Annotated in this window: 52 protein-coding genes (2 of these 52 running past the window's edge); 15 read left to right on the forward strand and 37 right to left on the reverse strand. The window is 72.6% G+C overall.

Features of this window, described 5'->3' with window-relative positions:
- The 7 genes from ABZK10_RS03920 to ABZK10_RS03950 form a co-directional block, all read right to left on the reverse strand.
- Window positions 1-394 carry the 5' portion of a ribose-5-phosphate isomerase gene (locus ABZK10_RS03920; RefSeq protein ID WP_353807882.1) on the reverse strand. Its footprint begins 80 nt before the window's first position, so only the first 394 of its 474 coding nucleotides appear in the window; the start codon lies at window positions 392-394; the stop codon falls past the left edge of the window.
- 22 nt (window positions 395-416) lie between these two features.
- Window positions 417-2,144: a dihydroxyacetone kinase family protein gene (locus ABZK10_RS03925; protein ID WP_353807883.1), complete on the reverse strand. Its 1,728-nt coding sequence runs from the start codon at window positions 2,142-2,144 to the stop codon at window positions 417-419.
- 90 nt (window positions 2,145-2,234) lie between these two features.
- On the reverse strand, window positions 2,235-3,218 hold the full coding sequence (locus ABZK10_RS03930) for a D-ribose ABC transporter substrate-binding protein (protein WP_353807884.1): 984 nt from the start codon (window positions 3,216-3,218) through the stop codon (window positions 2,235-2,237).
- A gap of 50 nt (window positions 3,219-3,268) precedes the next feature.
- Window positions 3,269-4,396 (reverse strand): ABC transporter permease, encoded by a 1,128-nt coding sequence (locus ABZK10_RS03935; RefSeq protein ID WP_353807885.1) that lies wholly within the window; start codon window positions 4,394-4,396, stop codon window positions 3,269-3,271.
- A 22-nt stretch (window positions 4,397-4,418) separates the two neighbouring features.
- On the reverse strand, window positions 4,419-5,948 hold the full coding sequence (locus ABZK10_RS03940) for a sugar ABC transporter ATP-binding protein (RefSeq protein WP_353807886.1): 1,530 nt from the start codon (window positions 5,946-5,948) through the stop codon (window positions 4,419-4,421).
- A complete protein-coding gene (locus ABZK10_RS03945) occupies window positions 5,945-6,604 on the reverse strand; it encodes a DUF2291 family protein (protein ID WP_353807887.1) in 660 nt (219 codons plus the stop codon). Before ABZK10_RS03945 ends, ABZK10_RS03940 begins: the two co-directional genes overlap by 4 nt.
- Window positions 6,601-7,632, reverse strand: a complete 1,032-nt coding sequence (locus ABZK10_RS03950; protein WP_353807888.1) for a zinc-dependent alcohol dehydrogenase family protein — start codon at window positions 7,630-7,632, stop codon at window positions 6,601-6,603. Before ABZK10_RS03950 ends, ABZK10_RS03945 begins: the two co-directional genes overlap by 4 nt.
- Before the next feature lie 207 nt (window positions 7,633-7,839).
- Here ABZK10_RS03950 and tkt point away from each other — a divergent pair, with 207 nt between their 5' ends.
- On the forward strand, window positions 7,840-9,936 hold the full coding sequence (gene tkt, locus ABZK10_RS03955; protein ID WP_353807889.1) for a transketolase: 2,097 nt from the start codon (window positions 7,840-7,842) through the stop codon (window positions 9,934-9,936).
- 11 nt (window positions 9,937-9,947) lie between these two features.
- Complete coding sequence (locus tag ABZK10_RS03960) at window positions 9,948-10,958, forward strand: NAD(P)-dependent alcohol dehydrogenase (protein ID WP_353807890.1); 1,011 nt, start codon at window positions 9,948-9,950, stop codon at window positions 10,956-10,958.
- Window positions 10,959-11,084: 126 nt separating this feature from the next.
- Here the strand turns inward: ABZK10_RS03960 and ABZK10_RS03965 are convergent, their stop codons facing one another.
- From ABZK10_RS03965 to ABZK10_RS04015, 11 genes are all read right to left on the reverse strand, one after another.
- Window positions 11,085-12,356: an ABC transporter substrate-binding protein gene (locus ABZK10_RS03965; protein WP_353807891.1), complete on the reverse strand. Its 1,272-nt coding sequence runs from the start codon at window positions 12,354-12,356 to the stop codon at window positions 11,085-11,087.
- A gap of 56 nt (window positions 12,357-12,412) precedes the next feature.
- Window positions 12,413-13,534, reverse strand: coding sequence for a branched-chain amino acid ABC transporter permease (locus ABZK10_RS03970; RefSeq protein ID WP_353807892.1), 1,122 nt, complete (start codon window positions 13,532-13,534; stop codon window positions 12,413-12,415).
- Entirely contained in the window at window positions 13,531-14,412 is an 882-nt protein-coding gene (locus tag ABZK10_RS03975; RefSeq protein ID WP_353807893.1) for a branched-chain amino acid ABC transporter permease, read from the reverse strand. Before ABZK10_RS03975 ends, ABZK10_RS03970 begins: the two co-directional genes overlap by 4 nt.
- Window positions 14,413-15,171 (reverse strand): ABC transporter ATP-binding protein, encoded by a 759-nt coding sequence (locus ABZK10_RS03980; RefSeq protein WP_353807894.1) that lies wholly within the window; start codon window positions 15,169-15,171, stop codon window positions 14,413-14,415.
- A complete protein-coding gene (locus tag ABZK10_RS03985) occupies window positions 15,168-16,004 on the reverse strand; it encodes an ABC transporter ATP-binding protein (RefSeq protein ID WP_353807895.1) in 837 nt (278 codons plus the stop codon). Before ABZK10_RS03985 ends, ABZK10_RS03980 begins: the two co-directional genes overlap by 4 nt.
- A 108-nt stretch (window positions 16,005-16,112) precedes the next feature.
- Window positions 16,113-16,847: a glucose 1-dehydrogenase gene (locus tag ABZK10_RS03990; RefSeq protein ID WP_353807896.1), complete on the reverse strand. Its 735-nt coding sequence runs from the start codon at window positions 16,845-16,847 to the stop codon at window positions 16,113-16,115.
- Entirely contained in the window at window positions 16,847-17,836 is a 990-nt protein-coding gene (locus ABZK10_RS03995) for an NADPH:quinone oxidoreductase family protein (RefSeq protein WP_353807897.1), read from the reverse strand. The genes ABZK10_RS03990 and ABZK10_RS03995 overlap by 1 nt, the downstream gene beginning before the upstream one ends.
- A complete protein-coding gene (locus ABZK10_RS04000; RefSeq protein ID WP_353807898.1) occupies window positions 17,833-18,420 on the reverse strand; it encodes a TetR/AcrR family transcriptional regulator in 588 nt (195 codons plus the stop codon). The genes ABZK10_RS03995 and ABZK10_RS04000 overlap by 4 nt, the downstream gene beginning before the upstream one ends.
- Before the next feature lie 8 nt (window positions 18,421-18,428).
- The gene (locus ABZK10_RS04005; protein WP_353807899.1) at window positions 18,429-19,175 is read right to left on the reverse strand and encodes an SDR family oxidoreductase; all 747 of its coding nucleotides are present in this window, start codon (window positions 19,173-19,175) and stop codon (window positions 18,429-18,431) included.
- A gap of 179 nt (window positions 19,176-19,354) precedes the next feature.
- Window positions 19,355-19,525: a CsbD family protein gene (locus ABZK10_RS04010; protein ID WP_353807900.1), complete on the reverse strand. Its 171-nt coding sequence runs from the start codon at window positions 19,523-19,525 to the stop codon at window positions 19,355-19,357.
- A gap of 303 nt (window positions 19,526-19,828) precedes the next feature.
- The gene (locus ABZK10_RS04015; protein ID WP_353807901.1) at window positions 19,829-20,479 is read right to left on the reverse strand and encodes a GNAT family N-acetyltransferase; all 651 of its coding nucleotides are present in this window, start codon (window positions 20,477-20,479) and stop codon (window positions 19,829-19,831) included.
- Between the two features lie 406 nt (window positions 20,480-20,885).
- Between ABZK10_RS04015 and srmL the strand changes: the two genes are divergently transcribed.
- Window positions 20,886-22,049, forward strand: a complete 1,164-nt coding sequence (gene srmL / locus ABZK10_RS04020; RefSeq protein ID WP_353807902.1) for a PheS-related mystery ligase SrmL — start codon at window positions 20,886-20,888, stop codon at window positions 22,047-22,049.
- Window positions 22,050-22,179: 130 nt separating this feature from the next.
- On the opposite strand, the gene ABZK10_RS04025 is transcribed toward srmL, so the two are convergent.
- Together ABZK10_RS04025 and ABZK10_RS04030 are read right to left on the reverse strand one after the other, a co-directional pair.
- The gene (locus ABZK10_RS04025) at window positions 22,180-23,466 is read right to left on the reverse strand and encodes an adenylosuccinate synthase (protein ID WP_353807903.1); all 1,287 of its coding nucleotides are present in this window, start codon (window positions 23,464-23,466) and stop codon (window positions 22,180-22,182) included.
- Between the two features lies 1 nt (window position 23,467).
- Window positions 23,468-24,490 carry a DUF3151 family protein gene (locus ABZK10_RS04030; RefSeq protein WP_353807904.1) on the reverse strand — a complete coding sequence of 341 codons (1,023 nt, stop codon included), beginning with the start codon at window positions 24,488-24,490 and terminating at the stop codon, window positions 23,468-23,470.
- Between the two features lie 126 nt (window positions 24,491-24,616).
- Between ABZK10_RS04030 and ABZK10_RS04035 the strand changes: the two genes are divergently transcribed.
- The 3 genes from ABZK10_RS04035 to ABZK10_RS04045 are packed head-to-tail and all read left to right on the forward strand — an operon-like array spanning window position 24,617 to window position 27,803.
- On the forward strand, window positions 24,617-25,300 hold the full coding sequence (locus ABZK10_RS04035; RefSeq protein WP_353807905.1) for a TetR/AcrR family transcriptional regulator: 684 nt from the start codon (window positions 24,617-24,619) through the stop codon (window positions 25,298-25,300).
- Window positions 25,297-25,950 carry a hypothetical protein gene (locus tag ABZK10_RS04040; protein ID WP_353807906.1) on the forward strand — a complete coding sequence of 218 codons (654 nt, stop codon included), beginning with the start codon at window positions 25,297-25,299 and terminating at the stop codon, window positions 25,948-25,950. The genes ABZK10_RS04035 and ABZK10_RS04040 overlap by 4 nt, the downstream gene beginning before the upstream one ends.
- Window positions 25,947-27,803, forward strand: coding sequence for a YhgE/Pip family protein (locus ABZK10_RS04045; RefSeq protein WP_353807907.1), 1,857 nt, complete (start codon window positions 25,947-25,949; stop codon window positions 27,801-27,803). The genes ABZK10_RS04040 and ABZK10_RS04045 overlap by 4 nt, the downstream gene beginning before the upstream one ends.
- Window positions 27,804-27,817: 14 nt before the next feature.
- On the opposite strand, the gene ABZK10_RS04050 is transcribed toward ABZK10_RS04045, so the two are convergent.
- Window positions 27,818-28,186, reverse strand: a complete 369-nt coding sequence (locus ABZK10_RS04050) for a nuclear transport factor 2 family protein (RefSeq protein ID WP_353807908.1) — start codon at window positions 28,184-28,186, stop codon at window positions 27,818-27,820.
- Window positions 28,187-28,367: 181 nt separating this feature from the next.
- Between ABZK10_RS04050 and argG the strand changes: the two genes are divergently transcribed.
- The gene (gene argG / locus ABZK10_RS04055; protein WP_353807909.1) at window positions 28,368-29,807 is read left to right on the forward strand and encodes an argininosuccinate synthase; all 1,440 of its coding nucleotides are present in this window, start codon (window positions 28,368-28,370) and stop codon (window positions 29,805-29,807) included.
- A 60-nt stretch (window positions 29,808-29,867) separates the two neighbouring features.
- Here the strand turns inward: argG and ABZK10_RS04060 are convergent, their stop codons facing one another.
- Window positions 29,868-30,479 (reverse strand): TrmH family RNA methyltransferase, encoded by a 612-nt coding sequence (locus ABZK10_RS04060; RefSeq protein WP_353809595.1) that lies wholly within the window; start codon window positions 30,477-30,479, stop codon window positions 29,868-29,870.
- A 146-nt stretch (window positions 30,480-30,625) separates the two neighbouring features.
- On the opposite strand from ABZK10_RS04060, the gene ABZK10_RS04065 reads away from it, so the two are divergent.
- The 5 genes from ABZK10_RS04065 to ABZK10_RS04085 all read left to right on the forward strand — a co-directional run bounded on the left by ABZK10_RS04065 (window position 30,626) and on the right by ABZK10_RS04085 (window position 35,725).
- The gene (locus tag ABZK10_RS04065) at window positions 30,626-31,927 is read left to right on the forward strand and encodes an Nramp family divalent metal transporter (RefSeq protein ID WP_353809596.1); all 1,302 of its coding nucleotides are present in this window, start codon (window positions 30,626-30,628) and stop codon (window positions 31,925-31,927) included.
- A 120-nt stretch (window positions 31,928-32,047) separates the two neighbouring features.
- Window positions 32,048-32,755, forward strand: a complete 708-nt coding sequence (locus ABZK10_RS04070; RefSeq protein ID WP_353807910.1) for a metal-dependent transcriptional regulator — start codon at window positions 32,048-32,050, stop codon at window positions 32,753-32,755.
- 76 nt (window positions 32,756-32,831) lie between these two features.
- Complete coding sequence (locus ABZK10_RS04075) at window positions 32,832-34,496, forward strand: FAD-dependent oxidoreductase (protein WP_353807911.1); 1,665 nt, start codon at window positions 32,832-32,834, stop codon at window positions 34,494-34,496.
- Window positions 34,493-34,825, forward strand: a complete 333-nt coding sequence (locus ABZK10_RS04080) for a UBP-type zinc finger domain-containing protein (RefSeq protein ID WP_353807912.1) — start codon at window positions 34,493-34,495, stop codon at window positions 34,823-34,825. Before ABZK10_RS04075 ends, ABZK10_RS04080 begins: the two co-directional genes overlap by 4 nt.
- Before the next feature lie 102 nt (window positions 34,826-34,927).
- Entirely contained in the window at window positions 34,928-35,725 is a 798-nt protein-coding gene (locus ABZK10_RS04085) for an HAD-IIA family hydrolase (protein ID WP_353807913.1), read from the forward strand.
- A gap of 11 nt (window positions 35,726-35,736) precedes the next feature.
- On the opposite strand, the gene ABZK10_RS04090 is transcribed toward ABZK10_RS04085, so the two are convergent.
- Entirely contained in the window at window positions 35,737-36,675 is a 939-nt protein-coding gene (locus tag ABZK10_RS04090; RefSeq protein WP_353807914.1) for a nucleoside hydrolase, read from the reverse strand.
- Window positions 36,676-36,908: 233 nt separating this feature from the next.
- Between ABZK10_RS04090 and ABZK10_RS04095 the strand changes: the two genes are divergently transcribed.
- Window positions 36,909-38,441, forward strand: coding sequence for a SulP family inorganic anion transporter (locus tag ABZK10_RS04095; protein ID WP_353807915.1), 1,533 nt, complete (start codon window positions 36,909-36,911; stop codon window positions 38,439-38,441).
- Between the two features lie 84 nt (window positions 38,442-38,525).
- Here ABZK10_RS04095 and ABZK10_RS04100 read toward each other — a convergent pair whose 3' ends face one another.
- The 3 genes from ABZK10_RS04100 to ABZK10_RS04110 all read right to left on the reverse strand — a co-directional run bounded on the left by ABZK10_RS04100 (window position 38,526) and on the right by ABZK10_RS04110 (window position 41,460).
- The gene (locus ABZK10_RS04100; protein ID WP_353807916.1) at window positions 38,526-40,607 is read right to left on the reverse strand and encodes a septum formation family protein; all 2,082 of its coding nucleotides are present in this window, start codon (window positions 40,605-40,607) and stop codon (window positions 38,526-38,528) included.
- Entirely contained in the window at window positions 40,607-41,155 is a 549-nt protein-coding gene (gene pyrE / locus ABZK10_RS04105) for an orotate phosphoribosyltransferase (RefSeq protein WP_353807918.1), read from the reverse strand. The genes ABZK10_RS04100 and pyrE overlap by 1 nt, the downstream gene beginning before the upstream one ends.
- A gap of 182 nt (window positions 41,156-41,337) precedes the next feature.
- Window positions 41,338-41,460, reverse strand: coding sequence for a hypothetical protein (locus tag ABZK10_RS04110; protein ID WP_353807919.1), 123 nt, complete (start codon window positions 41,458-41,460; stop codon window positions 41,338-41,340).
- A gap of 153 nt (window positions 41,461-41,613) precedes the next feature.
- On the opposite strand from ABZK10_RS04110, the gene ABZK10_RS04115 reads away from it, so the two are divergent.
- Window positions 41,614-42,531: a LysR family transcriptional regulator gene (locus tag ABZK10_RS04115; protein WP_353807920.1), complete on the forward strand. Its 918-nt coding sequence runs from the start codon at window positions 41,614-41,616 to the stop codon at window positions 42,529-42,531.
- Between the two features lie 40 nt (window positions 42,532-42,571).
- Window positions 42,572-43,363 (forward strand): enoyl-CoA hydratase/isomerase family protein, encoded by a 792-nt coding sequence (locus tag ABZK10_RS04120; protein WP_353807921.1) that lies wholly within the window; start codon window positions 42,572-42,574, stop codon window positions 43,361-43,363.
- A gap of 67 nt (window positions 43,364-43,430) precedes the next feature.
- Here the strand turns inward: ABZK10_RS04120 and ABZK10_RS04125 are convergent, their stop codons facing one another.
- From ABZK10_RS04125 to ABZK10_RS04175, 11 genes are all read right to left on the reverse strand, one after another.
- On the reverse strand, window positions 43,431-44,126 hold the full coding sequence (locus tag ABZK10_RS04125) for a response regulator transcription factor (protein ID WP_353807922.1): 696 nt from the start codon (window positions 44,124-44,126) through the stop codon (window positions 43,431-43,433).
- Window positions 44,123-46,111: a sensor histidine kinase gene (locus ABZK10_RS04130; protein WP_353807923.1), complete on the reverse strand. Its 1,989-nt coding sequence runs from the start codon at window positions 46,109-46,111 to the stop codon at window positions 44,123-44,125. The genes ABZK10_RS04125 and ABZK10_RS04130 overlap by 4 nt, the downstream gene beginning before the upstream one ends.
- Before the next feature lie 316 nt (window positions 46,112-46,427).
- Window positions 46,428-47,963: a CoA-acylating methylmalonate-semialdehyde dehydrogenase gene (locus tag ABZK10_RS04135; protein WP_353807924.1), complete on the reverse strand. Its 1,536-nt coding sequence runs from the start codon at window positions 47,961-47,963 to the stop codon at window positions 46,428-46,430.
- A 37-nt stretch (window positions 47,964-48,000) separates the two neighbouring features.
- Window positions 48,001-49,329, reverse strand: coding sequence for an aspartate aminotransferase family protein (locus tag ABZK10_RS04140; protein WP_353807925.1), 1,329 nt, complete (start codon window positions 49,327-49,329; stop codon window positions 48,001-48,003).
- Window positions 49,330-49,513: 184 nt separating this feature from the next.
- Window positions 49,514-50,662, reverse strand: a complete 1,149-nt coding sequence (locus tag ABZK10_RS04145) for an ABC transporter substrate-binding protein (RefSeq protein ID WP_353807926.1) — start codon at window positions 50,660-50,662, stop codon at window positions 49,514-49,516.
- A 120-nt stretch (window positions 50,663-50,782) separates the two neighbouring features.
- Window positions 50,783-51,577: an ABC transporter permease gene (locus ABZK10_RS04150; protein ID WP_353807927.1), complete on the reverse strand. Its 795-nt coding sequence runs from the start codon at window positions 51,575-51,577 to the stop codon at window positions 50,783-50,785.
- Window positions 51,578-51,611: 34 nt separating this feature from the next.
- Window positions 51,612-52,433: an ABC transporter ATP-binding protein gene (locus tag ABZK10_RS04155; protein WP_353807928.1), complete on the reverse strand. Its 822-nt coding sequence runs from the start codon at window positions 52,431-52,433 to the stop codon at window positions 51,612-51,614.
- Window positions 52,430-53,401: an ABC transporter permease gene (locus ABZK10_RS04160; protein WP_353807929.1), complete on the reverse strand. Its 972-nt coding sequence runs from the start codon at window positions 53,399-53,401 to the stop codon at window positions 52,430-52,432. The genes ABZK10_RS04155 and ABZK10_RS04160 overlap by 4 nt, the downstream gene beginning before the upstream one ends.
- Complete coding sequence (locus tag ABZK10_RS04165) at window positions 53,398-54,414, reverse strand: TIGR03842 family LLM class F420-dependent oxidoreductase (protein WP_353807930.1); 1,017 nt, start codon at window positions 54,412-54,414, stop codon at window positions 53,398-53,400. Before ABZK10_RS04165 ends, ABZK10_RS04160 begins: the two co-directional genes overlap by 4 nt.
- An 80-nt stretch (window positions 54,415-54,494) precedes the next feature.
- Entirely contained in the window at window positions 54,495-55,931 is a 1,437-nt protein-coding gene (gene hydA, locus ABZK10_RS04170) for a dihydropyrimidinase (protein ID WP_353807931.1), read from the reverse strand.
- Window positions 55,932-56,030: 99 nt separating this feature from the next.
- Window positions 56,031-56,587, reverse strand: the 3' portion of a protein-coding gene (locus ABZK10_RS04175; RefSeq protein ID WP_353807932.1) for a nitrilase-related carbon-nitrogen hydrolase. 292 nt of this gene lie beyond the right edge of the window; 557 of the gene's 849 nt are visible here — the last part of the coding sequence; its start codon lies off the right edge, out of view; the stop codon is at window positions 56,031-56,033.

A 56,587-nucleotide genomic window follows, 5' to 3' on the forward strand; every position in this document is an offset into this window, starting at 1 on the left:
AGCCGAGCCACTCCCGTGCGAGTCGACGAGCGAGCTCGATGCCGACGACGCGCTGGCCGAACGTGAGCACCTGGGCGTTGTTGCTCAGCACGCTGCGCTCGACGCTGAAGCTGTCGTGCGCGGTCACGGCGCGGATGCCGCTGACCTTGTTCGCCGCGATGGCGACCCCGAGACCCGTGCCGCAGACGAGCAGGGCGCGGTCGGCCTCGCCGTCGCGGATGCGCTCCGCGGCCGCGACGGCGACCTTCGGGTACGGCGTGTGACCGTCCGCATCCACCCCGACATCGACCACGGATGCGACACGCGGGTCCGCCTCGAGGTCGGCCTTCAGTCGCTCCTTGTACTCGAATCCGGCATCGTCGCAGCCGACGACGATGCGCCACTTCTCCGTCATGGGTGTTCCTCTCGATCTGGGCTCAGTGCGTGGAGAGCGTCTCGGCGACCGCGGTCACCGCGAGGGCGAGCGAGATCGCCCCGGGGTCCGGGGTGCCGAGGCTCTTCTCCATGTGCGGGCGGGCGCGCCCCATGCGGGGCAGCAGGTCGGCGGTGGCGCGAGCCGACTCGGTCGCGACGTCGGCGGCCGACCGCCAGGCCGATGCGAGGCCCGCCCCGCCGCCCGCCCGTTCGGCGAGCGCTCGCGCGAACGGCACGAGGGCGTCGACGAGCGTCTTGTCTCCGACCTCGGCCTTGCCGAAGTCCTGCACGGCGGCGCGGGCGGCCTCGACGCCGGCCGCGACGGTCGCACCGTCGGGCGCCTGGTCGTCGCCGATGGTGGTGCCCACGGCACGGAGGCCCGCACCCCACAGCGCGCCGGAGGTGCCACCTGCCTTGTCGGCCCAGGCGTCGCCCGCGGCGATCAGCACGGAACCCGCACCGGCACCGCGCTCCGACGCGAGTCGGGCGGCCGCGTCGGCGGCGCGCGCACCGCGCTGCATGCCGATGCCGTGATCGCCGTCTCCCGCGATCGCGTCGAGCCGACCCAGTTCGTCCGCCTCGCGATCGATCACCGCGCGGATCGCCCCGATGGCGGCGGCGACGCGTGCGCCCGCCTCGACGGACTCCGCGGAGGCCGGCGGGAGCTCGCCGGAGAGGGACTCGTCGTCCTCCTGGGCGACGACCTCGCCGTCGGCGTCATCGTCGACGCGCCCCTTCCGGTAGGCGGGGGTGTACGTCGGCGAGGTCCAGGCGGCCTCGAGGTCGGCGTCGAGCCACATCAGCGTGAGGGAGATCCCGGCCATCTCGAAGCTCGTCGCGTACTCGCCGACCTCGGGCTCGACGACGACCATGCCGTGCGACTCGAGCAGGCGCTGGGTCGCGCCGAACACCACGAACAGCTCCTCCGACTTCACCGACCCGAGGCCGTTGACGATGACCGCGACGCGTGCGCCCTCGCGTTCGACGCCGTCGGGCACCTCGTCGAGCAGCGCGTCGACGAGCAGCCGCGCGAGCTCGTCGGCCGTCGCAAGCGGCCGGAGCTCGAGGCCCGGCTCGCCGTGGATCCCCATGCCCACGGCCATCTGGCCGTCGGGAACGGTGAACAACGGTGCATCCGCTCCCGGGAGGGTGCACCCGGAGAAGGCCACGCCGATGGAGCGGGTGCGCGCGTTGGCGCGTTCGGCGACGTCGGCCACCCAGTCGAGGGCGAGCCCCCGCGCGGCCGCCCAGCCCGCGACGCGGAAGACGGCCAGGTCGCCGGCGATGCCGCGACGCCGGTGCGCCTCGCTCGCCGGGGCGCTGCAGATGTCGTCGGTCACCCGCACCGTACGGCAGGGGATGCCCTCATCGATGAGGCGCTGCTGCGCGAGATCGAAGTTCAGCACGTCCCCGGCGTAGTTGCCGTACGACAGCAGGACGCCGGCATCGGTCGCCACCGATCGCGCCACGGAATAGATCTGCTGGCTGCTGGGCGAGGCGAACACGTTGCCCATGGCGGCGGCGTGGGCGAGGCCCGGGCCGACGAGGCCCGCGAACGCCGGGTAGTGGCCCGATCCGCCGCCGATCACCACGGCGACCTGTCCCGCAGGGGTCGCGGTGCGCCGCGCGACGCCACCGCTCACCCGGCGGACGAGCGAGCGATGTGCGGCGACGAAGCCGTCTGCGGATTCGTCGGCGAAGTCTTCGGGAGAGTTGAGGACGTAGCTCATGATGTCTTTCGTTGATGGGTGCGAGGGCGGATGCAGGCGGGCATCCGCCCTCGCTGGCCGCGCGGGAGCGCGCGACCGGTCGTGACCGGCTCAGCCGGAGTAGGTGAACGGACCCGTCATGCCGTCGACGTTGTCGACCGTGATGAGGATGCAGTCGAACGACTGCTTCTCGGTCTCGGGCGCCTCACCCGTGCGGATGTACTCGTCGGCGAGCTGCACGGCCTCCGCCGAGAACACGGCGACCGGCTGCAGCACGGTGTAGGCGAGCTCGCCCGCCTTGACCGCGTCGACCGCGTCGGGGGAGCCGTCGAAGCCGCCCACGATCACGCCGTCGAGCTGGCCGGCCTCCTTCAGCGCGGCGATGGCGCCGAGTGCCATCTCGTCGTTGCCCGAGATGACGCCGTTGATGTCGGAGTTGGCCTGCATCAGGGCCTGCATCTTGTTGCGACCCTCGGTGCGGTCCCAGTTGGCGACCTCTTCGCCGACCTCGACGAGCTCGGGGTACTGCGAGATGACGGTCGAGAACCCGTTCGAGCGGGTCTGCGCGTTGTTGTCGGAGGGGGCGCCGAACAGCTCGACGTAGTTGCCCGCCTCGCCCATCTGCGCGACCCACTCCTGCGCGCCGATGGCCGCGCCCTGCGAGTTGTTCGACACGAGCTGCGCGAGCGCGATGCCGGACTCGTTGATCTCCGCGTTGACGAGGAACACCGGGATGCCGGCATCGGTCGCCTTCTGCACGGCGGCGACGGAGCCGTCGGCGTTGGCGGGATCGAGGATGATCGCCACCGACTGGTTGGAGATCGCGGTGTCGATCAGGGAGTTCTCGGTGTTCGTGTCGCCGTTGTGGGCGCCGACCGTGGCCTCGTAGCCGAGCTCCTCCGCGGTGGCCTGGGCGACGTCGCCCTCCGTCTTCCAGTAGGGGTTGGCGGGGTCGTTCACGATGATCGTGATGAGACCGCCCGCGTCGCCCTCGGCCGCGCCCGACGTGTCGGTCGACTCTCCGGTGGAGCAGGCGCTCACACCCACTGCGAGTGCGCCCGCAGCGAGGGCGGCGATGACCTTCTTGCGAAACATGGATCGTCCTTTCTTGGTGACCCGGCAGCGCTCACTGCCGGGATGGTGCATCAGGAGCTGCGGCCGGCCGAGACCGGCTGCGGCGCTCCTGACGATGGGGGCGCCGCGGGTCCCGCCGACGGCGGGGGCGGCGTGGGCGCCGCGGGGCGACGCCGGCGGCCGTACTGGAGGGTGTTCAGCAGCACCGCGACCACGATCACCGCGCCCATGAACACCATCTGCCAGTAGGCGGAGACCCCGACGATCACGAGACCGTCGGCCAGGAACCCGATGACGAAGGCGCCGAGCAGGGTGCCCCGGATGTTTCCGCGGCCTCCCGAGAGCGCGGCACCGCCGATGACCACGGCGGCGATCGCCGTGAGCTCGTACGTGTTGCCCGCGGTGGGGCTGGCGCTGGTCAGCGTCGAGGCGAGGATGAGTCCCGCGATCGCCGCGCACATGCCGGAGATGACGTAGACCGAGACCTTCACGCGACGGACCGGCACGCCGGAGAGCTCGGCGGCGCGCTCGTTGCCGCCCGACGCGTACAGCCAGCGACCGAAGCGCGTGCGTCCGAGCACGTAGCCCAGCACGAGGGCCACGATGCCCATGATGATCACGCCGATCGGGATGCCGAGGACCCGGTTGAAGCCGAGCCACTCGAACCCGGCGTTGCCGAGCGCCGGATCGCCGTCGAGGTCGTTGATCGTCAGGCCGTTGGTCATGAGCAGGGCCAGGCCGCGCACGACGTAGAGCATTCCGAGCGTCGCGACGAAGGGCGCGACGTTGAAGCGGGCAACGAGGATGCCGTTGACCAGCCCGACCAGCGCGCCGACCCCCACCGAGAGGATCACGACCACCGGGACGCTCGGGAACAGGATCACGCCGAAGATGTTGATCGGCACGCCCTGCAGCAGGAACCCGCCGATGACGGCGGAGAAGCCGAGGGTCGAGCCGACCGAGAGGTCGATGCCCCCGTTCAGGATCACCATCAGCATCCCCATGCCGAGCAGTGCGTAGATGGCGACGTGCGACGCCATGATCAGCAGGTTCTCGACCGTGAGGTAGTTGGGTGAGAGGAGGGAGAACACCACGATGATGAGGATGAGCGCGAGGAACGCGCGCCCCTCGAGCAGCAGCTTCGCCAGCGAGAACTCCCTGCGCTTGGCGAGAATGGTGGATGTCGTCGTCGTCGTCATTGTCCGATCCGTTCTGGACTCTCTATGCGGCCACGGACTCGCCGGAGGCGGCCATGATCATGTCTTTCGTGGCGTCGGGACCGAACTCCGCCGAGATCCGGCCACGACGCATCACGATGATCCGGTGGGCGATGCTGAGGCACTCGCCCACCTCTGAGGTGGAGTAGATGACCGCGAGGCCATCCTTGGCGCGCTCGGCGAGGAGGCGGAACACCTCGCCCTTCGCGCCCACGTCGATGCCGCGACTCGGCTCGTCGAGGAGCATCACGCGCGGCTCGGTGGCGATGATCTTGCCGATCACGACCTTCTGCTGGTTGCCGCCCGACAGTGCGCCGATCGACTGGTCCGGCCCGGAGGTCTTCACGGTCACCGTCTGGATGAGCTCGCGCGCCCGCTCCTTCTCGCGCCGGCGCGACAGTGCGCCGCGCGAGATGCTCCGCGTGAGGCTCGCCAGGGTGAGGTTCGTGCCGACGTCGAAGGTCTGCACCAGGCCGTCGCGCTGGCGGTCCTCGGGGACGAGCCCGACCCCGGCATCGATGCGCTCGGCGATCGACAGGGGCGCCAGTGACGCGCCGTCCAGGAGCACCTCGCCCTCGGCGACCGCCTCCTTGCCGGCGATCGCCTCGAGCAGCTCGGTGCGGCCGGCCCCCATGAGGCCGTAGATGCAGACGATCTCACCCCTGCGCACGTTCAGGTCCAGCCGGTTCACGATGGCCCGTTCGGGGTTCTCCACGTCGACGACGGTGAGGCCCTTGACCTGCAGGATCTCCTCCCCGAACTCGTAGCCCGTCGGAGGCGAGCCGAGGTCGAAGTTCTCGCCGACCATGTTCCGCACGATCCACTCGAGGTCGATGTTCGCGCGCTCGTCGCGCGCCGTCATCGTCCCGTCGCGGAGCACGACCGCGTGGTCCGTGACCTCGAGCGCCTCCTCGAGGTGATGCGAGATGTAGACGATCGCCACGCCGCGTGCCAGCAGGTCGCGGATGATGCCGAAGAGCACCTGGACCTCCGCGGCCGCGAGGGCCGACGTCGGCTCGTCCATGATCAGGATCCGCGAGTTGACCGACAGCGCGCGGGCGATCTCCACGATCTGCTGCTGCCCCACCCGGAGGTCGTGCACCAGCGCGTCGGGCGGGATGGGCAGCTGCATCTCGTCGAGGAGCGCCTCCGTCTGCCGGGTCTCCTCGGCGTAGTCGACGCCGAACGGCCCGTGGATCTCCCGACCCATGAAGATGTTGTCGCGCACCGAGAGGTTCGGTGCGAGGCTCAGCTCCTGGTGGATGATCGAGATGCCCCGGTCGCGCGCGTCGTTGGTCGAGGCGAAGTGCACCGGCTCGCCGTCGAGGATGATCTGACCCGACGTCGGCTGCTCCACCCCGGAGAGGATCTTCATGAGCGTGGACTTGCCCGCACCGTTCTCCCCGAAGAGCGTGGTGACGGTTCCCCGCCGGATCTCGAAGTTCACGCCCTTGAGCGCACGCGTTCCGCCGTAGGTCTTGACGATGTTGCGCGCTTCGAGCACGACGTCGTCGAAAGCGGCATCCGAAGTCATGAGACCGACACCTCCACCGGGGTGACCAGCCAGGACGCCGGGTTGATGAGCGTGAACGCACCGGTGACCGTGATCGTCTGGCCGGTCAGGGCCGACGCGTCGATGTCGGCGAGCACGCTGGCCTTCATCTCCTCGTTCAGCGCGGAGCCGGCGTTCTGGTAGTCGATCTGGTTCGTGAACTGCCCGAACGTGATCTCCCCGGTGGCGTCGCGCAGCTCGGTGCCGTTGATGGCCGGGCCGGTCTGCACGCGGATGAGGAGGTCGTCCGGCACGCCCTCGACGTCGACCGCGTAGATGCCCGACTGCCCCTCGCCGACGACGCCGGTGAACGTGACGCTGTACACCGGCCCGCCCGAGCTCTGCACCGCGTACTCGGCGGCAGCAGCCTCCGGGTCGGCGGCGATCGCCTCGGCGAGCACCTGGGCGTCGACGGCCTGGGCGACGACGTCGGACTGGACGGTGGGGAACGTGTCGGCCCCGAAGGTCGCCGCGTCGAACTCGACCGCTCCCTGGGCCAGCGGGTCGTCCGCGGCCACGACACGGGTTCCGAGCACGATGCCCAACAGGAGCACGGCGCCCACGGCGATCCAGATCCACAGCGCCCGTCGCGACGAGCTGCCGCGGGTGCCCGCGGTCTGATCCGTCGCCGCACTCACAGGAGCACCCGCGATGCCGTGTCGTTCGGACGGATCTGCAGCTTCCGCCCTTCGCCCTTGCGGAACATCTCGAGGGCCTGCTCGTAGTCGTCGAGGGTGAACGAGTGGCTGATCATCGCCGTGGCGTTGATCGCCCCCGCCTCGAACAGCTCGACGGCGCGACCGAAGGAGTTCAGCACGGCCATCGTGCCGACGATCGAGATCTCGTCGCGGTAGACCCGGAAGGGCGAGAACTGCGCGGTCTTGTCGGCGGGCGCGACACCGAAGTCCTGGAAGTACCCGGCCGGCTTGACGCGCGTGAGGGCGTCCTCGATCGCACGGATGTTGCCCGTGCAGTCGATCACGACGTCCCACTTCTCGCGGTCGGCATCGTCCGCCGAGGTGTACCGGAGTGCGATGCCGCACTCCTCGGCCGTCTTCAGCCGCTCGGCGTTCAGGTCGACGATGGTCACCGTCGCCGCACCCGCCTTCGTCGCGAGCTGCGCCATGAGCAGGCCCATGGTGCCGGCGCCGTAGACGAGCACGTGATCTCCGAGGCGACGGGGCAGCACGTCCCACCCGCGGATGGCGCAGGCCAGCGGCTCGATGAGCGCGGCTTCGTAGAGGTCGGTCTCGGGCTTGAGCTTGTAGACGTTGCCTGCCGGCGCGGTGAAGTACTCCTGGGATGCACCGTCGGAGGCGACGACGCCGAGGCCGTTCCAGAACCGGCAGAGGTTCTGGTGGCCGTTCAGGCAGAACTCGCACTCACCGCACGTGGTGCTGGGGTTCACCGCGACGTGATCGCCGACGGCGAAGTCGAAGACCCCGGAGTTCACGCCCTCGCCGAGCGCGACGATGGTGCCCGTCGCCTCATGGCCGGGGACGAGCGGGAACACGGTCCCCTCGAACTCGCCGTCGAAGACGTGGGTGTCCGTGCCGCAGATCCCCACAGCCGCCGTCTGGATGAGGATCTCTTTGTAGCCGGGCTCCGGACGATCCCGGTTCTCGAGGGCGAGTGCCCCCTCGTCTGTGAAGACTATTGCGCGCATCTGTGCTCCCGTACTCGTGGTCGCCGTCGACGCGGGTACGCTCCCGAGCCTCGGCGCTCTCTCCCCCTGCGACAGGGGCGGAGGGAATCCCTCCGTGTTATGTTGCTTGTGATCTTGACACGGATTCACGTGACAAGCAACATCGGTTTATAACATTTTGATGGAGGCACGCAGACGTGCCGATCAGGGACGATCGAAGGAGATGCGTTGGACGCGTTCACATGGGAAGAGATCGATCGGCGCGCCGTGGACACTGCTCGTGTCCTCGCGGCGGATGCGGTGGAGAAGGTCGGCAACGGCCACCCCGGTACCGCGATGAGCCTGGCGCCGGCGGCGTACCTGCTCTTCCAGAAGGTCATGCGTCGTGACCCGTCCGACCAGGACTGGCTCGGCCGGGACCGGTTCATCCTCTCCGCCGGTCACAGCTCGCTGACCCAGTACGTCCAGCTCTACCTCGGCGGGTACGGGCTCGAGCTGGAGGACCTCGAGTCGCTCCGCACCTGGGGGTCCAAGACGCCCGGGCACCCGGAGTACGGGCACACCGACGGGGTCGAGATCACGACCGGTCCGCTCGGGCAGGGCCTGGCGTCGGCCGTGGGGTTCGCGTACGCGGCCCGGTTCGAGCGGGGCCTGTTCGACCCGGACGCGCCGGCCGGCGAGTCGCCGTTCGACCACCACGTCTACGTGATCGCCTCCGACGGCGACCTCGAGGAGGGCGTGACCAGCGAGGCGTCCTCCCTGGCCGGGCACCAGCAGCTGGGCAACCTGGTCGTGATCTACGACTCGAACCAGATCTCGATCGAGGACGACACCGACATCGCGTTCACCGAGGACGTCGCCGCACGCTACGCCGCGTACGGCTGGCACGTGCAGACCGTCGACTGGAAGCAGACCGGGGAGTACGTCGAGGACGTGCACCAGCTGCACGCCGCGATCGAGGCCGCGAAGGCCGAGACCGGCAAGCCCTCGATCATCGTGCTGAAGACGATCATCGGCTGGCCGGCGCCGAAGAAGCAGAACACCGGCAAGATCCACGGCTCCGCGCTCGGCGCCGAGGAACTCGCCGCGACCAAGGAGGTGCTCGGCTTCGACCCCGAGCAGCACTTCGCCGTCGCCCCCGAGGTCATCGCGCACACCCGCCTGGCCGTGGACCGCGGCGCCGTCCTGCGCGCCGAGTGGGAACTCGCGTTCCAGGCCTGGGCGACCGCGAACCCCGACCGCAAGGCGCTCCTGGACCGCGTCCGCGCCGGCGACCTGCCCGACGACATCGAAGGCGCCCTGCCCGTGTTCGAAGCCGGCACGGACGTCTCCACGCGTGCCGCGTCCGGGAAGGTCATCAACGCCCTCGCCGCACAGCTGCCCGAACTGTGGGGCGGATCAGCCGACCTCGCCGAATCGAACCTGACCACCATCAACGGCGCCGCCTCGTTCATCCCGACCGAGCACTCCACCCACGAGTTCGCCGGCAACCCGTACGGGCGGGTGCTGCACTTCGGCATCCGCGAGCACGCCATGGCCGCGATCGTCAACGGCATCGTGCTGCACGGACCCACCCGCGCGTTCGGCGGCACGTTCCTCATCTTCAGCGACTACATGCGCCCCTCGGTGCGCCTGGCCGCACTGATGGACATCCCCTCGATCTACGTGTGGACCCACGACTCCGTCGCGCTCGGCGAGGACGGCCCCACCCACCAGCCGATCGAGCAGCTCGCGTCACTGCGCGCCATCCCGAACATGACCGTCGTGCGCCCGGGCGACGCGAACGAGACCGCGCACGCCTGGCTCGAGATGCTCAAGCGCCGCGGCGGGCCCGCGGGCATCGCCCTGACCCGCCAGAACATCCCCGTGTTCGCACGCGGCGACGGCGACGCCACCGGCGACACCCTCGCCTCCGCCGCAGGCGTCGCCAAGGGCGCGTACGTCATCGCCGAGGCGCCGAACGGCACCCCCGACGTGATCCTCATCGCCACCGGCTCCGAGCTCCAGCTCGCCATCACGGCACGGCAGACGCTGGCCGCCGAGGGCGTCCAGGCCCGCGTCGTCTCGGCGCCGAGCCTCGAGTGGTTCGAGGAGCAGGACGCCGACTACCGCGAGCACGTGCTGCCCGCGGCGGTCACCGCCCGCGTGTCCGTCGAGGCGGGCCTCGCGCTCACCTGGGGCCGCTACGTCGGCGACCACGGCCGCAGCGTCTCGATCGAGCACTTCGGCGCCTCCGCCGACGCCCGCACCCTGTTCGAGCAGTTCGGCCTCACCACCGACGCGGTCGTCGCGGCCGCCCGCGAGACCCTCCGGGCGTCCTCGTGAACGCCGCGTCGATGCGCGCGAGCGTCCTGGTCGGGCCGGGGCACGTCGAGCTCCGGGACCGGTCCGTGCCCCGGCCGCAGCCCGACGAGGTGCTCGTGCGGGTCACCGCGGTCGGCGTGTGCGGCTCCGACGTGCACTTCTACCGCGACGGCCACCTGGGCGACTGGCAGGTGACGGAGCCCCTCGTGCTCGGTCACGAGTCGGGCGGCACGATCGTCGCCGCAGGCGACGACATCGATCCCGCTCGCGTCGGCGAACGGGTCTCGATCGAGCCGCAGCATCCGTCGCCCTCGTCGCCCGAGACGCTCCGCGGCGACTACCACCTCGATCCGCACATGCGGTTCTACGCGGTTCCCGGCACGGACGGCGCCTTCCAGGAGTACGTCACGATCCAGGGCCACTTCGCGCATCGCATCCCCGACGGGGTGACCGACCACGCGGCCGCACTGATGGAGCCCCTGTCGGTCGCGATCGCCACGGCCCGGAAGGCCGGGTTCACGCCGGGCTCACGCGTGCTCATCGCCGGTGCGGGCCCGGTCGGCATCGCACTCGCGCAGGTCGCGCGCGCCTACGGCGTGACCGAGGTCATCGTCTCCGACGTGGCGGCGGCGCGCCGCGAGAGCGCACTCCGCTTCGGCGCGCACGAGGTCATCGACCCGCGTGCGACGCGGGGGACGGACCTGCCGCAGGTCGACGCGTTCGTCGACGCATCCGGCGCGGAGTCGGCCGTGCGCGAGGGCATCTCGACCGTGCGGCCGTCGGGCAGGGTCGTGCTCGTCGGCATGGGCCTCCCCGAGATCGCGCTGCCCGTCACGACGATCCAGAACCGGGAGCTGGTCGTCACGGGGGTCTTCCGCTACGCCAACACCTGGCCGACCGCGATCTCCCTGGTCGCATCGGGGCAGGTCGACCTCGATGCGATGGTGACGGGCACCTTCGGCCTGGGCGAGGTGCAGGCGGCGCTCGAGTCGACCGTCGACCCCGCGACCATCAAGTCCATCGTGGAGCCGTTCCGGCCCTAGCGGTCTCCGGCGGGCGACCGTGGTTGCGGCCGCCCGTGGACGATCTGCTCCCTCCACGGAGGCGGGCAGGCGGATGCCCCGGGGCGCACGCGGCCCCGGGGCATCCGCCGCTCGACTCGGCCGGCGTCAGCCGACCGGGATGCCGTCGTTCTCGATCGGGGCCGAGCCGCCGTCGTACACCTCGACCGGGCCGTCGCCGGAGTCGGTCACGAACGGCGAGCCGTCGATCGGCACCTGCGCGCCGCTCACGACCTGCGTGATCTGCGCGCCGGCGTAGCCCGCGTGGCTGTCGGAGCCGAAGGCGAGGGGCACGACGCCGCTGCCGACGAGCTCGCCCGAGGCGACGACCTCGAGCAGCGACTCGCGGGTGGGGTTGTCGCCGGCCTTGGCGAGCGCCTCGGCGGTCAGGTAGCCGATCGCCATGCCGTAGACGGTGTTGCCGTCGAAGACGTCGGGGTCGCCGTACTCGTCGTTGATGTCGCGGAACAGCTGCACCCACTCGTCGCTGTCGTCGCCGGCGGCGCCGAGGTAGTTCGACGAGATGAAGCCCTCGAGCAGCAGCGGTGCCGCGTCACCGAGGTACTCGGCGAGGGTCGGGTAGTCGGCGCCGGGGTTGGCGGTGATGTACTGCGGGAACCAGCCGAGCTGCGCCGCCGTGCCGATCGTCAGCGCGGTGAACCCGGGGATGGAGGCGAGGAACGCCACGTCGCATCCGGCCGACTGCATCGCCACGACCTGTGGCGCGACGTCCTGGTTCGAGACCGTGTAGACCTGCGACTCGGCGAAGTCGGCGCCGAGGGTCTGCAGCACGCCCGCCGAGAAGTCCTCGCCGAAGTCGTCGTCCTGGCCGAGGAAGCAGTACGTGCCGTCGGCGAACTCCTCCGCGGCGTACGCGCCGAGGATCTTGCCCTCGCGGGTGTAGTCGGTGTTCACGCCGAAGGTCATCGGGTACGCGTCGGGCTGGTCCCAGGCGAGGCTGCCGGATGCCACGAAGAGGTCGGGCACCTCGTTGTCGTTCAGGAAGTCGAGCACCGCGCTGTGCGTGGGCGTGCCGAGGCCGCCGACGATCGCGAAGACCTCGTCTTCGAGCACGAGCTCGCGCACGACGGTCTGGGTCTCGGCGGGGTTGTAGCCGTCGTCCTTCACGAGGTACTCGATGGTGCGGCCGTTGATGCCGCCGTTGTCGTTCACGTAGTCGAAGTACGCCTGGGTCGCGGCGGAGATCGACGCGTAGCCCGCGGCGGCGGGGCCGGTGAGCGGCTGGTGCGTGCCGATCACGATCGACTCCTCGGTGACGCCGGGCGCGGCGTCCCCGGGGGTGCTGCACGCGGCGAGCGCCGGTACGGCGAGGGCCGCGGCGCCGAGCGCGGCGATCCATCGGGTGGTGTGCTGTGTCATCGTCGACACCCTTTCTCTCGGTGTGGGCAACACGGGGTTGTGGTGGTGGTGCGTGTTCAGGTGGTGGTGCGGGTGGTGCGAGAGCGGATGCGACCCCGCAGGGCGACGAGCGCCCCCTGGATGCCGCGCGGTGCGACGATCATGATCACGACGAGCAGGGCGCCGAAGATCAGGACCGCCAGGTTCCCGTCGAGCCGGCTCACGGCGTCGTCGGGAAGCGGGAGGGCCTCCGTGAGGGCGGCGATGCCCTCGGGAAGCAGCACGAGCAGCAGCGCGCCCCAGACGGCGCCGGCCAGCGTGCCGGTGCCGCCGACGACGACCGCGACCAGCAGGAACAGCGAGAACGCCAGGCCGTAGGCGCCCGGGCTCGCGGCCTGGGTCACGTACGCGAGCACCGCGCCGCCGAGGCCGGCCGCGCCTGCGCTGATCGCGAAGGCCTGCACCTTCACCCGGAACGGGTCGATGCCCGAGAGCCGGGCCGCTGCCGTGTCGTCGCGCACGGCCTGCATGCGGATGCCGCTGGGGGAGCGCACGAGCTGCGCGAGCAGCACGAGCACGATCGCGGCGGCCGCGAGCGCGACCCACGCCTGCCACTGCTCGTTGGCGATCACCGTGGCGAGCGCGTCGGGGCGTCGCTCGGTGCGCACGTACAGCCCCTGGTCGCCGCCGAGCACGGTGGAGAATGTGCTCGTCACCGCCGGGAACGCCAGCACGAGCGCGAGCGTGAGGCCCGCGAGGTACGGGCCGTGCAGGCGCGCGCCGGCCACGCCGACGAGCGTGCCGAACGCGGTCGCCACGACCACCGCGACGAGGAACGGCGCCACGAGCAGCACCGGCCCGGTCACGCCCGCCTCGGCGAGCGCGTTCGAGGTGAGCGCGAACCCGTAGGCGCCGGTCGCCATGAACGCGGCGTGCCCGAGCGAGAGCTGGCCGGTGCGGCCGATCAGCACGGTCAGCCCCGCGGTCGCGCAGACGTAGGCCGCCGCGAGCGACAGGAGGTAGTTGCGGTACGGGTCGAGCAGGAACGTCGCGCCGACGGCGAGCACCAGCCCGACGGCGGCGACGGCGTACCGCCCGCGGGCGGTCGCGGTGAAGCGCGGGCGCGGGCTCGGGGCATCCGCTCGCTGCTGCATCGTGGACGCGTGCGTCTCGGCCGTTCGTTCGGTCGTGGCGGTCATGCGACCCTCGCCTCCCTCGCGGCGAACAGTCCCTGCGGTCGCACCAGCAGCACCACGAGCAGGATCACGACGATCGCGATGGGCGCGAACGTGGCGCCGGCGAACGCCGTGACGAACGTGAGGATCACGCCGATCGCGAGGCCCGCCACCACCGCGCCGACCGGGGAGTCGAGCCCACCGACGATCGCGACGGTGAACGCGTAGACGAACAGCAGGTCGGCCGCGTGCGGGTTGAGGCCGAGCTCCGTGGGCACCACGAGCAGCGCGGCGAGGCCGCCGACCGCGGCCGAGAGCGTCCAGCCGAGGGTGCGCATGCGGTCGACGCGCACGCCGTTCAGGCGCGAGACCTCGGGGGCGAACGCGGCGGCGCGCATCGCCAGCCCCACGCCGGTGCGGGTGAACAGCAGCGCCAGCCCGAGCATCAGCACTCCGACCACGGCGAGCACGAACAGCGAGTACGGCGAGATCACCGCGACGTCGCCGATGCGGAGCGGTTCGCGCGGGAACGGCGCCGGCATGGGCCGGTAGTCGGCGCCGAACGCGATGGCGAGCGACGACGTGAGCACCATGACCAGGCCGATCGCCACGATGACGGCGGCGAGCGGATTGCCCGTGTCGACGAACCGCATCACGCCCCGCTCGACGGCCCAGCCGAGCACCGCGCCCGAGACCAGGGCCGCGGCGAGGCCGAGCCAGTAGTTGCCCGTCAGCCCGGTGACGTGGAAGGCCACGTAGCAGGAGACGGTCGCCATCGCGCCCTGCGCGAAGTTGGCGATGCGGGCCGCGCGCCAGATCAGCACCAGCGCCAGCGCGAACGCGGCGAAGACCGCTCCGCGCGCGAGGCCGGTGCCGGCGAGCAGCAGGATCGGGTCGTCCATTCAGAACCCCAGGTAGGCGTGTCGGAGCTGCTCGTCGTCGAGCAGCGCGGCGGACGGGCGGGCGGTCACGACCGAGCCGAGGTTCAGCACGACCCCGGTGTCGGCGACGGAGAGGGCGCTGCGCACGTTCTGCTCGACCAGCAGGATCGACAGGCCCCGCTCGGCGCGCAGGTGCGCGAGCACCCCGAGGATCTCGGCGACGATGCGCGGGGCCAGGCCGAGCGACGGCTCGTCGAGCAGCAGCAGGCGGGGGTGCGCGACGAGTGCGCGGGCGATCGCGAGCATCTGCCGCTCGCCGCCCGAGAGCGCGTGGCCGTGGCTGGTGCGGCGCGCGGCGAGCGCGGGGAAGAGGTCGTACGCGGCGTCGACGTCGGCGCGCAGCTCGCGCCGGTCGCGCCGCCAGAGCCCGCCGAGGCGGAGGTTCTCGTCGACCGTGAGCTCGGCGACCGCGTGCCGCCCCTCGGGCACGTGCACGATGCCGCGGCGGATGCGGTCTTCGACGCGGTCGCCCGCGAGGTCGTGCCCGTCGAAGCGCACGGTGCCCTGCTGCGCGGGCAGCAGGCCCGACAGGGTGCGGAGCAGGGTGGACTTGCCGGCGCCGTTCGCGCCGACCACGGCGACGACCGCGCCCTGCGGCACGGCCAGGTCGACGCCGTGGAGCACCTCGCCCTGCCCGTATCCGGCGACGAGGCCGCTGACCTCGAGCAGGGGCGCGGGCCCGGCTTCGGGGCGCGCGGTGGCGGTGAGCGTGTCGGTCACGCGGCATCCTCTCCCTCGACGTCGACGCCGAGGTACGCGTCGACGACCGCCTGGTCGTCGCGGATCTCGTCGGGCGTGCCCGTCGCGAGCATGCGCCCCGAGTCGAGCACCGCGATGCGGTCGCAGAGCGACATGACCAGGTCGACGTGGTGCTCGACCAGCAGCACCGAGCGGCCGTGCTCGCCGCCGGCGAAGTCGCGCACGAGGGCGGCGAGCTCGTCGATGTCGGCGGCGCCGAGGCCGCCCGCGGGTTCGTCGAGCAGCAGCAGGTGCGGCTCGGAGACGAAGGCGCGGGCCAGGGCGACGCGCTTGCGCTCGGGGTAGGGCAGGGCCTCGGGCATCCGCTCGCCCGCACCGGCGAGGCCGACCCGCTCGAGCGCGGCCTCGGCCCGGGCGGATGCCTCGCGCAGGAAGCGGCTCGACGCGGGGGCGCCGACCAGGCCGGCGCCGGCGCCGGGAGCGTCGTGGCTGAGCCCGGCCATGACGTTCTGGCGCACCGTGAGCCCCGGGAACAGCCCGAGCCCCTGCAGGGTGCGGGCCACGCCGAGGCCGGTGAGGCGGTGCGGGCGAGGGCGGTCGGCGCCCATCACCGTGACGGTGCCGGTGCGGGGGCGCACGATGCCGCAGGCGACGTTGAAGAGGGTCGTCTTCCCGGCGCCGTTCGGCCCGATGAGCCCGACGACCTCGCCCGCGCCGACCGTGAGCGACGCGTCGTCGATGGCGAGGATGCCGCCGAAGCGGACCGTCACGTGGTCGAGCCGCAGGGGGGTGCTGCCGGGCGTCTTCCCGGGGGTCGCGCCCTCGTCGGGGGTGGGTGGAGCGTCGGCGGACATGGGCACCTCGTCGTGTCGCAGGTCGTTGGTGCGGCCACTGTAGCAGAGAAACCGACTGGGCGGTATGTTCCGTGGAGAGCGCTCCCCATCGACCCCGGCCATCGCGGGTCAGTGGTGCGGGAGGGAGGCCGTCAGGCCGCCGTCGACCACGAACTCGGCGCCCGTGGAGTAGCTCGACTCGTCGCTCGCGAGGAACACGATGAGCTTCGCCACCTCCTCGGGCGCGGCGGCGCGGGCGAGCGGGATGCCTGCCTCGGCCGGGTCCATGTCGGCGGTCATCGCGGTGTCGATGAAGCCCGGATGCACCGAGTTGACGCGGATGCCGTCGCGCGCGAGCTCCAGGGCGGCCGACTTGGTGAGCCCGCGCACCGCGAACTTGCTCGCCACGTAGCCGTGCAGCGCGATGCTCCCCCGCAACCCCTCGACCGACGAGATGTTGACGATCGACCCGCCGTTGCCGGCGTCGCGCATGGCCGCCGACACCACCTTCAGGCCGAGGAAGGTGCTCGTGACGTTGACGTCCATCATGCGCTGCCAGCGCTCGAGCGTGTACGAGCGCAGGCTGCCGCGGTCGGCGATGCCGGCGTTGTTCACCAGCACGTCGAGGCGACCCTCCACGGCGACCGTGTCGGCGACGACACGCTCCCACGCCTCCTGGTCGGTGACGTCGAGGTGCGCGAAGCGCGCGCCGGGCACCTCCGCGGCGAGCGCCGCACCGGGCTCGTCGAGCACGTCGGCCACCACGACCCGCGCGCCCTCGGCCGAGAGCGCGCGCACGTACGCGGCGCCGAGGCCGCGGGCACCGCCGGTGACGATCGCGACCCGCCCGTCGACGCGGCCCATCAGTCGACCAGCACCACGCTGCGGCCCACCGTGACGCCGGCGGCGAGTCGATCGAGCGCTTCGGGGGCATCCGCGAACCCGACCTGCTCGCCGATCACCGGGCGCAGCAGCCCCTCGGCGGCCAGCCGCGTGAGCTCTGCGTGCGCCTCGCGCACGAGGTCGGGCCGGAACTGGTTGTACAGCGCCCAGTGCAGGCCGAGCACGCTGTAGTTCTTCACCAGCGCGTGGTTCGGCTTGACCTCCTGCATGCGTCCGCCGGCGAACCCGACCACGACGATGCGACCCTCGAAGGCGATGACCTTGGTCGAATGGTCGAACGCGTCGCCGCCGACCGGGTCGAACACCACGTCGACGCCGTGGCGGCCCGTGAGCTCCTTCACCCGCGCGATGACGTCCTCGCTCGTGCGATCGACGACCTCGTCGGCGCCGCACGCGCGGGCGACCTCCGCCTTCGCGGGCGAGCTCACGACGCCGATCACGCGGGCGCCGGCCGCCTTCGCGAGCTGCACCGCCGCGGTGCCGACGCCGCCGGCGGCCGCGTGCACGAGCACGGTCTCGCCGGCCTGGAGCTGGGCCCTGCGGTGCAGCGCCACGTACGCGGTCTGGTACGCGATGATCAGCCCCGACGCCTCGGCGTCGGAGAGCGCCTCGGGCGCCGGGAAGGTCACGGCGGCGTCGAGCACCGCGTGCTCGGCGAGGGTGCCGATGCGCGAGCCCACGACGCGGTCGCCGACGGCGAAGGCGCCCGACTCAGCGGCATCCGCCCCCAGCGCGACCACCTCGCCGCACGCCTCGATGCCCGGCGGGAACGGCAGCTCGGGCCGCACCTGGTACTCGCCGCGGCAGAGCAGCACGTCGGGGAAGTTCAGGGCGACCGCGCGGGTGCGCACGACGAGCTCGCCGGGGCCGGGCGTCGGCACCTCGCGGTCGCCGAGCTCGAGCGCCGTGCTCGGGTCGCCGTGGCGCACGACCTGCCAGACGCGGCTCACGCGCCCGCCCCCTTCGTGAGGCTGTCGAGGAACAGCTCGGTGATCTGCTCGGCGACCTCGGTGCCCGACTCGGGCCCGGAGGGGTTGTACCACTGCGAGAGGTAGTGGATGTCGGAGAAGAAGTGCGCCATGAGCACGGCCCGCGGGATGTCGGTGCGGAACACGCCCTCGGCCTGTCCGCGCTCGATCAGGGCGACGAAGTCGTCGTTGTAGCGACGCCGCCGCTTCACGACCTCGTCGTGCCGCTCGGGCGTGAGCATGTGCATCGAACGGAAGAACACGGTGCCCTCGGGGAGGTACTCGATCGACGTCTCGATGACGTCGACGCAGGCCGCGCGGAGCGTCTCGGCCACGGGCATCCCCCGCCCGATGATCTCGTCGAGGTGCTCCTGCTGGAGCGTGAGCAGCCGCTCGTAGATGCCGAAGAGCAGGTCGTCCTTCGAGCGGTAGTAGTGGTACATCGCGCCCTTGGTGACACCGGCCGCGGCAACGACCTCCTGCACCGAGGTGTTGGCGTAGCCCTTCTCGGCGAACAGCTCGACGGCCGCCTGCTGCACCTGGTCGCGAACGCTGAAGTCCTTCACAGCTCCTCCTAGAGCACCGGCGCGAGCGAGCCGCCGCCGTCGATGACGATCGTCTGTCCGGTGATCCACGACGCGTCCCCCGAGGCGAGGAAGGCGACCGCGGCGGCGACGTCCTCGGGCGCTCCGAGCCTACCGAGCGGGTACTCCGCGGCGACCTCCGCCTCGCGGCCCTCGTAGAGGGCCTTGGCGAAGTCGGTCTTGACGACCGCCGGGGCGATGGCGTTGACCCGCACGGCCGGGGCGAGCTCCCAGGCGAGCTGGCGGGTGAGGCCGAGCAGCGCCGCCTTCGAGACGCCGTACATCGCGATTCCGGGGCTCGCGGTGAGCGCCGAGATCGAGCCCATGTTCACGATGCTGCCGCGGCGGTCGGCGAGCCCCGCGGCCACCGCGTCGCGCGACCAGCCGAGCGCGCTGACGACGTTCACGTCGAGGATCTTGCGCACCGCCGCCGCGTCGGCCTCGAGCGCCGGGCCGTAGATCGGGTTGATGCCGGCGTTGTTCACGAGCACGTCGAGCCCGCCGTGGCGTTCGCGCACGTGGGCGAACACCTCGGCACGGTGGTCGGGGTCGTCGACGCGGCCGGCGACCCAGCTCACGGCGGGTCCGAGGTCGGATGCCGCGGCCTCGAGCCCCTCGGGCTTGCGGGCCGTGATCACGACCTGCGCCCCCTCCTCGACGAGACGCCTCGCCGTCGCGAGGCCGATGCCCCTGCTGCCCGCGGTGACCAGCGCCACCCTGCCGTCGAATCGCCCCATCGTGATTCCTCTCGCAAAAAACCGACCGCTCGGTATGTTAGCGCATCGGCTGGCGCCGTCCAGTCGGACGGTGCGACGGGATCACGACCGGCGACGAGCGTGCGGCGGCTCCGGGCATCCGCTCCCCTGCACGCGGAAGCGCCCCGTCCCTCTCGGGGCGGGGCGCTTCGATCATCGGCTCAGCGGAACGCGTCCTTCACGTCGTCGCCGGCCTGCTTGAGGTTGGCCTTGGTCTGGTCGGCCTTGCCCTCGGCCTCCATCTCGCGGTCGCCGGTGGCCTCGCCGGCCTTCTCCTTGACCTTGCCGACCACTTCCTCGGCCTTGTGCTGGGCCTTGTCGTCCGTTCCCATCGAGACTCCTTCCTGTTCGGCGGGCGCCGCCCTGATTCCCCACGGCGCACGTCTCGCAGTCGACGCTAGGTCGGCCTCCGCCGGGTGGCGAGGGGGTGGACATCGCGGGTGCGGTGTGCTTCGCGGGCGGGGTGGTCGTTTTTCAGGAGTCGGCTGAGCGGCCGGTGCACGATGGTGCGAAGCGGATGCCTGCGGCGCACGTTCCGTGCATTTCCTGCCGGATCCGTGGCGCTTCGCGCCGCGGGCCCGGGCAGCTTCCTGAAAAGCGACGCCCCTCCGCGCGGGGAGCGCCGCGGTGCCGGCTCAGCGGTCGCCGACGCGCTCGAGCTCGACCGGCCGGTCGCCCCAGGCGGCGATGCGCGCCTCGAGGCCGGCACGCACGCCCGGCCACTCGTCGGCGAGCACCGAGTACACCGCCGTGTCGCGCCACGTGCCGTCGGGCTTCGGCATCACCCGCCGCAGCACGCCCTCGAACGTCGCCCCGAGGCGCAGGATCGCGGTGCGCGAGCGCTCGTTGACCGCATCCGCCTGCAGCTTCACCCGGCCGAACCCGTGGTCGAACGCCGTGCCGAGCAGCAGCAGCTTCGCCTCGGGGTTCACGACCGTGCCCCAGACGCGCGGGTCGTACGCGGTCCAGCCGATGTGCGCGGACTCGTTCACCGGCTCGAGATCGCCGAGCGTCGAGGTGCCGACGATGCGCCCGGCATCCGGCCCACCCTCGAGCCGGATGGCGTACGCGATGCCGTGGTCGCCCCAGTGGAACCAGCGGTGCGCGAACTCGCGGAACGCCGCCGCGTCGGCGGGCAGCCCGGCCGGGCCGCCGCCGTAGCCGCCGGCGAACACCTCCGCCGAGCCGATCGCGTCGTACAGCTCGTCGAGGTCGGACTCGGCGAGCGGGGTCAGGCGGATGCTGCGGCCGACCAGGTCGACGCGCTCGGGGATGGTCGCGGTCACGTGCCCAGTCTGCACCGCGCCGCGGCGAAGGCGGCAGCGGGCGGGCGCCGGGCGATGGGTCGTCACGTTTCAGGAGGCCGCGCCGGGGCCGGTGCACAGGCCTGTGCGCGCGGTGCCTCAGGCGCAGCATCCGTGCATCCCGGGCATCGCTCGCGACGATTCCCACCACCGCGGCCCACCACTTCCTGAAAAGCGCCGGCCCACAGCGGGTGACGGATGCCGCGGGGCGGCGGTATCCTCATGCGCATGGCGTACGCACGGCGATTTCCGCGCCCCCGGCCGGCCACCGGCCCGGGGCGATCGTCGATGCGCGCACGCTAGGCCTGCCGCGACGTCCCGGTGAGTCGGACCGGACGGGGGAGCATCCTCCCTCCGCACCGACCACCGACTCGCAAAGGACTCCGCCATGCCCACCTCACCCACCCTGATCGCGCCCGCTCCGAGCGGGCACCTCCTCACCGCCGACGCGCTGCGCGACGCGCTCGCCGTGCGCGACCTCGCCGACCCCGCGCAGGGCCCGCACGCCATGCAGCTCGTGCTCGACGCCGTGCTCGACGCCGTCGGCGCCCTCTGGGGCGCACCCGTCGCGCTCACCCGCTCGACGCCGCTCGTCACGGTCGCCGACAACTACGACCAGCTCGGCTACGACCCCGCCGACGTGACCCGCGAAGCGCGGTACAGCCGCTACGTCGCTCCCGGCGTGATGCTCCGCAGCCACACCAGCTCGGGCATGCCCGCGATCCTGCGCGACCTCGCCGCCGATCCCCCGCACGGCTACGACGTGGTGCACGCCCTCCCGGGCGTCACCCACCGCCGCGACGCGGTCGACCGCCTGCACGTCGGCACCCCGCATCAGCTCGACCTCTGGCGGGTCGCCGATCGCGGCTACCTCGCGGGCGAGACGCTCGACGAGCTCGCGGGCGCGGTCGTCGAGGCCGTGCTGCCGGGCGCGCGGTGGCGGCAGGTGCCGGCGAGGCATCCGTACACCCGCGACGGCCGGCAGGTCGACGTCTGGCACGACGGCGAGTGGGTCGAGCTCGCCGAGTGCGGCGCGATCGACCGCGGGGTGATCCGCCGCGCGGGCCTCGACCCGCATCTCTGGACCGGGGTCGCGCTCGGCATGGGCCTCGACCGCGCGCTGATGCTGCGGAAGGGCATCCCCGACATCCGGATGCTGCGCTCGGCGCACCCGCTCGTCGCAGCCCAGATGCGCGACCTCGAGCCGTGGCGGCCCGTGTCGTCGCAACCCGCGGTGCGCCGCGACCTCTCGCTCGTGGTCGCTGGCGACGTCGACGACGAGCTGCTCGGCGACCGGGCGCGCGACGCGCTCGGCGCCGAGGCCGATGTGCTCGAGTCGCTCGAGGTGCTGGCGGTGACGGATGCCTCGGAGCTGCCCGACGCCGCCCGGCAGCGCCTGCGCACCCGGCCCGGCGACCGCAATGCGCTGGTGCGCCTCGTGCTGCGGCCGCTCGATCGCACGCTCACCGACGCCGAGGCGAACGTGCTGCGCGACCGCGTCTACCTCGCGCTGCACGAGGGCGAGGTGCGCGAGCTGATCGCCGGCCCGTGACGGGCGGCACTTCTCAGGAACGCCGGCTCAGGGGCATCCGTCACTTCTCAGGAGGCCTGGCGGGTGCCGGTACTGATTCATGCATCGGGCCGGCTTCCTGAAAAGCGACAGCCCAGGGGAGACGCGCGGGTCAGTCGATGAGGTCGTGGCGCACAACGATCGCGTCGCGGCCCGGCCCGACGCCGATCGCCGAGATGCGCGCGCCGCTCATCGCCTCGATCGCGAGCACGTAGTCCTGCGCGGCCTGCGGGAGGTCGTCGAACGAGCGGGCGCCCGTGATGTCCTCCGACCAGCCGGGGAACTCCTCGTAGATCGGCGTCGCGTGGTGGAAGTCCGACTGGCTGACGGGAATCTCGTCGAAGCGCGTGCCGTCGACGTCGTACCCGACGCAGACGGGGATGGTCTCGAGCCCGGTGAGCACGTCGAGCTTGGTCAGCACGAAGTCGGTGACGCCGTTGATGCGGGCCGTGTAGCGCGCGATCGGGGCGTCGTACCAGCCGCAGCGGCGCGGGCGCCCCGTGGTGGTGCCGAACTCGAAGCCCTTCGCGCGCAGGAACTCGCCCGACTCGTCGAACAGCTCGGTCGGGAACGGGCCGGCGCCGACGCGGGTCGTGTAGGCCTTCACGACGGCGATGACGCGGTCGATGCGGTTCGGCGCGATGCCCGAGCCGGTGATCGCACCGCCCGAGGTCGCGTTCGACGACGTGACGAACGGGTAGGTGCCGTGGTCGACGTCGAGCATGGTCGCCTGGCCGCCCTCGAAGAGCACGGTGTCGCCGCGGTCGAGCGCCTCGTGCAGCAGCAGCGCGGTGTCGGTGACCATGGGGCGCAGCCGGTCGGCGTACGAGAGGAGGTCGTCGACGATCTCGTCGACGCCGATCGCGCGCCGGTTGTAGATCTTCAGCAGCAGGTGGTTCTTCTGCTCGAGCGCGCCCTCGACCTTCTGCCGGAGGATGTTCTCGTCGAAGAGGTCCTGCATGCGGATGCCGACGCGGTTGATCTTGTCGGCGTAGGCGGGGCCGATGCCGCGACCGGTGGTGCCGATCTGGCGCTTGCCGAGGAACCGCTCGGTGACCTTGTCGAGCGTGCGGTGGTACTGGGTGATGACGTGCGCGTTGGCGCTGATGCGCAGCTTCGACACGTCGACGCCGCGCGACGACAGCGCGGTGAGCTCGTCGAAGAGCACCTCGATGTCGACGACCACGCCGTTGGCGATGATCGGCGTGACGCCGGGGGTCAGGATGCCCGAGGGCAGCAGGTGCAGCGCGTACTTCTCGTCGCCCACGACGACGGTGTGCCCCGCGTTGTTGCCGCCGTTGAACTTGACGACGTAGTCGACGCGCGGACCGAGCAGGTCGGTCGCCTTGCCCTTGCCCTCGTCACCCCACTGCGCACCGACCAGGATGATCGCCGGCACGTCAGCGCCCCCCGTCGCGGTCGTCGACCGAGACCGTGTCGGCCTCGTCGGGAGCGGCGGCGGATGCCTCGGAGTCGGAGGGCTCGTCGTCGGATGGCTCCGACGCGGTGTCGCCCTCGTCGGCCGCGTCGGCCTGCTCGGCGTCGACGTCCTCGGGTGCGTCCTCCGCCGACGGCGCGGGCTCGCCCGACGACTCCCCCTCGGTCACGGCGCCGGTGGCGTCGGCGGTGAACGTCGGGGCCGGGGCGCCGTCGAGCGCCCAGCTGGCGGGCACGGGTGCGGGCACGGCGGGCTCGGACTCGCCGGGCTCCCCGGTCTCAGGTGCCGCTGCGACCTCCGCGACCGGGACGCCGGCGACCGGCGTGGTGGTCGGCACGGCGGGCATCGGCAGCGCCGGCGTCGCGGGCGATGCCGCATCGGCGGCGGACACGGGTGCGCCGTATCCCGCCTCTGCGGCGGGCACGGGCTGGTCGCCCTGCGCGGCGGCAGCGGCGAGCGCCGCGTCCTCGGCGGCGATCGCGGCCTCCGCCTCGGCGACCTGCGCGGCCGCACGCTCGGCGAGCATGGCCTGCACCTCGTCGAGCGAGATGACCTGGGTCGGGGTGAACTCGGAGGCGATGCGCATCTGGGCGTCGGCATCGGCGGCGGCGAGCTCCTCGGCGGCCGCGACCGCCTCGGCCGCGATGCCGAGCACGTTCGCGGCGCGACGCTTCGCGTCGAGGGCGCGCAGGTAGGCGCGGTTCGGCTCGTGCGCCCACGGCACGGCGTCGCCCGGCTGCCAGCCGACCTCACGGAGGGCCTCGCGGGCCCGGTCGACGGCGACCGTCGCACTCGCGTAGGAGTCGGTCACCCGCCCCTCGGAGTCGGCGATGTCGGCGAGCTCGGCCCAGGCGAGCGGCGATTGCGGATGTGCCCCCACGATGCCGGCCACCTCGGACCGGCCACCCCCCTGGAGCGCCTCGCGTACGGCGGTCTCGTCGGGCAGGTACCGCTCGGTACGCCCGTTCGTCTCGTCTGCGCTCACACTTCACTCTATCGCGGCACGCGATTCCGGCCCCGGATCGCGCACCGCCCGCCGCGGCCGGCATGCGTTCCTGTGCATCCGCCGAGTGAATTTGCACATCAGTGTGCAACTTTCTAGTCTGGCCTGATGCCCCGCTCCACCTCCCGCGCCCGTGCCCCCCGCGCCGACGCCGCCGCCAACCGAGACGCACTGCTCACCGCCGCGGCGACGACGCTCGCCACCGACCCCGACGCGTCGCTCGAGCAGATCGCCCAGGCCGCCGGCCTCTCGCGGCGCGCCGTGTACGGGCACTTCCAGGGGCGCGACGAGCTCGTCGCCGCCACGCTCGAGGAGGGCGCGCTGCGCCTCGTGGGCGTCACGGCCGACCTCGGCGACGACCTCGACGAGCGCATCGCCGTCGCGACGATCGCCGCACGGCTCTGGGCCTCGGTCGCCCACGTGCGCCTCGCCGCCGGGCTCGCCCTGCGCGAGCCGTACGTGCACCGCATCGCCGGAGCGCTCGCGCCGCTGCGGGCGCGGGTCGAGCAGCTCGTGCGCCGCGGTGCCGCGAACGGCACGCTGCGCGCCGACCTGCCCGCCGAGACGGTCGCGCACCTCGTCGAGCGCTCCGCGATCGCGGTGCTCGCCGAGGCGAACCGCACCGGCATGGACGACGCCGAGGGGCACCGCCTCGTGATGCTCGCCGCGCTCGGCGCCGCCGGGTTGTCCTGGCGCGAGTCGGCCGACCTCATCGACGCGACCCCGTCGCTCGCGCCCGGCGCGGCCGGAACCCCCGGCGCCGACGCGTCCCCGGAGGCGCCGGCACGATGAAGGTCGACCTCCTCGACGTCTCGAAGGGGCGGCGCGGCACGGCCCTGCCCCGCACCCGGCTCGCGTTCCAGACCGGCGCCGTCACGCTCGCGCGCGCCGAGACCGAGCAGCGCCCCACCGTGCTCGGGCTGATCGCGTCGGGGCGGATGCGACCCGACACGGGGCGGGTACTGCTCGACGGCGAGGCGGATGCCTCGGGCATCCGTTCGCGGGTCGCCCTCGTCGACGCACCCGGCGTGAGCGACCCGGCCTCCGACGTGACCGTCGCCGGCGTCGTCGCCGAGGAGCTCATGTTCGCGGGCATCGCCGCGCACCCGGCATCCGTCGACCGCACCCTCGCGCAGTTCGGCGTCGCGCACCTCGCGCGCCGCGCGATCGGCACGGTGCCGCCGACCGCGCGCCTGCGGCTGCTCTGCGAGCTCGCGGTGCTGCGCGACGGGGTCGAGGGCATCGTGCTCACCGCGCCCGACCGGCACGGCGGCAACCCGCTCGACTGGTGGGCGATCGTGCGCGAGTTCTCGGCGCGCGGCTACGCGGTGCTGGCGATCGCCGGCGACGCGGCCGCGGCGGCCATCGCCGCAGACGCGATGCTCGACCGGCTCGGACGCGAGGGCGCCGGCGGCGACATCGACGAGGAGGCCGGCGCATGAAGATCCCGCAGATGATCGCGGCCGAGCTGCGGCGCCTCACCGCGACCCGCATGTCGCTCATCGCGCTCATCGCACTCGTGGCGGTGCCGATCCTCTACGGCGGCCTCTACCTGTGGGCGAACCAGGACCCGTACGCCCGGCTCGACCAGGTGCCGGTCGCGCTCGTCGTCGCCGACGAGGGCGCGATCACCGATGACGGCACCGAGGTGGTGCACGCCCGCGAGATCGCAGACGACATCCTCGACGACGGCGCGTTCGACTGGCACGAGGTCTCGGCCGCCGAGGCCGAGCAGGGCCTCGCCGACCAGGAGTTCGACTTCGTGGTGGCGTTCCCCGTCGACTTCAGCGCGGCGCTCGAGTCGGCGAGCACGGATGCCCCGCGGCAGGCCGACGTCGCCCTCATCACGAACGACGCGAACAGCTACCTCGCCACGACCATCGGCGAGCAGGCGGTCGCGCGCATCCAGCAGCAGATCGTCGAGGAGGTGAACCGGTCGGCGGCGACGCGGTTCCTCGACGGGCTGGTCGAGATCCGCACGAACCTCCTCGACGCCGCCGAGGGCGCACACGAGCTGGCGGATGCAGCGATGCAGGCGCTCGGCGGCTCCGGCGAACTGGGCTCCGGGGCATCCGCCCTCGCCGACGGCACCGCGACGCTCGCCGACGGGGCGGGCGACCTGGCGGCGGGCGCGGCCACGGCCGCCGACGGCGCGCAGCGGGTGGCCGACGGGAACGCGCAGCTCGCGGCATCCGCCGACCGCGTGGGCGCGGCGTCGTCCACCGCCATCGCCGCCCTACCGGACGCGCGCGACGACATCGCGCAACTGCTCGCCGACCGCGGCACCGACCAGGCCACGATCGACGCCGTGCTCGCGGCGCTCGACCCGCTCGGCGACGACCTGCGCGCCGGCGACGCCCGCGTGCAGGAGGTCGTCGGGCAGATCGACGCCCTCGCCGCGGGCAGCGCGGCGGTCGCGTCGGGCACCGCCGAGCTCGCGGCCGGCAGCAGCGCCCTCGCCGACGGCGCCGGCGCCGCGGCCGACGGCGCGGCCGAGCTGCGCGACGGCATCGGCACGCTCACCGACGGCCTCGGGCAGCTCGCCGACGGCGCGGGCACGCTCGCGAGCGGCCTCGACGACGGGGTCGCGGCCATCCCCGACACCGACGCGGACACCCGCGTGGCGCAGGCCGACGCCATCGCCGACCCCATCGCGCTCGACACCGAGGCGGTCACGGCCGCCGGCACCTACGGCGCCGGGCTCGCGCCGTTCTTCGCCGCACTCGCCGGCTGGATCGGCATCTATGCGCTCTTCCTCATCGTGAAGCCCATCTCGCGGCGGGCGGTCACCGCGCTGCACTCGCCGATCCGCGTCACGCTCGCCGGCTGGCTGACGCCCGCGCTGCTCGGCGCGGTGCAGATGACGGCGCTCTACGGCGTGCTCGCCGTGGCGCTCGGCTTCACGATCGCGAACCCGTGGCTGACGATCGGCGTGATGCTGCTCGGCTCGGCGACGTTCACCGCGATCATCCTCGCGCTGAACGTCTGGCTCGGGTCGGTCGGGCAGTTCCTCGGCCTCGTGCTGATGGTGCTGCAGCTCGTGACCGCGGGCGGCACCTTCCCGTGGCAGACGCTGCCCGAACCGCTCGCGGCCCTGCACCACGTGCTGCCGATGGGCTTCGTGGTCGACGCGCTGCGGCAGGCGATGTACGGCGGCAGCCTCGACGCGCTCGCGGGCGACGTCGGCACGCTGCTGCTGTGGCTCGTCGGCGCACTCGTGCTCGCGGCGAGCGGCGTGACGCGCATGACGCACTTCCGCACCCTGCGCGACCTGCAGCCCAGCCTGATCGGCTGACCGGAGGCCCGGCGTCAGGCGGGCGTCTGCTGGTGCGCGGCGACGTGCCAGGCGCCGCCCTCGTAGAGGTAGGTCGTCGACATGCGCAGCTGCACCTCGTCGTCGCCGCGGCGGGCGACCGCGCGGTACGCGAGCACGCCGGCGTGGTCGCCGAGGCGCACGACCGCCGGCTCGTGGATCTCGTACTGCTCCCACGGCGCGGTGCCGGCGAACGCCTGCATCATCTCGTCGCGGCCGAGCACGGCGCCCTCGACGATCATGAGGCCGTCGCGCGTCATCGCGCGGGTGTAGTGCTCGCCGCCGTGGCCGTCGAGGATGGCGCGCCATCCGGAGTGCTCCTCGTGCAGCAGACGGGCGGGCAGATCGTCGGTGATCTCGGTCATGAGGCCACGCTAGCCCCCGCGGCATCCGCTGCACAGTGCCCGGTGACGGATGCCGCTGAGCCACCGGTCGGCGAATCGAGCGGATGCCCCTGAGCGGCCGGGCTCGGAGGCATCCGTCGCCCGGGTCCGCGGCGATGTCACGATGCAGGCCGCATCCGCGCGCCGAAGTAGGCTAGAGGCCATGTCCAAGGTCCTCACTTCCCTGCCCTCCGGCGAGCGCGTCGGCATCGCCTTCTCCGGCGGTCTGGACACCTCGGTGGCCGTCGCCTGGATGCGCGAGAAGGGCGCGGTGCCCTGCACCTACACGGGCGACCTCGGCCAGCCCGACGAGCCCGACGTCGAGGCGGTGCCCGGCCGCGCGATCGAGTACGGCGCCGAGATCTCGCGACTCGTCGACTGCAAGGCGGCGCTCGTCGAGGAGGGCCTCGTCGCCCTGCAGTGCGGCGCCTTCCACATCCGCTCCGGCGGCAAGACCTACTTCAACACCACGCCCCTCGGCCGCGCAGTCACGGGCACGCTGCTCGTTCGCGCCATGATGGAGGACGGCGTCGACATCTGGGGCGACGGCTCCACCTACAAGGGCAACGACATCGAGCGGTTCTACCGCTACGGCCTCATGGCCAACCCGCGCCTGCGCATCTACAAGCCGTGGCTCGACGCCGACTTCGTGACCGAGCTCGGCGGCCGCACCGAGATGAGCGAGTGGCTGCAGGCGCGCGACCTGCCCTACCGGGCATCGGTCGAGAAGGCCTACTCGACCGACGCGAACATCTGGGGCGCGACCCACGAGGCGAAGAAGCTCGAGGACCTCGACGCGGGCGTCACCATCGTCGAGCCGATCATGGGCGTGCAGTTCTGGCGCGACGACGTCGAGATCGCCGCCGAAGACGTGACCGTGCGGTTCGAGCAGGGCCGCCCGGTGGCGCTGAACGGCGTCGAGTACTCCGACCCGGTGGCGCTCGTGCTCGAGGCGAACGCGATCGGCGGGCGGCACGGGCTCGGCATGAGCGACCAGATCGAGAACCGCATCATCGAGGCGAAGTCGCGCGGCATCTACGAGGCGCCGGGCATGGCGCTGCTGCACATCACCTACGAGCGGCTGCTGAACGCGATCCACAACGAGGACACGGTCGCGAACTACCACAACGAGGGCCGCCGCCTCGGGCGCCTCATGTACGAGGGCCGCTGGCTCGACCCGCAGTCGCTCATGCTGCGCGAGTCGATCGTGCGCTGGGTCGGCTCGGCCGTGACCGGCGAGGTCACGCTGCGCCTGCGTCGCGGCGACGACTACACGATCCTCGACACCTCGGGCCCCGCGCTGTCGTACCACCCCGACAAGCTCTCGATGGAGCGCGTCGGCGACCAGGCCTTCGGCCCCGAGGACCGCATCGGCCAGCTGACCATGCGCAACCTCGACATCGCCGACTCGCGCCAGCGCCTCGAGCAGTACGCGCACCTCGGCATCGTCGGCGGCGCGACCGCGTCGCTCGTGGGCGACCTCACCGAGGGCGAGGCGCTCGCGATCGTGGGCGAGCCGGCGGGCGAGGTGCACGACCGCGACCTCGAGGCGGCGACCGACGCCGCGAACGAGGCGGCCGCGTTCGACCTCGGCACCGACTGACGCGCTGCGCCACCGAGTGACGCGCTGCTCCACCGGGCCGGCGCGCGCGGGCAGGCCCGGTCAGCCGGGCAGGTCGGCGTGGGCGAGCACCCAGGAGTGCATCGCCACGGCGGCGGCGGCCGACGCGTTGATCGAACGGGTCGAGCCGAACTGGGTGATCTCGACCACGGCGTCGGCGGCAGCGGTCGCCTCGGGCGAGAGGCCGGGGCCCTCCTGGCCGAACAGGAGCACGCAGCGGTCGGGCCAGGCGAACGACTCGATCGGCACCGCCCCCGGCACGTTGTCGACCGCGATGATCGGCAGCCCCTCGGCCCGCGACCAGTCGACGAACGAGGCGACGTCGTCGTGGTGGTCGACGTGCTGGTACCGGTCGGTCACCATGGCGCCGCGCTTGTTCCAGCGACGGCGGCCGATGATGTGCACGGTGTCGGCCGCGAACGCGTTGGCGCTGCGCACGATCGAACCGATGTTCATGTCGTGCTGCCAGTTCTCGATGGCCACGTGGAACGGATGCCGCCGCTCGTCGATGTCGGCCACGATGGCATCCATGCGCCAGTAGCGGTAGCGGTCGATCACGTTGCGGGTGTCACCGGCCGCGAGCAGCTCGGGGTCGTAGCGGGGGTCTTCGGGCCACTCGCTGGGGCCGCCCGGCCACGGACCGACGCCGTGCATCGGCGGCTCGGCGCCGGGCTCCGAGTCGGGTGTGGTCTGCACGGACCAAGGCTACGGCGGATCCATCGTGAGGCATCCGCCCAGCTCTTTTCGGTGCACCGAAAACTGTGTACGATTTCGGCATGCCGAAAACCCCGGATGCGACGATGACGCGCAGCCCCCAGCCCGCCGGCCGCACCACCTCGACGCCCCGCCTCGCCTGGCTGATCGGCCCGGCGCTCGTCGCTGGCGTGGCCTACCTCGACCCGGGCAACGTGGCGAGCAACATGACCGCGGGCGCCCAGTACGGGTACCTGCTCGTGTGGGTCGTCGTGATCGGCAACGTGATGGCCTGGCTCATCCAGTACCTCTCGGCGAAGCTCGGCGTCGTCACCGGCAAGAGCCTGCCCGAGGTGCTCGGCGAGCGCCTGGGCTCGAAGTGGGGCCGCCGCGCCTACTGGCTGCAGGCCGAGCTCGTGGCCATGGCGACCGACCTCGCCGAGGTCATCGGCGGCGCGGTCGCGCTGAACCTGCTGTTCGGGGTGCCGCTCATCTGGGGCGGGCTCATCACGGGCGCGGTCTCGCTCGTGCTGCTGATGATCCAGTCGCGGCGCGGCGCGCGGCCGTTCGAGTTCGTGATCGTGGGCCTGCTCGTGATCATCGCGGTCGGCTTCAGCGTGGGCGTGTTCGTGGCGCCGCCCGACCCGGGCGGCGTGCTCTCGGGCCTGGTGCCCCGCTTCGCCGACGCGAACTCGGTGCTGCTGGCCGCCTCCATCCTCGGCGCGACGATCATGCCGCACGCGATCTACGCGCACTCGGCGCTCAGCCGCGACCGGTTCTCGCCCCGCCGCCGCCCCGCCGGCGAGGCCGAGGAGGACACGGCCGGCGACCCCATCGAGGCCGGCCGCGGCATCGCCACCTCGCGCCTGCTCACCGCCACCCGCTGGGACGTCACCATCGCGATGGCCGTCGCCGGCACCGTGAACCTCTGCATCCTGCTGCTCGCCGCCGCGAACCTCGCCGGCGTCGAGGGCACCGACAGCCTCGAGGGCGCGTACGGCGCGCTGTACGCCTCGCTCGGCCCGATCGTCGCGACCCTGTTCGCGGTCGGCCTGCTCGCATCCGGCCTCGCCTCGACCTCGGTCGGCGCGTACGCCGGCGCCGAGATCATGCACGGGCTGCTGCACGTGCGCATCCCGCTCATCGCCCGGCGCCTCGTCACCCTGCTGCCCGCGCTCGTGATCCTCGGGCTCGGCTTCGACCCGACCCTGTCGCTCGTGCTGAGCCAGGTCGTGCTGTCGTTCGGCATCCCGTTCGCGCTCGTGCCCCTGGTCGCGATCACCGCGAAGCGCGGGGTGCTCGGCCGGTTCGCGAACCACCGGGCGACCACGGCGGCCGGCATCGCGGCATCCGTCTTCCTCATCACCCTCAACGGGGTGCTGCTCTGGCTGGTGTTCACGGGCGCCTGACCGGCGGCGCGGGCGCACCCCCCTTCCACGCCCGCGTCGCCCTCGTCGCACCCGCCCGCGTCGTCCACCACCGGCGTGCACGGCCCGTCGCCCCGCGCCACCGCGGGTATCCTGACCCCGATGCCCCCCTCCACGAGCCCCGCGGTCGAGGACTACCTCAAGACCATCTACGGCCACACCGAGTGGCAGAGCGAACCGATCACCCCCTCGGTGCTCGCCGGCAAGCTCGGCGTCGCCCCGTCGTCGGTCACCGAGATGGTGAAGAAGATGGCCGCGGCCGGGCTCGTCTCGCACGTGCCCTACGGTGCGGTGCGCCTCACCCCCGGCGGCACCCAGCGCGCGCTCTCGGTCGTGCGGCGGCACCGGCTCATCGAGACCTGGCTCGTGCGCGAGATGGGCTACGCGTGGGACGAGGTGCACGACGAGGCCGAGGTGCTCGAGCACGCGCTGAGCGACCGGCTGCTCGAGGCGATCGACGCCCGGCTCGGCCGGCCCGACCGCGACCCGCACGGCGACCCCATCCCCCGGGCCGACGGCACGCGCGTGCAGGCCGAGGCGGTGCTGCTGTCGGAGGCATCCGTCGCCCATGTCGGCCGCGTGGTGCGCATCAGCGACCGCGACCCGGCGGTGCTGCGCGACCTCGTCGAGGTGGGCGTGGGGCTCGACACGGTGCTGACGCTGACGGATGCGACGCCCGACGCCGTCACGGTCGAGCTCGATCCCGCGTCGGCGCCGCAGACGGCGGATGCCCCCGGGCCGGCGCCCGTCGCCTCCGCACCGCTGCACCTGCCGCGCACGCACGCCGACGCCATCTGGGTGACCGCCTGACCCGTGCGCGGACGCCGCGCCCGCCCGAGGCATCCGCCCCCTTCCCGCCGCGCGCCCGGTGATGCACGATGGACCAATGGGAGCCGAGCACACGACGGCCATGCCCACGCTGACGGATGCGCAGTGGGAGCGGATGGCCCGATACGGCGTCGCGGTGGAGACCGCTCCGGGCGACGTCCTGTTCCGCACGGGTGAGCGCTGGTACGACCTGGTGCTCGTGGAGCGCGGGGCCGTCGACGTCGTGCGCGACGAACTGCCCTGGGCGGGCGAGACGACGATCGCGACGGTGGGCCCGCGCGGGTTCGTCGGCGAGCTCGGGCTGCTGAACGGGCAGCGCGCGTTCCTCACCGCACGCGTCGCCGAGGCGGGCCTCGTGCACCGCATCGACCACGCCGCGCTCACCCGCATGATGGCCGAGGACGACGAGCTGTGCGACCTCATGCTGCGGGCGCTCTGGGCACGTCGCGAGCAGCTCCGCGCCGGCCCCGCCGCGTGGACGCTGAAGATCGTGGCATCCGACCGCACCGTCGAGGGCCACGCCCTGCGCCGGTACGTCGAGCGGCTCGAGCTCGTGCACACCTGGGTCGACCCCGAGGAGATGCCGCCCGAGTACCTCGCGCCGCACGGGCTCACGCGCGACGACCTGCCGGTCGCGATCGTGCAGGGCGAGTACCTGCGCAACGCCACCCCCGGGCAGGTGGCCGAGCTGCTCGGCCTCGCGTACACCGCCGACGACGACGTGGCGGTCGACCTCGCGGTCGTCGGCGCGGGCCCCGCCGGACTCGCGGCGGCGATCTACGGGGCGTCCGAGGGCCTGCGCACCGTGCTGCTCGACTCGGTCGCGCCCGGCGGGCAGTCGGCGTCGACCTCGCGCATCGAGAACTACCTCGGCTTCCCGTTCGGCGTGAGCGGCGACGCGCTCACCGCGCAGGCGTCGCTGCAGGCGTTCAAGTTCGGCGTGCAGGTCGTCGCACCGTGCGAGGGCGTGCGCCTCGAGCACGACGGCGGGCCGCTGCGGCTGGTGCTCGCCGACGGCACGACGGTCGACGCGCGCGCCGTGATCGTCGCGACGGGCGTCTCGTACCGCACGCTCGCGCTGCCCCGCTGGAACGAGTTCGAGGGCGCCGGCATCTCGTACGCGGCCACCGCGCTCGAGATCCGGCAGGCCGCCGGGCGCGACGTGGTCGTCGTGGGCGGCGCGAACTCGGCCGGGCAGGCCGCGCTGGCGCTGGCGGGGAGCGGATGCCGCGTGCACCTCGTCGTGCGTTCCGACGACGTGCGGGCGCGCATGTCGAGCTACCTCGTCGACCGCATCCTCGAGGACCCGCGCATCGAGGTGCGCACCGGCACCGAGGTCGGCGAACTGCACGGCGACGACGCCCTCGAGCACGTGACGCTGCGCGCGCGGTCGGCCGAGTCGGCGGATGCGGCGGGGGAGCGCATCGCCTGCCGGCAGCTGTTCTGCTTCATCGGCGCCGAGCCGTCGACCGGCTGGCTGGCCGACGTCGACCGCGACGAGCAGGGGTTCGTGCTCACCGGCGCCGACGTGCCGGGGCTCGGCGACGAGTGGCGTGCACTCGGCCGCATGCCGCTGCCGTTCGAGACGTCGGTCCCCGGCGTCTTCGCCGCGGGCGACGTGCGCCGCGGGTCGATGAAGCGGGTCGCGGCGGCCGTCGGCGAGGGCTCCAGCGCCGTGGCATCCGTGCACCGGGCCCTCGCGGCCATGGAGGTGCACGTATGAGCGACCTCGCCCCGCCGCCGCAGGGCACCGTCTGCGCGTCGTGCATCGAAGCCGGCGGCTGGTGGTGGCACCTGCGCCGCTGCGTCGAGTGCGGGCACATCGGATGCTGCGACTCGTCGCCCGCCCGGCACGCGCGCGAGCACGCCGAGACCCACGGGCACGCGGTCATGACGAGCTTCGAGCCCGACGAGGACTGGTTCTGGGACTTCTCGCGCGAGGCGCCGGCGCGCCACGTGCCGCTCTCCCCGCCACTGTCGCGTCCGCGCGACCAGGCCTGCCCGGGCCCCGTGGGCAACGTGCCCGACGACTGGCGGTCGCGGCTGCACTGACGGGCGCTGCGCACGCGGGCGCGCACCGCGCATCGCAGGGCGCATGGCCGCCCCGGGGCATCCGCACGGCTCCCCCACAGCGCGCGGCCCTAGTCTGATCACATGGGACGACGTGACGAGGTCGAGTGCTGGCTGACCGACATGGACGGCGTGCTCGTGCACGAGGACCACGCCCTCCCGGGCGCGGCCGAGCTGCTGCAGCAGTGGCGTGACACCGGCACCCCGTTCCTGGTGCTGACGAACAACTCGATCTTCACCGCGCGCGACCTGTCGGCGCGGCTGAAGCGCTCGGGACTCGAGGTGCCCGAGGAGTCGATCTGGACCTCGGCGCTCGCGACCGCCGACTTCCTGAAGCAGCAGCAGCCGGGCGGCACCGCGTTCGTGATCGGCGAGGCGGGCATCCTCACCGCACTGCACGAGGCCGGCTACATCATGACCGAGTCCGACCCCGACTTCGTGGTCGTCGGCGAGACGCGCAACTACTCGTTCGACGCGATCACCAAGGCCATCCGGTTCATCGGGAAGGGCTCGCGGTTCATCGTGACGAACCCGGATGCCACGGGGCCGAGCGCCGACGGGCCGCTGCCGGCGACCGGGGCGATCGCCGCGATGATCACCAAGGCGACCGGGCGCGAGCCCTACGTGGTCGGCAAGCCGAACCCGATGATGTTCCGGTCGGCGCTCAACAAGATCGGCGCGCACTCGGAGAACACCGCGATGATCGGCGACCGCATGGACACCGACATCGTCGCGGGCATCGAGGCGGGGCTGCACACGATCCTCGTGATGACCGGCATCAGCGACGCCGGCGAGATCGAGAAGTACCCGTTCCGCCCGTCGGAGGTCATCGAGGGCGTGCACGAGCTCGTGGCATCCGGCCCCATCGAGACCGAGCTGTAGGGCCCGCTCGCCTACGCCAGGCGGGCGACCGCGTCGACCACGCCGTTCCAGAAGCGCGGCACGTCGAGGTCGACCGCCACGTGCGCGTTCGGCTCGCGTGCGAGCATGCCGTCGAAGTCGACCACGGTCGCGCCGCTCGTCTCGACGCCGACGAGTTCCACGTCGAGCCGCGTGTGCACGGTGGAGACGCACCCCGGGTCGGTGAGCACCGCGACCGCGACCGGGTCGTGCAACGGCCCGTCGGGCAGCCCGAACACCTCGGCGTTGGTGCGGCAGAAGAAGTCGAGCAGCTCGTCGGCGAACGCCGCGGTGCGGTTGCCGACCGTCGCGATGCGCGCCTGCACCTCGCTCGTCACGAGGGCGCGGTGGGTGGTGTTCAGCCCGACCATCGTGAACCGCACCCCGCTGTCGAGCACGATCGCGACCGCCTCGGGGTCGACCCACGCGTTGAACTCGGCGTAGGGCGTGACGTTGCCGCGCTCGGTCGAGCCGCCCATCCAGACCACCTCGCGCACGCGGTCGACGAGGTCGGGCCGGTCGCGCAGGAACGCGGCGACGTTCGTGAGCGGGCCGGTCGCGACGATCGCGACGGGCTCCGATGCCTCGGCCACCACGGCGGCCATCAGCGCCGTCGCGTCGCGCTCGTCGAGCGGCACCGTCGGCTCGGGCAGTTCGGGGCCGCCCAGCCCGTTCGCCCCGTGGATCCACTCGGCCGTCTGCAGCACCTTCACGAGCGGGCCGGATGCCCCTGCCGCCACCGGCACCTCGTGGACGCCGGCGACCGTGCAGGCGATGCGCGCGTTCATCGACGTGAACTCGAGCGGCACGTTGCCGCCGACGGTCGTGACGGCGCGCAGGTCGACCGCCGGGCTCGCCGCCGCGAGCCAGAGCGCGAAGACGTCGTCGTGACCCGGGTCGCAGTCGAGGATGAGCGGGATCGGATCGGTCACGACTCCCCCTTCCGGCACGCCGCCCGTCGCACCGCGCTCGATGCGAGGTTCCCCGTCGCAGCACGGCCAGCCTAACCGCGGCACCCGCGGATCCGGGGCCGACCCCGCCCGTCGGGTACAGTGTCAGGGCCGGCGCGATCCGCCGGAGACTCCCCCTTTCTGCCGAACCACCGGCCGTTCCCCCGTGCGCGATGGGGCGCACCGATCCGTCCGCAACGTCTCGGAGCCCCCGAATGACCTCCAGCATCGCCACCGTCGACCGCGCCGCCGAACGCGAGCGCTACCGCCCGCGCCCCTCCGTGCTCGAGGCGCTGCGGTCGCCGCGCATCCTCACCAAGGAGGTGCTCGCGGGCCTCGTCGTGGCGCTCGCGCTCATCCCCGAGGCCATCTCGTTCTCGATCATCGCGGGCGTCGACCCGCGCGTCGGGCTCTTCTCGTCGTTCGTGATGGCCGTGTCGATCGCGTTCCTCGGCGGCCGCCCGGCGATGATCACCGCCGCCACCGGCGCGGTCGCGCTCGTGATCGCACCGGTCGCCCGCGACTACGGCATGGAGTACTTCATCGCCACGGTCATCCTCGCGGGTGTCTTCCAGCTCGTGCTGGGGGGCCTCGGCGTCGCCAAGCTCATGCGGTTCATCCCCCGCAGCGTGATGGTCGGGTTCGTGAACTCGCTCGCCATCCTCATCTTCATGGCGCAGCTGCCGCACCTCATCGGCGTGCCGGCGCTCGTCTACCCGCTGGTCGCCGCGGGCATCATCATCATCGTGCTGCTGCCGCGCCTGACGAAGATCGTGCCGGCACCGCTCGTCGCGATCGTCGTCATCACCGGCATCGTGCTGGCCATGGGCTGGTCGGTGCCGAACGTGGCCGACCAGGGCGAGCTGCCGACGAGCCTGCCCGAGCTGTTCATCCCGAACGTGCCGCTGACGTGGGAGACCTTCACGATCATCGCCCCGTTCGCGCTCGCGATGGCGCTCGTCGGCCTGCTCGAGTCGCTCATGACCGCGAAGCTCGTCGACGACATCACCGACACCCACTCGCGCAAGACCCGCGAGTCGCTCGGCCAGGGCGCCGCGAACATCCTCTCGGGCCTGTTCGGCGGCATGGGCGGCTGCGCCATGATCGGCCAGACCATGATCAACGTGAAGGTCTCGGGCGCGCGCACCCGCATCTCGACGTTCCTCGCGGGCGTGTTCCTGCTGATCCTCGTGGTCGCGCTGGGCGACATCGTCGGGCTCATCCCGATGGCCGCGCTCGTGGCCGTGATGGTCATGGTCTCGGTGGCGACCTTCGACTGGCACTCGATCGCTCCGTCGACCCTGCGGCGGATGCCCCTGAGCGAGAACCTCGTCATGCTCTCGACCGTCGTGATCGTCGTCGTCACGCACAACCTCGCGATCGGCGTCATCATCGGCGTCGTGATCGCCATGGTGCTGTTCGCCCGCCGCGTGGCGCACTTCACCTCCGTGGCCCGGAGGGTCTCGGAGGACGACGAGGGCGAGGTCGTGCACTACACGGTGACCGGCGAGCTGTTCTTCGCCTCGTCGAACGACCTGACCACCCAGTTCGAGTACGCCGACGACCCGGCGCGCGTCGTCATCGACCTGTCGTCGTCGCACATCTGGGACGCCTCCACGGTCGCCGCGATCGACGCCATCGTCACGAAGTACGAGGCGCACGGGGCATCCGTCGACCTCACCGGGCTGAACGATGCGAGCGTCAAGATGCGCGAGCGCCTCACCGGGCGCCTCGGCGCCGGGCACTAGGAGCGGATGCCGCGGGGCGGCGACCCGTCCCCGAGTGGGCTCGCACCGGCGGCACGAACGCGAGGCCCGCGCGCCGGACCGTGATCAGCTCGGACCGGGGCCCGCGATGCTGCCGGTGAGCGGCTCGCCGCCCGACCGGCTCGCGAAGCAGTAGTAGGCGCGCTGGCCCGCGGTCCACTGCTCCTCGGTCACGGGGAACGACGCCTGCACCTGCAGGTCCTCCATGCCCGCGACCGTCGACAGGTCGATGATGCCCGCCCGCGTGCAGCGCTCGGCCATGCTCGCGGCCAGCTCGGCCTCGCCCGGGAACGGGGTGTCGATCTCGCCGAGCGTGCCGCGGTACACGAGCTGCGCGGCGTGCGGGTTCGCGCAGTCGACGACGGTGAACTCCTCCGCCCACGGCGAGGAGAACGGGTCGATGCACTCGGTGCCGAACAGGGTGTCCCAGTCGTGCGTGCCGGGCGCCTGCGCCTGGGCGGGCGCCGGGATGATCGTCGGCGTCGGGGTCGGCGTCGCGGTGGGCGTCGGGGTCGGCGTCGCCGCGGTGACGACCACGTCGCCGAGCCGCGTGCCGAGGAAGAAGAGGCCGACGAGGGCGATCGCGGCGACGAGGCCGCCCGCGATCCAGAGCAGCGTGCGGTTGGCGCGGCCTCCGCCGCCGGACCCCGCGGCACGAGGTGCACCCGGCACGGGTCCGCCCTCGGACGGCGGCACCGCTGCGGCACCGGGGTCGGCCTCGGCACGGGGCAGGACCGCGGTCGCCGGCGCGCTCGCGGCGATGCCGAGGCCCGCGAACGGCAGCAGCCGCGTCGCGTTCTCCTCCTCGGCCGCGGTCGGCGGCATGCCGATCTGGGCGATGCCGGGCAGGTGCGCGGTGTCGTCGGCGAACTCCGCGCGGTCCCAGGTGTGCGTCGGCTCCGGCTCGGGCGCACCGAGGGTTCCGAACAGCTCGGCGAACGGATCGTCGTGCTCGCCCGCGTGCGGCAGCGGCGTGCCGCCGAAGGCCTGGCCGAACGGGTCGGCGCTGAAGCCGTCGTGGCCGGTCGGCGCGGGGCCCGGGTCGACGGCGGGCGGCGTCGCGAAGGGATCGCGCAGGTCGAACGGGTCGTGCATGTCGAACGCGCCGCCCGATTCGGGCGCACGCTCGGCGGGCGGCGTGCCCCCGGCGCCGAGGAGGTGCCAGATCCCCTCCGACTCGCCGGGGGGCGGGCCCGGGCGGGCCGCGCCGGACGCCGACGCGGCCGCTGCGGCGCCGAAGGCGCTGCCCGCGATCCAGGCGGTAGACGACCCGCTCGAGTCCTGCGCGTCCGCCTCCGCCGCGGGAGCGGGCGCCGACTCCGGTGGAGCCGGCTCGGTCGTCGGCTCCGGCATCGGCTCCGGCTCGGGCGCAGCATCGGCCTCCGCCTCGGCCCGCTTCCGCGAGCCGCGGCGCGCGGCGGCACGCGGGTCCGACGCGCTCGGGTCGGGCTCGAGGTTCCAGAAGAAGCCGCGCTCGCCGACCGCACGTGCGGGATCGGCCTGCGGGTCCGCAGGTGCGGACTCGCCCGCGACCACGGCTGCCTCGGCGTCGCTCGGCGCGGACTCGGATGCCGTGGGCTCACGGTCGAAGATCGACCAGACGAGTCCGTCGTCGGCGGCGGTCGGGGCGCCGGATGTCGCGTCAGGCGGAACGGGTGCGGCGGGGCCGGGGTCGGCCGTCGACACTGCGTCCGCCGGCGGGGCCACGGGCGGCGCGGGCGGAACCGGCGGCATCGGCGGCACGGGCGGGGGCTGCGCTCCGGCGGCGGGCTCCGCCGGGGTGTCGGCGGACTCCTCCGGCTGCGCCGCCGACGGCTCGGCGGGCGCCTGGTCGCCGGGCGCCTCGGGCGAGGCGTCCGGTGCCTCGCTCGTCGCCCGCTTCGCAGGCCGCTCGGCCACCGAGAACCAGTCGTCCACCTCCGGGGCGGCCGGCGGGGGCGGCGGCTCCCAGTCGATGCGTGCGCGCGGCTCCTCGGCGGGTGGTTCCTCGGGCTCGGCGGCCGACTCGGCGGCATCCGCCCCCACGGCCCCGGGCGCAGCGGCCTCGGGCGCAGCGGCCTCGTCGGGCTCGTCGCCGCCGAGCTGGCCCATCAGCCAGTCGGTGCCCCCGGCGACGTCCCCCTCGTCGCGGTCCTTGCCGGCTGCCATCAGGCGAGCCCCAGGTCGTCGAGTCCGATCGCGTAGCGGTAGGGGTAACCGGCACCCTCGATGACCTCGCGCGCCTCGGTGCCTCGGTCGACGACGACCGCGACGGCGGCGATCTCGGCGCCGACCTTCTCGAGCGCCTCGATGGCCTTCAGCGGCGAGCCGCCGGTGGTCGAGGTGTCCTCGAGCACGATGACGCGCTTGCCCTCGAGGTCGGGGCCCTCCACCTGGCGGCCGCGGCCGTGGTCCTTCGGCTCCTTGCGCACGACGAACGCGTCGTAGCTCGCACCGCGGGCGGCGCCCTGGTGCAGCACGGCGGCGGCGATCGGGTCGGCGCCCATGGTCATGCCGCCGACGGCGACGACGTCGGGGATGTCGGCGATGAGGTCGAGCATGACCTGGCCGATGAGCGGCGCGACGCGGTGGTCGAGGCTCACCTTGCGCAGGTCGACGTAGTACGACGCCTTCTTGCCGCTGGTGAGCGTGAAGTCGCCGTGGAACACGGCCTCGGCCGTGATGAAGTCGATGAGCTGCTGGCGTGCGTCGGTCACGGCGTCCACTCTATTGTGCGGCGGCCGTACACCATACCCGGGGTGCCACGGGGCGCCTGTGCACGACGCGCCGCCGAGCGCATCGACCGCGGGCGCCCCCGGGACGACGACGGCCGCCAGTGGGAGTCCCTGCCCACCCGGCGGCCGTACGCAGGCCGAAGCCCTGCTGGAGGAGGCGCGCGTCAGATCGCGCGCGGGTACTCGCGCTCGGGCACGCGGCGGTAGCCGTCGCGTGCCGTCTCGACGACTGCCATGACGACAGCCGCTCCGGCGCTGACTGCGAGCAGTGCGAGGAAGGCGAACACGATGATCCTTTCGTCGAAGTGGCGCATGTCGGTCGGGACATGCGCGACGCCGGCTCGGAACCCTCGTGGTCGCGCCGGCGTCACCTCAATTGAACCGCGAATCACTGTTCAGCACAAGCTCACAATACTACACGAACTGTGTAGGCTGACTACATGGATGTACGCCGGCTCGACCTGCTCCGCGAACTCGCCGAGCGGGGCAGCGTGACCGCGGTCGCGGAGGCCACCGGCCGCACGCCGTCGGCGGTCTCGCAGCAACTCAAGGTGCTCGAGCGCGAGGCCGGGATGCCGCTGACCGAGCGCTCCGGCCGCGGGGTCGTGCTGACCAGCGCCGGGCACGCCCTGGCCCGGAGCGCGGCCGACGTCGCGGTCGCCCTCGAGCGCGCCGAGGCGCTGTGGGACGAGTTCCGCAACGACCCCGGCGGCGAGGTCACCCTGGTCACCTTTCCCACCGCCGGGCAGATGCTCCTGCCGCAGGTGCTCACCGACCTCGCACCGATCGACGACCTGGTGCTGCACTGCAGCGACCTCGACCCCGGGCTCGACGAGTTCCCCGACCTCACGAACGACCACGACATCGTGCTCGCGCACACGATGCCCGGCCTGCTCTCCTGGGGCGGCCGGGGCCTTGCGGCGATCGAGCTCATGACCGAGCCGCTCGACGTCGGCCTGCCCGCCGACCACCGGCTCGCGGGTCGCAGCTACGTCACCGCGACCGACGTCGCGGACGAGCTCTGGCTGGGCGTGCCGCCGGGCCTGCCGTTCGAGCGCGTGCTGCACGAGATCGAGCAGCAGGCGGGCCACCGCGCGCGCATCGGCCAGCGGTTCAGCGACCTCCGCGTGATCGAGGCGTTCATCGCGGCCGGCCACGGCGTCGCGCTCGTGCCCCGGTTCACCTCGGGCAACGTCTCCACCGACGTCGTGCTGAAGCCGCTGCGCGGCGTGACCGCGGAACGCACGATCGTGGCGCTGATGCGCCCCGACGTCGCCGAGCGCCTAGCCGTGCGCACCGTGGTCGACGCCCTCGTGCGCCGCGCCGCGCAGGTGCAGGCCGCACACGCCGCCGCGTGACCGACCGACCGGTCGGATCCACGGGCTAGACTCGCTCGTCATGAGCGACGACGCGATCCTGTTCGACGTGACCGACGGGCTCGCCCGCATCACCCTGAACCGGCCCGACCGGCTGAACGCCGTCGACCCGGCCGCCATCGCGGGCTGGCGCGCCGCGGCAGAGGCGGTCGCCACGCGCGACGACATCGGCGCCGTGCTGCTCGACGCCACCGGTCGCGCATTCTGCGCCGGCGGCGACGTGCGCGCCATGTCGGAGCTCGCCGCGACCGACCCGACGGGCGGCGAGGAGTCGGTCGCCCGCCTCGCCGACACCATCCACGAGGGGCACCGGATGCTCCGCGAGTCCGCCGTGCCGATCGTCGCCGCCGTACAGGGCGTCGTGGTCGGCGGCGGGCTCGGCTTCATGCTCGTCGCAGACGTGATCGTGGCATCCGAGCGCGCCACCTTCGGCAGCCGCTACGCCAACGTCGGACTCACGCCCGACTGCGGCGTGAGCACGCTGCTGCCGGAGGCGGTGGGCACGCGCCGAGCGCTCGAGCTCACGCTCACCGACCGCATGCTCACCGCCGCCGAGGCGCTCGAGTGGGGCCTCGTGGCCGAGGTCGTGGCCCCCGACGCGCTCGACGCGCGGGCTCGGGCGATCGCCGCCGTCTGGCTCGAGGGCGCGACCCGCGCCTACGGCCAGGCGAAGCGCCTCCTCCACGCGGGCGGCACGCGCTCCTTCCAGGAGTCGCTCGACGACGAGGCGCGCACCATCGGCGCGGCGTTCGCCTCGCCGGAGGCGCAGCAGCGCGTCGCCGCGTTCGCCGCGGCATCCGCCCGCGACGCCTGACCGCACGACCGACACCCGAGCGGGGCGCCCGCCCGAGGCATCCGCTCGCCCCCGCATCGACCGCGACTCACTGGCCCGGTTCGATCGGCTGCGCGAGCCCCTCCTCGTGCAGGAACGCGATGACCGCGGCGACGCGCCGGTGCAGGTGCGGCTCGTCGCTCAGGCCGAGCTTGGCGAACACCGAGGTCGCGTACTTCTCGATCGACGACTCCGAGAGGTGCAGCGCCCCGGCGATGCCCGAGTTGCTGCGGCCCTGGGCCATCAGCTCCAGCACGTCGTGCTCGCGCTCGGTGAGCTGTCCGAGTGGTGACGCCTCGCGGCGCGGTGCCCGCACCAGCGCCTCGACGACGGCGGGGTCGAGGCGCGAACCGCCGGCCGCGACCGCCTGTACCGCGCCGACGAGCGTCGCCGGGTCGCCGATGCGCTCCTTGAGCAGGTAGGCGAGGCCCGCGGTGCCGTGGCGCAGCAGGTCCATCGCGTAGGCGGCGTCGTTGTACTGCGAGAGCACGACGACGCCGATCGACGGATGCCGCGCGCGGATGCGGTGCGCCGCCTCGATGCCGTCCGTGCCGTTGCCCGGCGGCATCCGGATGTCGGTGACGACCACGTCGGGCACCTCATGGTCGACGACGACCTCCAGCTCGATCGCCGAGCCGGCGTCCGCGACGACCTCCACCTCCCCCGAGCCGGTCAGCGCCCGTCGCACGCCCTCGCGCACGAGGTAGTGGTCGTCGGCGATGACCGCGCGCAGCCGCTCGCTCATGTCGCCGCACCGTCCCCGGGGAGCGCGAACTCCGCAACCACCGCTGCGCCCTCGCCCGGCGTGCTGCGCACCTCGAGGGTGCCGCCGACCGCGGCGACGCGCGCCGCGAGGTTCGCCAGCCCGTTGCCGGTCGCGCTGTCGGGGTCGAACCCCGCGCCGTCGTCGTGCACGCGGATGCGCAGCGCGTCGTCGCCCAGCGACAGCGCGACGTCGATGCGGTGCGCGTCGGCGTGCTTGAGGCTGTTCGCGAGCGCCTCCGCCACCGCGAAGTAGCCGGCGCCCTCGATGTCGTCGCCGAGCCGGCGCTGCCGCAGCATCGGGTCGGCGCGCACGCCGACCGGCACCGGATGCCGCGAGGCGAGCGCCTCGACCGCCGCGAGCAGTCCGCGGTCGCTCAGCACCGACGGGTGGATGCCCTGGGCGAGCGCGCGCACGTCGGCGAGCACGCGCTCCAGGCCCTCGCGCATCGCGACGAGGTCGTGGTCGACGTCGCCCTCGCGCACGTACTCCTGGCGGGCGTGGCCGGCGAGCCCGATCAGCGCGGTCAGCTCCTGCTGCACGCCGTCGTGGATGTTCCGCTCGATGCGCCGGCGCTCCTGCTCCTGGGCCCGCACCAGCCGCGCGCGCGAGGCGTTGAGTTCCTCGGCCTGCTGCGCGAGGCGCTGCGTCAGCCGCACGTTGCGCACGGCGAGGCCGGCCTGGCCCGCGAACGTGCCGATGATCGCGGCATCCTCCGCCGAGAGCTGCCCGGTCGCCTTGGGCCCGCACTCGATGCGTCCGACCCGCTCGCCGTCGACCTCGATCGGCACGACGAGCTCGGGGTCGCCGGGCGCGTCATCGACCGTCGGCCCCGGCTCGAGGCGCACCCGCGCCCAGGTCAGCCCCATGCCCTCCTCGAGGGTCGTGGCGATGCGCGGCAGCAGCGTGTCGAGCTCGTACGTGCCCGCGAGGCTCTCGCCGAGGCCGACGACGAGCTGCGACGGGTCGGCTCGGGCGCCGAACACGCGCCGGTCGGCGAGCTGCTCGACCCTCCGCCGCAGCGGCTGGAACGCGACCGCCGCGATCATGGCGATCGCCACCGCCCAGCCGACGGGCAGCAGCGTGCCGGCCGCGGCGCCCACGAGCGAGCCGGCGAGCACGTACGCCCCCGCGATCGCCACCCAGAGCAGGCCGTAGAGCAGCGTGCCGCGGATCACCTGGTCGGGGTTCAGGCGCGCCGGCTGCAGCAGGCCGAGCGCGATGGCCGCGGCGAACACCATGCCGCTGCCGATCCAGAACACGGCGATGATCCAGCGAGGCTCGCCCGAGCCGATGAGCAGCTGCGTCGCCAGCGCGATGACGATGGTCGCGATCGGCAGGAACATCCAACGCATCGACTGGCGCCGCAACGGTGCGGCCCGCACGTACCGGATGATGAGCACGACGCCGCCGACGAGCGGCGGGACGGTGCCGAGGTAGTCGCCGATCGGCACCCCGACCTGCGCGTCGAGCGGCGCGAACGGCAGGGCGAACGGGTTCGGCACGGGCGGCGCGTCGAAGTAGAACGGCACCGTCACGAGCGGAGAGAGCAGGAGGAGCGCCGGCGGCACGGCGAGCAGCAGCCAGAGCGCGTCGACCGCGCGACGCTCGCCGGTGGTGGCGCGGCCGTCGGGGAAGAGCCCGACCACCCGTGCCGCTCCGACCGAGGCGAACACCACCGCGGTCTGCGACGCGAGGTTGAGCAGCGCCACGAGCGCGGCGGCGCCCTCCGGCCCGCCCGCGTCGATCGCGATGCTCATCGCGATCTCGCAGGACGCGCTGATCGAGCTCACCGGGATGAGCGCGAACCACCCGACGAGCGGATGCCTCGGCCTGCGGACGAGCACGACGGCCACGGCCGCGATCGTGACGGCGCCTCCGGCCATCCAGGGCAGTTCCTCGAATCGGCCGCCCATGAGCACCACGACGAGCTGCGCGAGCCAGTTCACCGACACGAGCGCGAGCACGACCCACGGCCAGCGCGGCGGACGCGCAGGCCGTGCCGGACGCGTCGGTGCCCGCTTCCCGGGCGCCGTCGCGTCGCCTGACGGCGATCGCGTACCCATGGCACTCCCCATCATGGCCCTCCACGGCACGCGAGGGGTGAGGGAGATCCCCCCGAGCGCATTGCGGAAACACCGCACCGGAGCCTGCGCCGGGCACCGATCCGCCGGCGGCGCCCGGTTCGTAGTGTGCGGGTACAGGTTGCACACGCCCGGAAGGCACGCGACGGCCGGGGCCGCCATCACCCCCGGCCGTCGCGCGCCTGCAGCACTGCCGCGATCAGGTGTGCTGCGGGAAGCCCAGGTTCAGCCCGCCGTGGCTCGGGTCGAGCCAGCGCGACGTGACGGCCTTCTCGCGCGTGAAGAACTCCACGCCGTGCGGGCCGTACGCCTTCGCGTCGCCGAACAGCGAGGCCTTCCAGCCGCCGAACGAGTGGTACGCCACGGGCACCGGAATGGGCACGTTCACGCCGACCATGCCGACCTGCACCTCGCGCTGGAAGCGCCGGGCGGCGCCGCCGTCGTTCGTGAAGATCGCCGTGCCGTTGCCGTACGGCACGCGCTCGATGAGCTCCATGCCCTCCTCGTAGCCCTCCACCCGCACGACCGACAGCACCGGGCCGAAGATCTCGTCGGTGTACACCGTCGACGAGGTCGGCACCTTGTCGATCAGGGTCGGGCCGAGCCAGAACCCGTCGGATGCCCCGTCGAACGTCGCCTCGCGGCCGTCGACCACGACCGTGGCGCCGTCGGCCGCGGCCACGTCGAGGTAGCCCGAGACCTTGTCGCGGTGCGCGGAGGTGATGAGCGGGCCCATGTCGCAGCCGCGCCGGCCGTCGCCGGTGGTCAGGCGCGACATCCGCTCGCTGATCTTGCCCACCAGCTCGTCGGCGATCGAGTCGACGGCGAGTACGACGCTGATCGCCATGCAGCGCTCGCCCGCCGAGCCGAAGCCGGCGTTCACGGCCGAGTCGGCGACGAGGTCGAGGTCGGCGTCGGGCAGCACGAGCATGTGGTTCTTCGCGCCGCCGAGCGCCTGCACGCGCTTGCCGTGCGCGGTCGCGGTCTCGTAGACGTAGCGCGCGATCGGCGTGGAGCCGACGAACGAGATCGAGGCGACGTCATCGTGCGTGAGCAGAGCGTCGACGGCCTCCTTGTCGCCGTGCACGACGTTGAAGACGCCGTCGGGCAGGCCGGCCTCCTGCAGGAGCGCGGCCATCCAGTTCGCGGCGGTCGGGTCCTTCTCACTGGGCTTCAGCACGACCGTGTTGCCGGCCGCGATCGCGAGCGGGAAGAACCACAGCGGCACCATCGCCGGGAAGTTGAACGGGCTGATGATGCCGACGACCCCGAGCGGCTGCTTGAGCGAGTACACGTCGACCCCGGTCGACACGTTGTCGCTGAACTCGCCCTTCAGCAGGTGGCCGAGGCCGCAGGCGAACTCGACGACCTCGAGCCCGCGGGCGATCTCGCCGGCGGCGTCCGACAGCACCTTGCCGTGCTCGGCGGTGAGGATCTCGGCGAGCTCGCCGCGGCGCGCGTTGAGCAGCTCCCGGAACGCGAACATCACCGCCTGACGCTTCGCGATCGACACCTCGCTCCAGCTCGCGAACGCGGTGCGCGCGACCTGCACGGCCGTGTCGACGTCGCCCGCCGACCCGTAGCGCACCTCCTTCTGCACGATGCCCAGCGCGGGGTCGTACACCGGGCCCGTGCGCGTCGACTCGCCGTCGACCTCGTGCCCGTCGATCCAGTGGCCCATCACCGTGGTGCCCTCGTGCGCCTGCGCCTCGGGGGTCATCGTCGTCTCCGTCATGCTTCCTTCTCCTTCCCGTGCCGGTCGCGCGATCCGCTCAGCCGAGCAGGTCGAGCCCCAGCACCTCGTCGTAGAGGTCCATCGCCTGCGCGACCTCGTCGTCGGTGACGACGCACGGCGGCACGACGTGGATGCGGTTCTCCGCGGTGAACGCGAGCAGCCCGCGTGCGGCGAGCTCGCCCTTCGCCCGGGCGACGACCGCGGGCGCGACCGGCTCACGCGTGGCTCGGTCGGCGACGAGCTCCATCGCCCAGAACACGCCCTCGCCGCGCACCTCGCCGATGATCTCGTGCTTCTCGGCGAGCGCCTCGAGCCCCGGCCCGATCGCCTCGGCGCCGATGCGCCGGGCGTTGTCGACGATGCCCTCCGACTCCATCGCGTCGAGCGCGGCGACGATCGACGCGGCGGCGAGCGGATGCCCCGAGTAGGTGAGCCCGCCCGGGAAGACCTTGGTGTCGAAGTCCGCGGCGATCTCCTCGGCGATGAGCACGCCGCCGACCGGCACGTAGCCGGAGTTCACGCCCTTCGCGAAGGTGATGAGGTCGGGCTCGACGTCGTAGCCGTCGAACGCGAACCAGCGCCCGGTGCGCCCGAACCCGGCCATCACCTCGTCGAGGATCAGCACGATGCCGTGCTGCGTCGCGAGCTCGCGCACGCCGGCCAGGTAGCCGGGCGGCGGCAGCATGATGCCGGCCGTGCCGGGAATCGTCTCGAGCAGGATCGCCGCGATCGACGACGGCCCCTCGCTCTCGATCACGCGCCGCAGGTGGCGCAGCGCGCGCTCCGACTCCTCCTCGGGCGTCGTCGCCCAGAACTCGGAGCGGTACAGGTAGGGCCCGAAGAAGTGCACGTGCCCGCGCGCGTACTCGTTCGGGATGCGGCGCCAGTCGCCCGTCGCGACGACGGCCGCGCCCGTGTTGCCGTGGTACGAGCGGTAGGTCGAGAGCACCTTGTCGCGCCCGGTGTGCAGGCGCGCCATGCGCACGGCGTTCTCGTTCGCGTCGGCGCCGCCGTTGGTGAAGAACACCTTGTGGAACCGGCGGGGGGCGCGGGCGGCGATGCGCTTGGCCGCCTCGCCGCGGGCGAGGTTCACGATGGGCGGGCCGATGGTCGACAGCAGCGACGCCTGCTCGCGGATCGCGGACACGACCGACGGATGCTGGTGCCCGATGTTCACGTTGACGAGCTGGCTCGAGAAGTCGAGGTACTCGTCGCCCCCGTGCGTCCAGACCCTGGTGCCCGAGCCGCCGGCGATCGTGAGCTGCGGCGGCGAGCCCTGCGCCGACCACGAGTGGAACACGTGGGCGTGGTCGAGCTCGCGAGCGAGCTCGTCGAGGTCGGGGTTCGGTGCGGCGGTGTCGGTCATGGGGTCCCCCTCGTGCGACGCGGTGCAGTCAGATGGTGGTGATGGTGGTGGTGCGAAGCGGATGCCCCGGGGCCGGCCGCCGCACCGGCGAACGGCTCCCGGGCGGAGCGCCCGGCACGGCGGCGGCCGGACCCCGCGGGCGGAGTGTCCGCCCGTGGCATCCGGCCGCCGCAGTGCTGCATGGCTAGTTGCCGCCCTCCATGAGCTCGACCTCGATCGGCGCGAAGGACTCGCCCGTCGTGTCGACCTCGTCACCGAGCTCGGCGATGGCCTGCTCGATGTACTCGTTCGTCCACGCCGATGCCGGCGGCTCGGTGGTGATCGGGCTCGCCCCGACCTCGTTGACGGCGCTCAGCGCGCCCTCGACGGTCTGGTCCCAGGCCGCCTCGTCGATGACGCCGATGCCCGCGGGCGCCGGCCAGATGAGCTTGTTGGTCTCGTTGACCATCCAGAGCTCGTGGCTGGGGCCCCAGCCGGAGCCGGCCGCGATGGTGATCGACGACGCCTCCTCGGGGTTGTCGCGCGCGAACGCCCAGCCCTTGATGACGGCCTTGAGGAACGCGACCGTCGTCTCCTGGTACGCCTCGTCCGACTCGAGCCGCTCGGTGTCGGCCCAGATCGCGTCCTGCAGCATCGCGCCGACCGTGTCCTGGTAGCTGATGACGTTGAAGTCGTCGGGCGTGTACAGCTCGCCCGTGTCGGGGTTCGGCGTCTCGAGCAGCTGCGCGTACTCGTTGTAGGTCATCGCCTGGGCCGCGTCGATGTCGCCCTGCAGGAAGGCGTTCATGTTGAAGTCCTGCGTGATGATCTCGACGGTCGACGAGTCGAGGCCCTCGGCGGCCATGGCCGCGAAGATCTCCCACTCGTTGCCGAAGCCCCACGAGCCGATCTTCTTGCCCTCGAAGTCGGCCACCGACGAGATGTCGGAGTCGGCCCACGACACCTGCAGGGTGCCCGAGCGCTGGAAGATCTGCGCGATGTTGGTGAGGTTGGCGCCGGCCTCGATCGAGCCGAGCACCTTCGGCACCCAGGCGATCGCGTAGTCGACGTCGCCGTTGGCGAGGGCGTCCTGCGGCACGATGTCGCCGCCGGACGGGATGATCTCGACCTCCAGGCCCTCCTCCTCGAAGAAGCCCTGGTCGACGGCCGCGAAGTAGCCGGCGAACTGGCCCTGCGGGAGCCACTGGAGCTGGAGCTTCACCTCGGTGAGCTCGTCGCCGCTCGCGTCCGACCCGGAGTCTCCGGAGTCGGACGAGGAACAGGCGGCGAGGACGAGCGCCGCCGAGAGGGCGAACGCTCCGGCCGCGATTCCGCGGCGTGTGCTGTGCTTCATGTCAGTCCTTTCGAATGCTCGGTGCGTGCGGTGGTGCAGTCGCCTCGCGGAGCGAGGACGTCGGGCCGGCGCCGCGGTGCGGGCCGGGAACGGAGGCCGCGAGGCCGGCGGCGGCGCGCGTCATCGCGCACCCCCCGACGGGATGCGGCGCAGCACGAGCCGCTCGATGCCGAGCGTCACGAGGTAGAAGAGCAGGCCGAGGGCGATGGATGCCACGACGTACGCCCACGCCCGGGCGTACGCGCTCGACGCCGCCGACGTGGAGATGAGCCCGCCGAGGCCGCCGCGCGGGCCGCCGAAGTACTCGGCGACGAGGGCGGAGATGACCGCGAGCGACGAGGCGATGCGCACGCCCGTGAGCACGAACGGCAGCGCGGTGGGCAGCGTCACCGTGCGGAACACCTGGCCGCCGCCGGCGGCGTAGGCGCGCATGAGGTCGCGATGCACGGGCAGGGTCTGCCGGAACCCGCGGAGCGTGTTGATGAAGACCGGCACGAACGAGGCGAGGGCGGCGATCGCCTGCCGGCCGAACTGGCTGTCGGCGCCGAACATCGAGTTCAGCACGGGCGCGAGCGCGACGATCGGGATCACGGCGAGCGCCGCGACCACGGGCGCCGACATGTGGTCGACGACGCGCCAGCGAGCGGCGAGCGCGGCCAGGCCGACGCCGAGCACCGAGCCGACCACGAGGCCGATCAGCGCGTTGGTGCCGGTGATGACGGTGGCCGAGACGATCGAGGGCCAGAACGCCACGAGCTCCTCGACGATCGAGGCGGGGCTCGGCAGCAGGTAGTCGCTGACGCCGACGACGCTGACGAGGAACTGCCAGACGCCCAGCACGAGCAGGCCGACCGTGATCGGGGCGACGACGCGCACCGTCGTCTCGGCGCGCGGGCCCAGCGCAGCGAGGCTCATGACGCCCGCCCCTCGATGCTGCCCGTCCCTCGGGTCATCGCGTCTCCACCCCGCGCACCGCCGACGTGCTGCCGCCGTGCAGCGCCTCGCGCACCGCGGTCACGTGCTCGAAGAACACCGACTCCTCGCGGAGGTGGTCGTCGCGCGCGGCATCCGCCCCCACCTCGATCGGCACGATCTCCTGGATGCGCCCGGGCCGCGGGCTCATCACGACCACCCGGTCGGAGAGGAACACCGCCTCGGGGATCGAGTGCGTGACGAACACGACCGCGGCGCCCGTCTCGGCGCAGATGCGCACGAGGTCGGTCTGCATCTTCTCGCGGGTCATCTCGTCGAGCGCCCCGAACGGCTCGTCCATCAGCAGGATGCCGGGCTTCTCGGCCAGCGACCGGGCGATCGCCACGCGCTGCTGCATGCCGCCCGAGAGCTGGTCGGGGTAGCGGTCGGCGAAGTCGGAGAGCCCGACCATCTCGAGCAGGTCGGCCACGCGCTCGCGACGGGCGGCGCCCGACGGGCCGTGCAGCTCGAGCGGCAGCGCCACGTTCGCGGCGACGGTGCGCCACGGCAGCAGGCCGGCCTGCTGGAACGCGATGCCGTACGCCTGGTCGAGCCGTGCCTGCTGCGCGGTCGTGCCGTTGACCTCGACGGTGCCGGCGGTCGGTTCGTCGAGGTCGGCGATCAGGCGCATGAGCGTCGACTTGCCGCACCCCGACGGCCCGATGAGGGAGACGAACTCGCCCGCCGCGACCTCGAGGTCGATGCCCTGCAGGGCGTGCACGAGCCCCGACTTGGTCTCGAACGTCTTGTCGACCCCGGTGACGCGCACGGCGGCGGTCGTCGTCGGTGCGGTGCTCATGCGGTGACCTCCACGCGGCGGTAGTTCTGCAGGATGACGCCGAGCAGGGCGATGGAACCCGCGGCGACGAGGCCGAGGGCGATCGCGCCGAAGATCGGGGCCCACGCCTTCGCGGGGTCTCCCGACGCCTGCCCGGCGAACTGGATGAGGAGGCGGCCGATGCCGCCCTGCAGGCCCGTCGACACCTCGGCGACGACCGCGCCGATCACGGCGTTCGCGGCGCCCAGGCGCAGGGCCGGCAGCAGGTAGGGCACGGATGCCGGGAAGCGCAGCCGGAACAGGGTCTGCCAGTAGCCCGCGGCGTACGTCGTCATGAGCTCGGTGTGGATGCGGTCGGGCGACTGCAGGCCCTTCAGCGCGCCCACGGCGATCGGGAAGAACGCCAGGTAGCTCGCGATGAGGGCGACCGACATCCAGTCCTGCCACTCGAACGAGCCGATCTCGATGCGCGAGCCCCAGCTGCGCACGACCGGCGCGAACGCGATGAGCGGCACGGTCTGGCTGACGACGATCCACGGCAGCAGGCCCCACTCGGCGAGCCGCCAGCGCTGCATCACGAGCGCGAGGCCGATGCCGACGACCACGCCGACGAGCCAGCCCGCCGCGGCGATGCCGAGGGTGACGAGCGCGGCCAGTGCGATCTCGAACCAGAGCACGTTGGCGCCCGGCGCCCGGGTCACGGGCTCGCCGAGCCGGGCGAACATGTCCCACACGTGCGGCATGGCCAGGTCGGTCGTACGCGGCAGCACGCGCGTCTCGCCGATCACGACGCCGTCGGCCGGTGCGAGCCACTTGTACAGCTCCCAGACGACGGCGACCAGCACGACGCCGGCGAGCCCCCACGCCCAGCGCGCGGCCTCGCGCCCCGCGGCGCCGCGGCGGCGACGGATGCCCGCACGCGGCGCGCCGAGCGGGGCGGAGGCCACCGGGGCGGCATCCGCCTGCTGGTCCTGCAGGGTTCCCGTCATTCCTTGGCCAGGACGAGGTCGGAGAGCGCGGGGATCACGGTCTCGCCGTAGACCCGCAGCGTCTCCTCCTTGTTGTCGTGCTGGAGGTACCCGGCGAAGTGGTCGACGCCGATGGCCTTCAGCTCCTCGAGCTTGGCGATGTGGTCCTCGGCCGTGCCGAGGAGGCAGAACCGGTCGACGATCTCGTCGGGCACGAAGTCGACGTGGTCGTTGTCGGCCTTGCCGTGCGTGTTGTAGTCGTAGCCGGTGCGCCCCGCGATGTAGTCGGTCAGCGCCTCGGGCACCTCGCCGTGCGTGCCGTACTTGGCGACGATGTCGGCCACGTGGTTGCCGACCATGCCGCCGAACCAGCGGCACTGCTCGCGCATGTGCTCCCAGTCGTCGCCGATGTAGAACGGGGCCGCGACGCAGAAGGTGATGCTGTCGGGGTCGCGCCCGGCCGCCTCTGCGGCCTCGCGCACGGTGCGGATCATCCACTTCGCGATGTCGACGTCGGCGAGCTGCAGGATGAACCCGTCGCCCACCTCGCCCGTGAGCTTCAGGGCCATCGGCCCGTAGGCGGCGACCCACACCTCGAGCTCGGAGCCCACCGACCATGGGAATCGGATCTTCGAGCCCTTGTACTCGACCTCGCGCGAGTTGCCGAGCTCGCGGATCACGTGGATCGACTCGCGCAGCTCCTTCATCGTGACGGGCTTGCCGTTGGTCACGCGCACCGCCGAGTCGCCGCGGCCGATGCCGCAGATCGTGCGGTTGCCGTACATCTCGTTGAGCGTCGCGAACGTCGACGCGGTCACGGTCCAGTCGCGGGTCGCCGGGTTCGTCACGAACGGGCCGACCTTCATGCGCTTCGTCTCGGCGAGAATCTGCGAGTGGATGACGTACGGCTCCTGCCAGAGCAGGTGCGAGTCGAAGGTCCACGCCGTGCTGAAGCCGTGCACCTCGGCGAGCTGCGAGAGCTGCACCACGCGCGACGAGGGCGGGTTGGTCTGGAGGACGACTCCGAAGTCCATGATGTGTTCCTTCCTGAGCAGGTGGTGCCGAGCGGATGCCCCTGGGTCGACGGTGCGCCTCAGGGGCATCCGCTCGCCCCCTAGACGAGGTACTGGCTGAGTCCCCGCTTGATGAAGCGGCCGTCGCCCTTGGCGCCGAGGTACGCGTTGTCGTCAACGATGACCCTGCCGCGCGAGAGCACCGTGTCGACGTGGCCGTCGATCTCGTAGCCCTCCCAGGCGGAGTGGTCCATCGCCATGTGGTGCGTCTTGCCGAGGCCGATCGAGGTGTGCCCGTTCGGGTCGTAGACCACGATGTCGGCGTCGGCGCCGGGCTGGATGACGCCCTTCTGGCCGTACATGCCGAACATGCGGGCCGGGGTCGTGCTCGTGAGCTCGACCCAGCGCTCGAGCGTGATCTCGCCGGTCACGACGCCCTGGTACATGAGGTCCATGCGGTGCTCGATCGAGCCGATGCCGTTCGGGATCTTGCGGAAGTCGCCGAGGCCGAGCTCCTTCTGGTCCTTCATGCAGAACGGGCAGTGGTCGGTCGAGACCATCTGCAGGTCGTTCGTGCGCAGCGCCTGCCACATGGCGTCCTGGTGGCCCTCCTCGCGCGAGCGCAGCGGCGTGGAGCACACCCACTTGGCGCCCTCGAATGCACCCCACTCGTCGCTCGAGGCGCCGAGCTGCTCCTCGAGCGAGAGGTAGAGGTACTGCGGGCAGGTCTCGCCGAAGACGTTCTGGCCCTTGTCGCGCGCCCAGGCGAGCTGCTCGACGGCCTGCTTGGCGGAGACGTGCACGACGTACAGCGGCGCACCGGTGAGGTTCGCGAGCATGATCGCGCGGTGCGTCGCCTCCTCCTCCATCTGCCAGGCGCGGGCGATGCCGTGGTAGTACGGGTCGGTCTTGCCCTCCTCGATCAGCTGCTCGGCGAGCACGTCGATGGCGGGGCCGTTCTCGGCGTGCATCATCGTGAGCATGCCGGTGTCGCGGCTGACCTGCATGGCCTTCAGGATCTGCGCGTCGTCGGAGTAGAAGACGCCCGGGTAGGCCATGAACAGCTTGAAGCTCGTCACGCCCTGGTCGGGCAGCGTCTTCATGGCCGCGATCGCGTCGGCGTCGACGCCGCCGATGATCTGGTGGAAGCCGTAGTCGATGGCGCACTCCCCGGCGGCCTTGGCGTGCCACGCGTCGAGGCCGTCCTGCACGCGCTCGCCGTAGCGCTGCACGGCGAAGTCGACGATCGAGGTCGTGCCGCCGTGCGCGGCCGCGCGGGTGCCCGTCTCGAACGTGTCGATCGCGGCGGTGCCGCCGAAGGGCAGCTCCATGTGCGTGTGGGCGTCGATGCCGCCCGGGATGACGTACTTGCCGGTCGCGTCGATCACGGTGTCGACGCCCGACTTCAGGTCGGTGCCGAGCAGCTCGCTGCCGGGCTCGAGCACGGCGACGATGCGCTCGCCGTCGACGAGCACGTCGGCCGGTGCCCGGCCGGTCGCGCTGACGACGGTGCCGCCGGTGATGAGGGTGGTTGCCATGGGTCGCTCCTTCGCTGGATGCGGGTCAGGACGTTCTCGGTGCCGGTGGGGTCGCCCCGGGGCATCCGTGAGAGGTGTCGGATGCCCCGTGGCGACGTCTCAGGGCTTCGGGATCGACGTGTACGACTCCGGTCGCCGGTCGCGGTAGAACTGCCAGGCGTTGCGCACCTGGCGGATCATGTCCATGTCGAGGTCGCGCACGACGATCTCCTCGTCGTGCTGCGAGCCGTACTCGCCGACGATGTTGCCCTGCGGGTCGCAGAACTGGCTCGACCCGTAGAAGTCGACGGCGAGGTCGCCGTACTCGTTGTCCTCGCGGCCGACGCGGTTGGGCGCGGCGACGAAGTACCCGTTGGCGGCGGCCGCGGCGGGCTGCTCGATCTCCCAGAGCCGGTTCGACAGGCCGGGCTTGGTCGCGTTCGGGTTGAACACGATCTGCGCGCCGTTCAGGCCCAGCTCGCGCCAGCCCTCGGGGAAGTGCCGGTCGTAGCAGATGTACACGCCGATCGGCCCGACCGCGGTCTGGAAGACCGGGTAGCCGAGGTTGCCGGGGCGGAAGTAGAACTTCTCCCAGAACTTGTCGAGGTTCGGGATGTGGTGCTTGCGGTACTTGCCGAGGATGGTGCCGTCGTTGTCGACGACCACCGCGGTGTTGT

Source organism: Agromyces sp. SYSU T00194 (assembly GCF_040496035.1).
Lineage (GTDB): Bacteria > Actinomycetota > Actinomycetes > Actinomycetales > Microbacteriaceae > Agromyces > Agromyces chitinivorans.

Excerpts from the sequence above, each read along its gene's own strand:
- ABZK10_RS04050 (WP_353807908.1), bottom strand. The coding sequence starts at position 28,186 with ATGACCGAGATCACCGACGATCTGCCCGCCCGTCTGCTGCACGAGGAG.
- ABZK10_RS03960 (WP_353807890.1), top strand. The coding sequence starts at position 9,948 with ATGCGCGCGAGCGTCCTGGTCGGGCCGGGGCACGTCGAGCTCCGGGAC.
- ABZK10_RS04080 (WP_353807912.1), top strand. The coding sequence starts at position 34,493 with ATGAGCGACCTCGCCCCGCCGCCGCAGGGCACCGTCTGCGCGTCGTGC.
- ABZK10_RS04085 (WP_353807913.1), top strand. The coding sequence starts at position 34,928 with ATGGGACGACGTGACGAGGTCGAGTGCTGGCTGACCGACATGGACGGC.
- ABZK10_RS04060 (WP_353809595.1), bottom strand. The coding sequence starts at position 30,479 with ATGCACGGCGTCGGTCCGTGGCCGGGCGGCCCCAGCGAGTGGCCCGAA.
- ABZK10_RS04140 (WP_353807925.1), bottom strand. The coding sequence starts at position 49,329 with ATGACCGACACCGCCGCACCGAACCCCGACCTCGACGAGCTCGCTCGC.
- ABZK10_RS04005 (WP_353807899.1), bottom strand. The coding sequence starts at position 19,175 with ATGGGGCGATTCGACGGCAGGGTGGCGCTGGTCACCGCGGGCAGCAGG.
- ABZK10_RS04095 (WP_353807915.1), top strand. The coding sequence starts at position 36,909 with ATGACCTCCAGCATCGCCACCGTCGACCGCGCCGCCGAACGCGAGCGC.
- ABZK10_RS04135 (WP_353807924.1), bottom strand. The coding sequence starts at position 47,963 with ATGACGGAGACGACGATGACCCCCGAGGCGCAGGCGCACGAGGGCACC.
- argG (WP_353807909.1), top strand. The coding sequence starts at position 28,368 with ATGTCCAAGGTCCTCACTTCCCTGCCCTCCGGCGAGCGCGTCGGCATC.
- ABZK10_RS03925 (WP_353807883.1), bottom strand. The coding sequence starts at position 2,144 with ATGAGCTACGTCCTCAACTCTCCCGAAGACTTCGCCGACGAATCCGCA.
- ABZK10_RS04065 (WP_353809596.1), top strand. The coding sequence starts at position 30,626 with ATGACGCGCAGCCCCCAGCCCGCCGGCCGCACCACCTCGACGCCCCGC.
- ABZK10_RS03985 (WP_353807895.1), bottom strand. The coding sequence starts at position 16,004 with ATGTCCGCCGACGCTCCACCCACCCCCGACGAGGGCGCGACCCCCGGG.
- ABZK10_RS04100 (WP_353807916.1), bottom strand. The coding sequence starts at position 40,607 with ATGGCAGCCGGCAAGGACCGCGACGAGGGGGACGTCGCCGGGGGCACC.
- ABZK10_RS03940 (WP_353807886.1), bottom strand. The coding sequence starts at position 5,948 with ATGACTTCGGATGCCGCTTTCGACGACGTCGTGCTCGAAGCGCGCAAC.
- ABZK10_RS04115 (WP_353807920.1), top strand. The coding sequence starts at position 41,614 with ATGGATGTACGCCGGCTCGACCTGCTCCGCGAACTCGCCGAGCGGGGC.
- ABZK10_RS04125 (WP_353807922.1), bottom strand. The coding sequence starts at position 44,126 with ATGAGCGAGCGGCTGCGCGCGGTCATCGCCGACGACCACTACCTCGTG.
- ABZK10_RS03930 (WP_353807884.1), bottom strand. The coding sequence starts at position 3,218 with ATGTTTCGCAAGAAGGTCATCGCCGCCCTCGCTGCGGGCGCACTCGCA.
- ABZK10_RS04045 (WP_353807907.1), top strand. The coding sequence starts at position 25,947 with ATGAAGATCCCGCAGATGATCGCGGCCGAGCTGCGGCGCCTCACCGCG.
- ABZK10_RS03965 (WP_353807891.1), bottom strand. The coding sequence starts at position 12,356 with ATGACACAGCACACCACCCGATGGATCGCCGCGCTCGGCGCCGCGGCC.
- ABZK10_RS04040 (WP_353807906.1), top strand. The coding sequence starts at position 25,297 with ATGAAGGTCGACCTCCTCGACGTCTCGAAGGGGCGGCGCGGCACGGCC.
- ABZK10_RS03935 (WP_353807885.1), bottom strand. The coding sequence starts at position 4,396 with ATGACGACGACGACGACATCCACCATTCTCGCCAAGCGCAGGGAGTTC.
- ABZK10_RS04150 (WP_353807927.1), bottom strand. The coding sequence starts at position 51,577 with ATGAGCCTCGCTGCGCTGGGCCCGCGCGCCGAGACGACGGTGCGCGTC.
- ABZK10_RS04010 (WP_353807900.1), bottom strand. The coding sequence starts at position 19,525 with ATGGGAACGGACGACAAGGCCCAGCACAAGGCCGAGGAAGTGGTCGGC.
- srmL (WP_353807902.1), top strand. The coding sequence starts at position 20,886 with ATGCCCACCTCACCCACCCTGATCGCGCCCGCTCCGAGCGGGCACCTC.
- ABZK10_RS04145 (WP_353807926.1), bottom strand. The coding sequence starts at position 50,662 with ATGAAGCACAGCACACGCCGCGGAATCGCGGCCGGAGCGTTCGCCCTC.
- ABZK10_RS04120 (WP_353807921.1), top strand. The coding sequence starts at position 42,572 with ATGAGCGACGACGCGATCCTGTTCGACGTGACCGACGGGCTCGCCCGC.
- ABZK10_RS03990 (WP_353807896.1), bottom strand. The coding sequence starts at position 16,847 with ATGGGCCGCGTCGACGGGCGGGTCGCGATCGTCACCGGCGGTGCCCGC.
- ABZK10_RS03970 (WP_353807892.1), bottom strand. The coding sequence starts at position 13,534 with ATGACCGCCACGACCGAACGAACGGCCGAGACGCACGCGTCCACGATG.
- hydA (WP_353807931.1), bottom strand. The coding sequence starts at position 55,931 with ATGGCAACCACCCTCATCACCGGCGGCACCGTCGTCAGCGCGACCGGC.
- ABZK10_RS04075 (WP_353807911.1), top strand. The coding sequence starts at position 32,832 with ATGGGAGCCGAGCACACGACGGCCATGCCCACGCTGACGGATGCGCAG.
- ABZK10_RS04160 (WP_353807929.1), bottom strand. The coding sequence starts at position 53,401 with ATGACGGGAACCCTGCAGGACCAGCAGGCGGATGCCGCCCCGGTGGCC.
- ABZK10_RS04155 (WP_353807928.1), bottom strand. The coding sequence starts at position 52,433 with ATGAGCACCGCACCGACGACGACCGCCGCCGTGCGCGTCACCGGGGTC.
- ABZK10_RS03950 (WP_353807888.1), bottom strand. The coding sequence starts at position 7,632 with ATGCGCGCAATAGTCTTCACAGACGAGGGGGCACTCGCCCTCGAGAAC.
- ABZK10_RS04070 (WP_353807910.1), top strand. The coding sequence starts at position 32,048 with ATGCCCCCCTCCACGAGCCCCGCGGTCGAGGACTACCTCAAGACCATC.
- ABZK10_RS04165 (WP_353807930.1), bottom strand. The coding sequence starts at position 54,414 with ATGGACTTCGGAGTCGTCCTCCAGACCAACCCGCCCTCGTCGCGCGTG.
- ABZK10_RS04035 (WP_353807905.1), top strand. The coding sequence starts at position 24,617 with ATGCCCCGCTCCACCTCCCGCGCCCGTGCCCCCCGCGCCGACGCCGCC.
- ABZK10_RS03975 (WP_353807893.1), bottom strand. The coding sequence starts at position 14,412 with ATGGACGACCCGATCCTGCTGCTCGCCGGCACCGGCCTCGCGCGCGGA.